We start from the raw sequence: 54,795 nt of genomic DNA, 5'->3' as shown, positions 1-54,795 counted from the left end.
ACTCGAATTTTGACCTAATATTCACTTCTAGTTATGTTTCTAAGCCACTTTTTGCTTTTGTAGAATGAGAAAACCCAAGGCCACTTTACAAATTCGTCCAGGCACATAAAAAAGTAAACCCATACAACAGGAAGCTTGAATACAAAAGCTGTAAGAATTCCGGCTGTAATTCCATAGCCCCACATATCGATTGTGTCGCAGATTAGACCGAATTTTGTGCATCCGCCTGCACGGAAAACACCGGCAATAAGCATTGTGTTAACAGCAGTTCCCATAACATAGTAGACATTTATAAAAAGCATCTGCTTTAAATAATGCATTGCCAAAGTTGAAAGTGAAGCGTATTTTAGAACAAACGGAATTGAAATGAATATCAAAAGCCCGCCAAACGCTCCTGCAATAACTGTAACTTTAAGAAATTCCTTTGCGCCTTTTTCAGCCTCGTCAATCTTATCTGCACCAATCAAGTTTCCTACAATAATGCCGCCCACCGCAGCAACAGCATAGCAGAACACAGTGGCAAAGTTGCGCACAACGCATACAATCGAATTCGCCGCCACAACATCAGAGCCAAGCCGCCCCATGATTGCAACGTAGGCAGAAAAAGCTGCGCCCCAGGAAACATCATTCAGCAAGGCAGGCAAAGACATCTTAAAAAAATCCTTGGCAAGAGAGCGGCTTTTTATAAACATATAGGAAAACTTAAGCTTTATGTCCTTGCTCCGGGCTGAAACAATAAAGCAGCCTGCAACACAAACAGATTGAGAAATGCAAGTAGCAAGAGCAACTCCGCGGATTCCCATTTTTTCAATTCCAAAAAACCCAAAGATAAAAACCGCGTTAAGAATGATGTTTAAGAAAAATCCCAGGCCGTTAAAAAACGTTGCCACCGAAACACGGTTTGCGCTTCTAAGCATAGAAAAGTAAGTATTTGAAACCGCCCACAAAAGATAAAACACCCAAATTATGCGAAGATATTCCGCGCCTTCTGCAATCAAAACAGGGTCAGCCGTATAAACGCGCATAAGTTTTTCCGGAAACAACGACGCGCCAATAGAAAAGGAAAGCGCAACAGCAAGCGAGCATTTAAGCGCAATTCCTTCAATTGCCTCAAGAGCCTTAAAATCTTTTTTACCAAAATACTGAGCCGCAAGAAGAATAGAGCCTGAGCTTATTCCAGAATAGAACATAAAGACAAGAGCCGAGTACTGAGTTGCAAGAGAGCCTGCCGCAATAGCGTCCTGACCTACACTGTTCAGCATTATAACATCTACAGAGCCCATCATGGCGGCGAATATATTTTGCAGAATAATAGGAAAAAGCATTTTTAATGAATCTTTGTAAAACTGTTTGTCCATAATTTTCTCCCAACATATTTATGTTAGAAAATATATATAACATTTGTTCTAGTATAATGCAACACAGAACAAACAAACTGAGCAACAAGTGCGCAAAATTTGATGGAAAAAGATTGCTAAACGTGTTTACTATGCAAACATCACAGTGCCAAGCACGACAATGATAGGTAAAAGATAGATAATGATAAAAAAAACCGGGCAAAAACCCGGCACTTATGGTAAAATTTTTAAATTAGTCTGCAAACAATGGAGTTGAAAGGTAGCGGTCTCCTGAATCTGGAAGAAGAGCCACAATAACTTTTCCTTTGTTTTCAGGACGCTGGGCAAGAATCTTTGCAGCCTTTAGAGCAGCTCCGCTTGAAATTCCAACAAGAATTCCTTCTGACCGCGCAAAAGCCTTTCCTTCAGCAAAAGCATCGTCATTTTCTATGGCAATAATTTCATCGTAAATCTTTGTGTCGAGCGTTTCTGGAACAAATCCTGCGCCGATTCCCTGAATTTTATGAGAGCCGGCAGTTCCTTTTGAAAGAACAGGGCTTGAAGCAGGTTCAACAGCAACAACTTTTACAGCCGGATTCTTCGACTTTAGGAACTCTCCTACGCCGGAAACAGTTCCGCCAGTGCCTACGCCAGCAACAAAAATGTCAACTTTTCCGTCTGTCTGGCTCCAGATTTCAGGGCCTGTAGTTTCGCGGTGAGCTTTAGGGTTAGCCGGATTTACAAACTGACCGAGAATAACAGAGCCGGGAATTGATTTTTGAAGTTCTTCTGCCTTTGCAATCGCGCCTTTCATTCCTTTTGCGCCTTCTGTAAGAACAAGCTCAGCTCCATAAGCCTTTAAAAGATTGCGGCGTTCAACGCTCATTGTCTCTGGCAAAGTCAAAATTGCTTTGTAACCTTTTGCAGCGGCAACAGCGGCAAGTCCGATTCCTGTGTTTCCAGAAGTAGGTTCAATTATAGAAGCTCCCGGCTTTAGAATGCCTTTTTTTTCGGCATCTTCAATCATTGCAAGCGCGATTCTGTCTTTTACGCTTCCGGCCGGATTCAGATATTCCAGTTTTGCAAGCAAGGTTGCGTTTTCAATGCCGCTAGCCTTTGAATAATTGTTGAGCTTTAGAATCGGTGTGTTTCCAATCAGTTCTACTACGCTTTCCTTAATGTCTGCCATATCCGGCCTCCTGCAAGTTTATATTCCTACTTAAAATATAGGTTTTATGCGGTTATACTAGCTTTTATTTCCTATCAAGTCAATAGGGTTTTGTGATTTATTATTATTTTTACATAATCTTATGTCATTCCTGTGCCCCGACACAGAAATCTGTTACACTGTCATTGCCGTACTTGATACGACAATCTCTAAAGAAGCCCCCCCACGATCAAGTCGGGGAATGACAGTAAATGGTGTCTTAACCAGACATACTTTGGAATTGTACTATCAAGTATACTCTTTTTGTACACAGAATATTCTGCTTTTGTACGCTCAGAATAATCTTTTTGTACGCAAAACATTTTATTTTTGTACGGCCAGGATTATCTTTTTCTACGCTCAGCATTTTACTTTTGTACGCAGAACATTTTGTTTTTGTACGGTCAACATAATCTTTTTGGACGCTAAGTATTTTGCTATTAGGCGATTAGGATAATATTTTTGTACGCAAAGATTAATAAAATCTGCTTATATTACCCAGTCGCTTACACTTTCAGGCTTTAGAAGATCGGAAATTTTTACGCTGTATAGATAGTTTGAAATTATAGTGTCCAGTTTTTCCCACATGGGGAGCGTCTTGCATTCAGCAGAGCGAGGACAGCTTTCAGCATTTTCTTCAAGGCAGGTAACAGGGGCTAAAGTTCCTTCTGTAAGCTTTAAGATCTCGCCAACGGAATATTCGTCAGCGTCTTTTGTGAGCCTGTAGCCGCCTTTTTTTCCGCGTAATCCTTCAACAAAGCCTGCCTTAACCAAAAGAGCCACAATGCTTTCAAGATATTTTAGCGACACATCCTGATTTTCAGCAATGATATTTAATGGAACAAACTCGCCTTTTCCGTGCGAACAAAGCTCTATTATAACACGAAGCGCATAACGCCCTCTTGTTGAAATCAGCATAAACCGTAACCTCTTTTTTATTTTCCTATCTTATCACAAGGATTATTAAGTTTCAATGTGATTTTTTGGAGGAAAGACAACCCTCTACTTAGAAAGTGAAGCGATTTTATCGCCGTTTTCTTTGCTCATAATTACTACAGTAGTAAGGTGATGATTAGTACACTAATAATGAGGCAATTACTGCACTAAATGGGTGTTTATTAATGTATTAATAAAGGAAGCGTTTAGCGCAGTATTTAAAGGGTAGTTTACGAGAAGCCACTATCAAAAGCTAAAAAAAAATGAAACTTAACGGTGCTCAATGTGTCTAACAAGGCATGGAAAATGGAATTAACACAGTCTCTGTATATGGAGATTCAATTTTAAAGGGCGCAGTTACAGGAACAGGAAGCGGACATCTTTTTGACATAACAAAGAATGACAGCCTTTCTCTTGCAGCCGCAAAATTAGGATTCAAACTGAACAACCAAAGCGTGTTCGGAAACATAATTACAAAAAGCTACAAGAGGTTTTTGCGTGATGTTGAGCGGAATGCGCTGGGCGACCTTGCAATAATAGAATCCGGCGGAAACGACTGCGATTATGACTGGGCGAAAGTATGCTCCGGGGAAAACACAAATCCGCGTGTAAGCATAGACGAATTTATAAGCACAATAGATACAATGGTAAACACTTGTCGCCAAAACGGAACAACTCCGCTTATTATGACAATGCCGCCTCTTGTTCCAGAGCGATGGCTTTTGCACATTTGCCGCGGATATGACGAGCAGAAAGTAAAAGCGTTTGTGAATTCAGACATTATGACGCTGTACCAAAACCAGGAAACATACAATGCGCATCTTGTAAAATACAGTTTTCAAAACAACGTTCAGCTTGTGGATATGAGGCTTGCATTTCTTGAGTCCAAAAAAGACAAAGAACTTATGTGCCAGGACGGAATCCACCCTAACGAAAAAGGATACAGGTTCATGGCGGAAATCTGGGAAAAAGAGCTTCCAAAAGTAAAAAACGAATTTCCAAAATAGAGCCCATCATCTGTCATTCCTATGCTACGACACGGGAATCCGCTTTTATTATTCAATAAATTAGCCCGACTGTCGAGTTTTGATAAGAACAGTAATTTAAGTTTTTTGTTAATTTAAGGTAATGACTATTCATTTTCTTGACTTTTTGAAACTGTTGCTTTATCATTTATAAAACTAAAAGGAGAAACAAAAGCTTCATTGCTATGTTTTTCTGAAAAACCTTGGAGGCTCTTATGTTTAAGGGTAAATTGGCTGCTGCAGTAGCTGTTGTATCATTGGCACTTTCTACAAGCGCTTTTGCAACAAAAGTTGGACCTGGTCTCGGTTGGATTCTTTTCGGACAACAGAGCGGACCTGCTTACGACTTGCTTGCTGCTGTAACAAACGGCACTCTCTGTTCAGGTCTTTTCGCTATCACATTCGGAACATCTGGATACGATGGCGGACTTATCGGAATGGAAGAGACAGACAAGTTCATCGCAGACAACATGGATGCACTTGCAACAGACATCGCTATGGGCGAAGGCGAGTATGTTGACACACTCTCTGCAATGCTCAACGTTTCTGACAGTGTAGCTTTCAAAGCTGCTCTTCAGGCAAACTTTGACAACATCTTCTCTTCTTCAGACGTATCTGCAGCTGAAGTAAGCGGAAAGATTTACTCACTCGTTGGCTAAGTTGGACATTTCGTCTAAAAGAACAGGGTACGGCCGCAAAGTCGTACCCTGTTTGTTTTTACTTGCAGCTTCATTTTTCCTGCCAGTATTTGCAGATGAAGACAGCCCCGCAAAAAATACTGCGGACGCTGTAGACTTTTCAGGAAAACTAGAAGCAATTTCAAAATTCTCATCAATAGAACCGGCTTCAGGCTACGAACAAAAAGCGCAGGACGCTGTAGACAAGGCATTTTACATGGAGCTTTACAATGCGCCATACTGGAAAACACTTTTGCATTACAAGCCTTCTCCATTCCACAAAAACAAAAGCCTTGTGGACGACCCGATGTTTTTTTTATCTAAAAAAGGTAAGACAAACCCAAAGGCAGAGCTTGAAGAAACAATAAAAGCTTTTTTTTCGCCTGCCCCGGGCAAAGACGAGCGGCACGCAATAGAGCGTTTTCCAGGCAGATTCAAATGGATTTGCAACGAGCTGAATCTTTCAAAAGAAGATTTTCCTTATGACGGGGATGCGTATTATCAGTCAATTGTAAAAAAAGTAAATCCCGGAGACGTTTTCCTTGTATTTCCGGCAGGCTTTCTTAAAAATCCGGCTTCAGTTTTTGGGCATACATTCTTGCTAATGGAATCAAAAGGATTGTCGCGTCTTCTTGCAAACTCAATAAATTACGGTGCTGTAAGCAACATAACAGGCGGAGTAATGTACGCAGTTCTTGGACTTGTTGGAGGATTCCGCGGATATTTTTCATTTGTTCCTTACTACGAAAAAATCAAGCAGTATGCCAACATGGATATGCGCGATATGTGGGAATACCGCCTGAATTTTTCAGAAGAAGAAAAAGACAGAATGCTGCGCCACATTTTTGACCTTTCAGGCATCTATTCAAGGTACTTCTTTATAAGCGAAAACTGCTCGTATAACTTGCTGTTTCTAGTTGAAGCCGCCAAGCCCGAAACAGACATAACTAATATTCTAAGCGGCGTTGTAGAGCCAATTGAAACTGTAAAAACCATCTACAAAATAGGACTTACTAACCAAGCGGAATACAGACCTTCTGTATACTCAAAGTTGGAATTTCAAAAGACACAACTTACACACAAGCAGAATAAATATGTAAAAGATGTTTGCCTTGGAAAAAAGACAACGCAGGATTTTCCATTCCGCGACTTGCCGAAGGAAAAACAGGCGGAAATTTGGGAGCAGGCGTCTGACTATCTTACTTCCCTCTTGAACAGCCAGAAAATTTCACCAGATGAATACAGACCGCGCTTTGTTTCAGTTCTTTCGGAGCGTAGAAAACTCGGTAAAATAGAAGAGAAAGCAAGTATAATAGAACCGCCTCACCCGGAAAAGGCGCACGGTTCCAAAAAGATTTCTATTCACGGCGGAAAAGACATAGAAGGCGCGTACACTGGCTTAGAATTCCGTCTTACAGCCCACGAGCAGCTTGAAAGCCCGGCAGGATACGCTTCAAACTCTGAACTTGTGTTCGGCGAAATTGACCTTAGAGTGCATCCACAGGAAACTGACTTTTACTTAAAAAAAGCCCTGTTTGCATCCATAATCTCGCTGCCGGTTTCTGACTTATATTTTTTCAACAGCGCAATGGACATTGTAGCAGGACTTGACTCAAACCCGAATGAAGACAAAGAAGAAGATCTTGCATTCAGACTGAAAGCGATGTTTGGAACAAGCATAAAGCCTGCATCTTGGATTCAGCCGTATTTTCTTGCAGGAGTTGATATTTATGCTTCTCCAAAGTACGAAAGAAAGCATTTCCGCACAGATCCGCTTATTGGCGCAGAGCTAGGTTTTATAACAACAGCAGGAATCTGGAAAAACAAGATTGCAGCAAGCGCGCTTCAGTCACCGTTCGACAAAGACCATTTAAGGATTCAGGCTAGCGTAAACGAAGGTTTTAACATTGCCCAGAATATTTCACTTAAAGGCGGCTACTCTTTCAATATGGACTGGGGCGAATGGTGGCATGAGTTTTCTGTTTCGTTCAATGCGTATTTTTAGAGATTGCAATATATGCATTTAGATTTTCGGGTCAAGCCCGAAAATGACAAAAAGGATACTTTTGGGACATTCCCGACATTTATTCCTCGTACTTTAAGATGTCTCCGGGCTGGCAATGGAGTATGCGGCACAAGGCTTCAAGTGTAGAAAAGCGTACTGCCGTTACTCTGTTGTTTTTTATCTTTGAAAGGTTTACGTTTGTTATTCCGACTTTTTCAGCTAAGTCATTCAATGAAATTTTCCGCTCAACCATTATGCGGTCAAGATGCAATACAATGTTTCCCATAATACTCCGCCCCTATATAAGCCCTTCGACTTCTTCTTCAAGTTTTATTCCGTAGGCAAAAATGCGCGAAAAGCAAATCATTGCAATTCCCATGGCGATTCCTACAATCTGAACGCTGGTCTCGCAAAAGTCTGAGCCAAGAGAAATGCGGGCAATAAGGCTCAAGACAAGTCCAGTCATAGGAATCATTATGCTAAAAATACCGATTTCCCGGACCATTCTGACAACATCTTTTTGAAACGGAGTTTTTCCCTTGCTGAACCAAGTGCGCCCTTCGCAAGTTTTGATTATAAGATAAATGTTTCTGAAAATCATTGCCATACAAAGCATTGTAAAGATTCCAGCGAACGTAAAAATTCTGACTGCGCCCAAAATAGGCTCTCCATTCGGAGCTTCAATCATAATCTGAAATCCGTTTGTGGCGATTGTGCCATTATCAATGTTGGCAAGAAGAAAAGATGCAAGAAGATGTGGACGTGCAAAAGAAAGAACTGCGGAAATGACCATGAGAGCGGAACACACAAAGAAAACAATTTCAAAGAACTTTGAAATTGTTTTTGCAAGCATATTAAAATTTTTACTGGACATAAAAAAGCTCCTATAGAATATATCCTACAGGAGCCTTAATAGTTTGTCAATAAATTTTTATCGTATTATAACAACAACAATATGTTTTACGATAACTTTTATTATACTTTGAAGCGGTCAATCTGATCTGCAATATTCGAAATAGAGCCTTTTACTTTTGAAGAAATCTCGCTCAAGGCTGCTCCAGTTTCGTTTATCTTCTTTGCGCCAATCGCCATTTCGTCCATGCTTTCTTTCATAACCATTGTGGCATCCTGAAGCCGTTTTACTTCCTCAAGGATTGCCTGGTTTCCGGCAGACATTTCAGAAGATGCGTTGCGTACTTCAGAAGAACTGTCGTTCATGGAATGAAGAGCTTCGTTTATCTGCTTAGAGCCTTCTGTCTGCTCTTCCATTGCCGATTTTATCTGAACAACAAGCTGGTCTGTGTCCTTGATTTTTTTGGAAACACTTTCAAATGCCGAGCTTGATTCTGCGGAAGAAGCAACAACTTCATCGATAGACTCGCGGATATTGTTAAGCTGGTCGCCGATTGTCTTTGACTGAGAAGTAGAAGTTTCAGAAAGCTTGCGGATTTCGTCTGCAACAACACTGAATCCTTTTCCGGCTTCACCTGCGTGGGCAGCTTCGATTGCGGCGTTCATGGCAAGAAGATTTGTCTGACTTGCAATTGAAGAAATCGCAGCGTTTGCCTCCTGAAGCATTGCGGACTGCTTTTCAATTTTTTCTATCTGCTCGTTTACAATCTGCTGCTTAGAGAAACCGTTCTGCGCGTCAGACTGAAGCTCGCTGAATGAAGAAGCCATTTTATCAACTGATTGATTTACAGAAGAAATATTTCCAATCATCTGCTCAACAGCGGCAGAAGCCTGGCTTACACCTGCTGTCTGGTTTTCAATCATTCTTTCAAGTGAAGAAATATTTGAAGCGATTTCGTTTACAGCGCCTGCGGTTTCTTCGACACTTGAGCTTTGGCTTACAATCTGATTTCTTACGCTGTCGATGTTTGCAAGAATCTGTGTGATTGCTCCAGCCGTGTTCTGCGTGCTTTCTTCAAGAACTTCTCCTGCGCTAGAAAGCTCATTTTTAGAAGTTTTTACATCAGAAATAATTTCCTGCAATTTGCCTACAAATTTATTGAATCCTTTTACAACAAAGCCGATTTCGTTGTTGGAATTTATTTCAATTCTTTGTGTAAGGTCAGCGTTGCCGGAAGCAATTTTTGTTATTGCCCCGTCAAGAGTATTCAAAGGCTTTATTGCACGGTACATAAGGAAGCCTGCTATGCTTACAAGAAGAATCGCGCTTATAAGAGAAAGCAAAGCCATCTTCCCCATCATTGAAGAAATTGTAGAATAAATTTCTTTCTGCTGAATCGAAACTGCCATTGACCATGAAGTGCCTCCTACCGGCGTGAAGCTGATAAATTCCAGCTCATCATAAATTCCTTTTAGCCAGGCGTGTCCTGTTTCGCGGCTGACCATTCGCTTGGCAAGTTCTCCCATATCCTCGTGCCCTTCCGAATAGCCTGTAAGGAAGTTGCGCTTGTTTATCCAGTCTCTGTTCGGGTGAGAAATGACAGTTCCGTCGTCGGCAAGAACAAACGCATATCCTGTGTTTCCAACTTTTATATTGCTGATGATTTCGCCTAAATTTTTTGACTGCATTACGCCCGAAATAAGACCGATATTCTTTCCGTTGCGTACAATCGCGCGTGTTACGTGAATTACAGACTGCCCAGTTGTTCTTGAAACCACTGGATCATCGATGAATTTTGTTTTTCCATCCTGCATTATCGCCTTAAAATACGGACGGTCGGAAATATCGATGCGTTTTCCAGTGTCTGTATAGGCAATTCCATCAGAACCTGCAAGCATTATGTAATCGAACTCTGATATGCGGTGATCTTCCTGAGAAACAAGCCATTGGCGCATTTGGTCAAAAGTTCCTTCTAGGGCCATATCCGAATTCACATAGAAATTCATAGCGTAGAAATAGGCGTCAATCTTTTCTGAAATTACCTGCGAATAAGCAGCTGCAACAACCCCATAGTCATTTGCCGAATCCTCAAGCTGAGACTTTTTTGTGATTTCTCCTGTTACAATAATCTGCAGGGCATTAAAACATACAATTGAAATGCCTACAAAAAGAACAAGCCGGAACACAAGGCTCTTGCGTTTTTCGGTATTTGACGAAGCATTTTCTCCCATAATAATAAAGTCCTCCTTAAAAATACAAACCACTAAAAACTTCAAGCTTTTAGTGGTTCTTAACAATACACTTGTTCTAAATTATATAACAAAATCTTCATCTGTCAACTTTTTTTACAAGTACCCCCCCCCGTCTAATAAAAAAAATTATTTTCCTAAATCAAGGATGCGGCGGTTCCAGTCTTTTGGAGGATCTTCTATTATGCTCCAGTCAAAGTCAAGAATTCCGTGCGGAGGAAAAAGCGGCTTAGGAGGCGGAGGATTTTTGGAAAGATTTTCAGCAAGAATTTCTTCAAGAGTTTTTCCAGTTTCAAGCGTTAAATAAGGCTCGCCGAATGCGCAGATTGTTGAAAAAACATTTTCGTTCGGAACTTGAATTCCATTTAAGTCATTTGAAGCATTTATCTTTAAGACTGAATTAAAAGTGCAATCAGCCGGAAAAGAAGAAATTTTTTTCACGCTGCGGATTTTTGTCCTGCGCCCTGTAACGCAAGTAAAAATTTGACCGGCAACAACAAGATGCTTTGGCACAGAATATTCAGTTCCTTCTTCAGAAAAAAGAGCCTGAGCTGAACTGTCGTATTCCATGTCGGTTTTCCAGTAGCGGATTTGGTAAACTGCTGAATCCGTGGCAAAATAAGACAAAAGTTCCTTGCTTGAAATAGGCGGACTTATTAAAATTCCAGAAGCGTTTCCAGAATCTTTCCAAAATCCAGAAAGTCCTGCTTCTCCGCTTTGCCTTACAACGAATTTTAGAAAAAGCTTGTCGCCAATTACAGCAACAGGAACATTGTAAATTTCTTTTCTATTCGGATATTTTATTTCAAGATTCCAGGCGCCGGACGTAATTCCGTTTGCATAAAGAAGCGAGCCGTCATCTTGCAAAACGCCCTTTCCGTCTGAACGCAAAAAAAGCTCGTCCACAAGCGGAACATATTTTATGCTGATTTCCTGCGCCGGATTTTTTGAAGTTGTGTTGTTTACATCGCGCGGATTTTTCTCTGAATAAATTCTACTTTCTGCCGCGCGGTCATCATACCAAGTGTAGAAAGTTCTAAGCACAGCTTGAGGAATCGCTCCGCCATCATCAGAAACATAGCCTGAATCAAAGACAAAATATCGGCTGGAATTTTTCCACACACCTTTTAAAAGCTGCGGAACTTCATTTTTTTCTTCCTGCGAAAAAACTTTGAGTGAGAAAAGTAAAAAAACAAATGTTAGGAATTTTCTTCTAAAGCCCATTTTTCCCCGATAACGTCTCTTATTGAGTATCGGAAAATCTGACGCTCATCAAAAGACTTTTGAATGAGAGAATCAATTTCCATGGAATCGTAAATTTTCTTTGCTTCTTCTATAGTTGCGCGCAAAACAGGATGCTTGGGGCTAAACAAAACACAGCAGTCTTCATACGGAAGAATTGAAGTTTCGTAAGTTCCAATGAAATTCGCCGTGTCCATAATTTCTTCTTTGTCCAAGCCAATCAGCGGACGGACTAAAGGCTTTTCTGCAAAGCTTTCTGTAACTGCAAGATTTTCAATTGTCTGGCTTGCAACCTGCCCCAAACTTTCGCCTGTAATTATGCAGTCGCAGTTAATCCGCTCGGCAAGCATATTGGCAGCTTTCATCATGCAAAGGCGGAGCATCAATGTTGAGTAGGCTTCCGGCGCTTTTTGTTTTATTTTCATCTGAACTTCAGTAAATGAAATCACATTAAGATGAGTGTCGTTTCCGTACTGCGCGATAATTTTTGCAAGGTCTTGAACTTTCTGCTGGGCTTCCTGCGAAGTATATGGATAAGAATGAAAATAAACGCATTCAACTTTCATTCCGCGGCGCATCATTCTGTAGCCCGCAACCGGACTGTCAATTCCGCCAGAAAGAAGCAAAAGACCTTTTCCGCTCACGCCGACAGGAAGACCGCGGCAAGTTTTTTTCTGGGCGCAGTAAACATAGCATTTTTCGCGCACTTCAATATTAATGGAAACATCCGGCTTGTGCACATCAACATCAAGTGTCCCATCGTCAAAAAGAACTCCGGCAACTTCTGTGGCAATCTCGTAGGAATTAAGCGGAAAATCTTTGTCTTCACGGCGCGCTTCAATTTTAAAAGTCTTTGCTCCGTTTGACTTTGCAACTTCTCCTTCTTTTCTAACGGCAGTTTTTATAGCTTCAAGATTTTTTTCAACAGCCTGAACTTTTGCCCAGCCGGTGATTCCAATCAAATGGTCAAGCGCGTATTCAACTGCGTCGCAAGAATTTTTTGTGCAGCAAACGTAAAGACGGCCCGAAAGAAGTTTTACTTTTGCCTCGACAGTTTCCAAAGCAAGCCGGATATTGCACAAAAGCTGCTTTTCAAACACACGGATATTTCCGCCTTTAAGTGTAAGCTCGCCAAGTTTTCCAAGATAGGTTTCTGTATAAAAATTTGTGTCGATTTCAGTTTTCATTTTTAGCCGTTAAAATCTTATTGTTACGCCAAAGTTAAAGAAAAGATTCAGTTTGTTTGTAAGCTGGTCAACCCAAGCACCTTTAAAGCTATCTACAATTGCAATTGCTTCAGCTGAGTCCAAATCATATTTTTCTCCGTCTTTGACTTTACGGAATCCAACAATTTCGCCAGTTCCGCCTCCGTTTCCGTCATCATCTTTTTCATAAACTGGAATTATATCTTCATTTCCGCCTGGAAACATCTGGTTTGCAACACCATAATTGTGAATGTATTCAAATGTGCATCCGGCATTCAGCGAAACGCGAGTCCCTTTTTTGGTAGGCTTAAAATCGTACTTTACATTCAATGAAGACTGGAGCGTAAACTGAACGTGCTTTTGGTTCAGCCAGTTCATGGAATCCCAAGCAGAAGAAACGTGGTTTCCGGAATTTGAATCGTTGGCGGCGAACATTGAATGAGTGTAAACAGAGCCGTCTGTGGAATAAACATCCTTGTCCGCTAAAAGATAAATCATGGCTTCTTCTGTGTCTAAAGTTTCGCAGACATTTCCGTGGCGAGAGTAAGTTGTTCCCATTGACAAAGTGAGTTGCTTAAAAGGCTTTAAGTCAACGGAAAATTTTACAGCGTCTGAGTTCGGTTCATACTGCGAGCCAATCAAAACACCAGCATTTGTGCAGTTCTGGTAGTTTATTGTCGAATCAGAAATTGAAGCCAAACTGTCGCTGTCGTACTGCCAGTGGCTGTAAGTGTATGGAAGTACAAAAGTGTAGTTAAAATCCAGCCGGTCAAGAAATGAATTTTCTGGAGTGTAGATAAGTCCAGTTTTTACAGCAAGTCTGTACTTTGAGTCGAAATTCAATTTAAAGAAATCTTCCGCCGGAAAGTCATCGCACATTATGTCTGTTTCCCACAAAACTCCTGGAGCAGGCTTTATGTCAATTAAAAGTCCCATCGCAAGATTGTCGCTAGCACCTCCAATTCCCTGGGCAACCATATAAGGAACTGGCAAAATATACGAGAGGTCAAGGCGTTTTCCGTAGACTGCGCTTTCATAAAATGAAACTTTCAAAAAATCAAAAGGCTCATAGCCCACCGCATGGAAAGCCATTACTTTATCTGGGGCTAAAGTTGAAAGATCACCGTCATAAGATGAAGTTGCGCCAATCATGGAAAGTTCCTGAACATAAGAAAGCTTGTCATGCAAATATGTTAGCGAAATGTTTCCAGAATGGTAGCTTGTGTCATTAAGAGAAAGCCCTTCATTTATAAACGCTGAATATCCGCTCCTGTAAATTCCACCCTGAACAAAAAGATTTTTATAGCCAAGCGCAACAATGCTGTTAACGTCAAGATACATTTCAATCGGACCGACTTCTGTAGCGTCAAAAATAGAATCGTGGAACGAATTTGAATACTGCGGCATAAAATCTGTGTCTGTCGCATTTGAAACCGCAAATCCCGCGCCATATCCAAGCGAAACAAAATCTTCTTTAAATCCCAAGTCGCCTTTTATTGCAGGATAAAGGGCAAGCATTTTTGAAGTGCTGTAAGACTGCTTTTCGTCCTTTTCTTCCATTTCGCGCTTAATGAAAAAATCAGTTTCAAAAGTTATGTGGTAAGGCTTGCCGACTACACGCTCATAAATTTCAGTTGCAATTTCCTTGTCTTTTTCGCAGCCATTTTCAATTACTTCCTGAAGAATCGACTTTACGTTTGCAAGCGGATAAGGACGGATTGGAGGCACATTTGAAACAAGCCCGCGGTTTTCCCAGATTAAAGCGTATTTATAAAATTCATCAGACGGGTCAACAGAAACTTGAGAAAAACAAAAAGCTCCAGCAAAAACAAAAACAGCGGCAACAAAAAGTTTTTTTAACTTCATTAATATTTCCTTCAATTGATTACAAAATTTTTATATTTGCAGCAAAAGCAACTTCAAATCCGTTTTCATTTCTGCCGCTTTCATTGCCATAATTTATAATAAACGTATATGACGGCTGAAGCACAAAAGTTATATTTTCCTTAGGGCTGAAAGTTCCGCGCAAAGAAACAACATTTACATATTCGTTAGTTCCAGACGGCGTAGAAGCTTTCTGGCGTTTTTTTGCCTCGTCGCTTCCTTGAGAATCTGAATCCGGAAAAATCCAGTTCTCGCGGTTTGCTTTACCTTCTTCGCTGTCATCGATTATGTATTCATTTCCTTCGTGCCAGTCAATATTCTTGAAAATTTTTGTGCCGGAATTTTTTCCGCAAGCCTTTAAAAGATAAGACGCTCCCAAAGACCATTTTGCAGGTTTTTCGTATTCAATGCTCAGTTTGCCGGAAATTGTGTCAGGACCAAATGGCGTTCCAAGCCATTCATAGAAAACATATTTTGTGTCGCCAAGATTTTCGCGGTAGTTGCGCACCATGCTCCAGTCCGGACTTTCCTTTATGTACATATATGCGTCTGTGTAAGTTCCTTCAAGCCAAAAGTGAAAGTATCCATCATTACAAGGAACAAAAGATTCGATTCCTCCCTGAAAAGCAAGCCCGTTCGGCGTTGTATCGTCTTTAAAGTTTGAAGTTTCGTATGCAGTCTGAAACTGTGTCATTGCAAATTCGCCGTACAACCTCAAAAATTTTACAGGCGTGTAGGCAAGTTTTAATGCAAAATAATCGCACGTGTTGCTTTCGTTGCTTCCGTAGTCGCGCCAAGCTGCAAATCCATGGAAAATTGTCCAAGGATTCAGATAGCGAAGTTCCATTGGCGCAAAAACAAGCAAAGATTCCCTTGCGGTAAACTGAAGTTTTTTAAAAAAGCGGAAATTGATTTCATGCGAATAAAGATATTTGTCCACATTGAACTGATTCACGTTCATGGAATATCTGAAATTCGGCGTGTAAAATCCAAGTTCCAAATAGCTGGAGCCAGTGAAATATCTGCTTTGCGCAATGCTTCCTGTCAATGAACGTGTAAAATCAGAAGCTCCTCTTCCAATCTGAAAAGTCAAAGCCGCGTTTTCTGTAAAATTATGGCTTGTGCTGAAATATCCTGTATCCGGGAAATTTATGTCGATTTCATCAGCCGCAAGTGGAACGCTCAAAAAATTGTCGTTGTCTTCTTTTGTATTTTTATTCAGCGCAAGTTTTCCTTCAAACATCATTGTAAAGTAATCCGCGCCTTCAATTTTTACAGGAACATAAAGAAAGTCGCCCTTATCGTAACGTCCGTAGTTCCATTCCAAATCATCATTCTGCTTGTAATAGCCTTCCGCATTGAGTTCAAGCTCAAAGCCAAGTTTTATTAAATCTGGCCCGAACTGAAAAGATTCCTGCAAGCAATAATTTTTTATTCTGTCATATTGAATTTTGCCGGCAGAACTCAAAGAGCTGTATTCGGCTTCATCAAGGAAAAAAAGAATTTCTCCAACACTCAAAGGCGAACGGTCGGTAAAATCAAGAGTGCCCTGCTCCATTGCAACAGCGGTAAGAGCGTCATAAATCCAATGCCCGCTTTTTACAAGTTCATTTTTTCCGCGCGCAAAAGAAAAAAACGGCACAGAAAGTAAAATAATCCAAAGAAATTTTTTAAATGAACTTAAAATTTTCATAGAAAACAATTTTACTTGATTCTTGCAGAAAGTACAAGTATAGAGTAAAATCGACAGAATATGAAAATCGCGATGTTTACAGACGCATATTTTCCGCGCATAAATGGAGTTACAGTTTCAGTTCATTCTTTTGCGGAAGGACTTTGCAAGCTTGGGCACGAAGTCTGTGTTGTCTGCCTTGAATATACAGAAGAACAGCAAAAAAGCTCTTTCTTTGACGAAAAATCAAATGACGAAAAATCTCCGTTTAAAATTTTAAGAATTCCGTCTGCCGCAATTGCATTTTCAAAAGAAGACAGAATGATGCGGCTGGACAAATGGCATCTAGTAAAAAAATCCATGGACGAATTTCAGCCGGACGTAATTCACATTAACTCAGAATGGACGGTCGGATATTTCGGTGCAATCTATTGCCGCCACCGCCACGTTCCTTTTGTGTTCACTTTCCACACGCTTTGGGAAGACTATCTTGCAAACTACGTAAGCTTTATGCCTGCGAGCGGACTAAAAAAAATCGGAATGGAAGTTGTGCGCTTCTACTTAAAACGAGCCGACGTGATTATAGCTCCTACAAAACGAATCGCTGAAGTCGTAGAAAGATACGGAATAAAACGCAAAGCAAATATTCTTCCAACAGGAATTCCCGACAGCAAGCTTGAATACAGCGAAAAAAAGTCAAAGGCAGTTTACGCAACGCTTTTTAAAAAGTTTCCGGAATTAAAAGGAAAAAAAATTCTGCTTTTTGTGGGACGCATTGTAAAGGAAAAAAATCTTCCGTTTCTTTTTGATGTCTTGGAAAAAGTGCAGAAATCTCAGCCAGACACAGCGCTTTTGTTTGTGGGTGGCGGACCTTACCTGAACGAGCTGAAAGAATCCGCAAAATCACGTGGGCTTGAAAAGTCAGTTTTCTTTACAGGATATATCGACGGAAACGACCTCATTTACTTTTACAAGCTGGCTTGCGTCTTTACATTTCCGAGCAAAACAGAAACGCAAGGGCTTGTTACAGTCGAAGCGATGCTTTCCGCGCTGCCAGTTGTCGCAATCGGTGAAATGGGAACTGTGGACGTAATGCAGGGAGACAACGGCGGCTTTATGGTAAAAGATGATGTGGAAGAATTTTCAAATAAGACGCTAAAGCTTTTGCAAAACGCTTCTCTTCACAAAGAAAAATCAGAGCAAGCCTTGAAATGGGGAAATAAATGGAAAATTTCTTCTCTTACACCAAAGCTCCTTGAATGCTACCAAAAAGCAATCGACATCTGCAAAAAAAGGGAAAGCAAGTGACGGCGGAAGAAAAAAGCAAAGTCTACAATTTTCTAAAAACAGCCTCTTCCTGGAGCTACGGCTACCCGTCGCCAACTTTTAAAGAAGAGCCAGCATTTGAAGACGACATAGAAATTACAGAAGAACATGAAGAAACAAAAGCGCAAGAGCAAGTTCAGACGCAAATTTCTCAAATTCCTGCAGAGCAAAACTCAGCTGAAAAAGTTCCATCTCAAGGCGCAACACTTGAATCAATCGCAGCAAAAATCGCTTTGTGCAAAAACTGCGTTCTGTGCAAGGCAAGGACAAACACAGTTCCGGGCGAAGGCGTTGAAAATCCTTATGTAATGGTAATAGGCGAAGGTCCGGGCGAAGACGAAGACAAAACAGGACGTCCGTTCGTTGGAAAAGCAGGACAACTTCTTGACAAAATGCTTGCGGCGATTTCACTGGGGCGCACAACAAACTGCTACATTGCAAACATCGTAAAATGCCGCCCGCCAATGAACAGAACGCCAATGCCAGATGAAGCCAATGCATGTTCAGGCTATCTTCAGGCGCAAATTCACATTTTAAAGCCAAAGTACATTCTTGCAATGGGACGCACGGCAGTTCAAAATCTTTTGGATACACAGCAAGGAATAAATTCGCTCCGCGGAAAGTGGCTTGAATACAGCCTAGGCGAAACAAAAATACCATTGCTTGCAACTTACCATCCAAGCGCACTTTTAAGAAACGAAAGCCTCAAGCGTCCTGCTTGGGAAGACTTAAAAATTTTCAAAGCCCGCATCTTAAAAGAAATTCCGAACTACGCAGAAAAATTCTATGCAGAATGATTCATCCGCCCCGAATTCAACATACATCGATGTAATCCTTAACGTTCCGCTGAACCAAACTTTTACCTACAGAATTCCAGAAGGCACACAAGACATTGGAAATCCGTTTGGACTGCGCGTGGAAGTGAAATTTGGAAACAGAAAAACTTCTGGCTTTGTTGCCGCCGTCCACAAAACTTTGCCACAAAACTGCGCCGTTCCAGAAGAAAAAATCCGCACGGCAATACGCTACATAGATCAGACTCCGCTTTTAACAAAAGAACTTTTGGAGCTTGCAGAATTTATGAGCGACTACTACATTGCTTCAATCGGGGAATGCGTGTTTGCAATGATTCCTTCAGGCAAGCGCGAAACTGAAATTCCAGGCCTTTCTTTTTCGGAAGACGAGTCTGGATTTGAAAGAAAAGAACTAAGCGAAGAGCAGAAAACAGCCGTAAACGGAATTCTTTCTTCAACTGAAAAATTCCACTATCTTTACGGAACAACAGGAAGCGGCAAAACAGAAGTCTTTTTAAGCGCGGCGGAAAAAATCATGGAATCAGGCAAAGGTGTAATTTATCTTGTGCCTGAAATCGGACTTACGCCGCAAGTTGTAAAAGCTGTACAAAAAAGATTCGGAAGCACAGTCGCAGTCCTTCATTCCGCGCTCACACCAAGCCAGCGTCTCGGAGAATGGAAGCGAATTTTAAGCAGGGAAGCACGGATTGTCGTAGGAGCAAGAAGCGCAGTTTTTGCTCCAGTTCCACAGCTGGGGCTTATAATAATTGACGAGGAGCACGACTCATCATACAAGTCAGGTTCATCCCCGCGATACCACGCAAGACAGATTGCAATGCTTAGATGCAGAAGAAATTCCATTCCGCTTGTAATGGGAAGCGCGACTCCTTCTGTTGAATCCTGGCACTCAATGCAAAACGGTTCAATCATCAGGCACACGCTCACAAAAAGACTTGCAGGAGGAGAAAAGCCCAAAATCAGCTGCGTAAACCTAAGCCTTGAAGCCGACAAGGAAAGCTGCATTTCAAAACCGCTTCAAAATGAAATTCAGTCAGCCCTTTCAGAAAAAAAACAGACAATTCTGTTCCTGAACCGCCGGGGATTCACGCATTTTTTTAGATGCTCAAGCTGCGGATATGAACTAAAGTGCAAAAACTGCTCGGTTTCAATGACATACCACAAAAGCGAAAACCGCCTAAGATGCCACTACTGCGGATATTCTCTTCCACCGCCACAACAATGCCCAAAATGCGGTTCGCTTGACATAGGATATTCAGGATTCGGAACTGAATACATCGAGGCAGAAGTAAAGGCAAAGTTTCCAAACGCAAAAGTAGTGCGCATAGACACAGACTCGCTTCACCACAAAGGGGAACTTCAGGAAAAACTTGATTCATTTAGAAAAGGTGAATATGACATTCTGCTTGGAACTCAAATGGTTGCAAAAGGCTTGAATTTCCCGAACTTAAAGCTTGCAGGAGTTGTCCTTGCAGACACAGCTCTACATTTGCCGGATTTTCGTGCGCAGGAAAAGACATTCGCTCTTATAACGCAGGTTGCAGGCAGAGCAGGAAGATTTTTCCCAGGCGGAAAAGTTATTGTGCAAAGCTACAGCCCTGACCGAGATGCAATAAACTATGCCGTAAAAGGACTTACAGAAGAATTCTATAAGAATGAGCTTGAAGCGCGCCAAATTCTAAACTTTCCGCCTTATTCACGACTTTTGCGCCTTGTGTTCCGTTCACAGAAACCAGACGCAGCCCAAAATGCAGCCCAAAGCGCGTATAACATCCTATACAAGTGCCGTCCGCAGGGAGTCGATATTCTTGGTCCTGCTGAATGTCCGCTTGAAATGGTAAACGGAAGCCATCGCCATCAAATTCTTCTGCGCTCAAAGCAAATCCGACCGCTTCAGGAAATGGCAAAAAAACTCGTGTGGGGATTTAAGCCTCCAAAGGATGTCTACATAGAAACAGACACCGATCCCGTAACTCTTCTCTAATAGCCTTAATTTCGAGTTTTATAATTTAATGTCATTATCGGGCTTGACCCTGCGATGTTTCTGAAAGAAATTCGGTTGATAATCTATTGAAAATTTCCAACAGATTCCTGATCGAGTTTACTGCGTAACCATCGCAGTGTCGTAGCACGGGAATGACACTTAAATTACTGTTCTTATCAAAACTCGACATTTGGACTAAGAAAACATTTTGCAGCCTGCCGAAGCCTCCCGGAACAAAAAAAAGCCGCCAGATTAGCATTTTACACTAAAATGACGGCAGTTTTATAAGCTTTGTCCGGCTTAGAATTCTTGCTTAACTTTGTCTACATCTACACCGGCATCCTTTTCACGGATTTCTACACGGCGGATTTTTCCACTGATTGTCTTTGGAAGCTCATGCACAAACTCAATTATTCTAGGACACTTGAAAAGCGCAGTCTCGTGCTTTACAAAGTCAAAAAGTTCATGCTCAAGTTCTTCGGAAGCCTCGTATCCCGGAGAAAGAACGATTGTAGCCTTTACAGCTTGTCCTCTTTTTTCATCAGGAACGCCTGTAACCGCGCATTCCATTACAGCCGGATGCTGCTGAAGAACAGACTCAACTTCAAACGGACTGATTCTGAATCCGGAAGACTTGATGATGTCGTCTTTTCTTCCAACGAACCAAACGTAGCCGTCTTCATCCATATAAACTGTGTCTCCAGTATGGTAAACGCCTCCGTCAAAAGCATTAGCTGTAAGAGCAACATCGCGGTAGTATCCAGAAAGAAGCCCGAACGGATGTCCTTTATCCAAGTGGATTACAAGTTCGCCGACTTCACCTGCAGGAACAGGTTTTCCGCTGGCATTTACAACAGAAACGTCATAAACAGGAGACGGACGGCCCATTGAGCCAGGACGAACAACAGCGTCAAGAAAGTTTCCGCAGATAATTGTGGATTCAGTCTGACCGTAGCCTTCGTAGATTTTCTTTCCTGTCTGCTCAATAAACTTGTTGTAAACTTCGCCGTTAAGAGCTTCTCCCGCAGTCGCAAAACGCACTACACTGCTGATGTCGTACTTTGAAAGGTCCTGCCTGATGAGGTAGCGGTAAACAGTTGGAGGCGCGCAGAAAGTTGTAATTCCGTACTTTGCGATTTTCTGAAGCATCTTGTCCGGCTTAAAGCTGTGCATATCGTAAACAAAAACCGCGCTTCCGCAAATCCACTGTCCGTAGAGTTTTCCCCAGACAGCTTTTCCCCAGCCAGTTTCAGAAACAGCAAGATGAAGTCCATTGTCCTGAACTCCATGCCAGTATTTTGCAGTTATAAGATGCCCAATCGGATAAAGGTAATTGTGCAGAACCATCTTTGGATAGCCTGAAGTTCCTGACGTAAAGTAAAGAAGCATAGGGTCTTCGCTGTGAACTGCGGCATCTCCTACCGGGCGCGGAAATTCTGGGACGCACTTGTCAACTTCAGCATGGAAGTCAATCCAGCCTTCACGTGAAGGTCCTACAGTAACAAGTTTTTTTACAGTCGGGGAATTTGGAAGAGCTTTTTCAATTTCAGACTGAACCGCCGGATTGTCATAAGAAATAATCATCTTGATTTCCGCAGCGTTTGTGCGGTACTCGATGTCTTTTTGAAGCAGCTGGTCTGTAGCCGGAACTGCGATTGCCCCGATTCTATGAAGCGCCATCATTACCCACCACCATTCGTAGCGGCGGCGCAAAATCATCATAACGGCATCGCCTTTTTTTATTCCTTGAGAAGCAAGAAAATATGCAGTCCGCTTTGAATCAGCTGAAATCTGCTCGAATGTCCAAGTATGCTCTTCGCCGTCATCATCGCACCACACAAGAGCTCTTTTTCCCGGCTCTGTAACAGTGTAGCGGTCTACAATGTCATAGGCAAAATTGAAATTTTCCGGAGCCTTCAAGCGGCAATGCGCCTTCAAGTCATCGTAGGAAGCAAACTCTCTGTCTTCAACTAAAAAATCATGATAAAGTGCCATATATTCCTCTTAAAAACAGTGTGGTAAAAAGTTTTTATGACATTTTAATACAAAATGTCATTCATTTCAAGCGAAATACTTCCGCAGAAAATGAACTTCAAATCACTATAGTCTTAGACAGCCAAAGTTTCAGAAAGTTGCAAATATATAGAAAATTTTATATATTTACTGCATTATGTTTGACAAATTATTAACACTTATTTTCGGTTCGGCAAATGACCGCGCTGTAAAAGCACTGAAGCCTGTTGTTGCACAGATTGAAGCTAGAGAAAGCTGGGCACAGGCATTTTCTGACGAGCAGTTTCCTGAACAGACAAAAATTCTAAAAGAGCGTCTTGCAAAGGGCGAGACTCTCGATGATATTCTTGTGGATGCATTTGCATTGGCAAGAGAAGCGGCAAAAAGGGTTCTTGGAGAGCGCGCATATCCATGCCAGCTCATGGGTTCCCTTGTCCTTCATTCCGGCAGAATAACAGAAATGAAGACCGGCGAAGGAAAAACACTTATGTGCGTTTGCGCCGCCTACCTTAATTCTCTTAGCGGAAAAGGCGTTCACATTGTTACTGTAAACGATTACCTTGCAGAGCGCGACAGCCAGTGGATGGGACGCATCTACAGATTCCTTGGTCAAACTGTAGGCTGCATCTTAAGCAACATGGACAACGACGCAAGAAAAGCCGCTTACAACTGCGACCTGACTTACGGAACAAACAACGAGTTCGGATTTGACTACTTGCGTGACAATATGCAGATTGACGCTTCCCGCAAAGTTCAGCGCGGATTCAACTTCTGCATTGTGGACGAAATCGACTCTATTCTTATCGATGAAGCAAGAACTCCGCTTATCATTTCAGGACAAGGCGAAGACGACACTTTCAAATTCCATGAAGTTGACAAATACATTGGAATGTTCACGGAAGTCAAAAAAGATCCAAAGACAAACGACTATCCAGACGAAGTTGAAATGACTCCCGAACAGCGCGCGGCTCTCGAAGGCGACTACAAGTTGGATGAAAAAAGCAAGCGCGTTTCATTTACAGACAAGGGAATGAACAAAATAAACGACATACTTCTTTCCCACAATCTTATTGAGCCGGGAACAACTGTTTTTGACGAGCAAAATTTTGAATTTGTGCATTATTTTACACAGGCGCTGAGGGCTCATACACTTTATCATCCTGATGTTGATTATGTTGTAAAAGACGGACAAGTTCAGATTGTTGACGAATTTACAGGACGCATTCTTGAAGGAAGAAGATACGGAGACGGACTTCATCAGGCAATAGAAGCAAAGGAGCATTTAAAGATTGCCCAGCGAAACAGAACGCTTGCGACAATCACATTCCAGAATTTCTTCAGAATGTATGACAAGCTTTCTGGAATGACAGGAACCGCTGCAACAGAGGCTGTAGAATTCGACAAAATTTACAATCTAGATGTTGTCGTAATTCCAACAAACAAGCCTGTTGCCCGCATTGATGAAGACGATGAAGTTTACCTGAACGAAAGCGACAAATGGATTGCGATTTCAAAAGAAGTTGAAGAAGCGCACAAAAAGGGCCAGCCAGTTTTAATCGGAACAGTTTCCGTAGAAAAATCAGAGCATCTTTCGGCAATTCTTACAAGAAAAGGAATTCGCCATGAAGTTCTTAACGCAAAAAACCATGCACGTGAAGCTTTGATTATTGCTGAAGCCGGAGCAAAAGGAGCCGTAACTGTCGCAACAAACATGGCAGGACGCGGTACAGACATCAAGCTCGGCGGAAGTCCTGAAACTAGAGCAAGAAAAAAAGTCGGAACAGAAGCATCTCAGGAGCAGTTTGATGAAGCTCTTAAAATTGAAAAGGAACAGTGGAAAAAAGACTACGAGGAAGTAAAAAACCTTGGCGGACTTTACGTAATCGGCTCTGAACGCCATGAAAGCCGCCGTATTGACAATCAGCTTCGCGGACGCTCTGGACGACAGGGAGACCCTGGAAGAAGCAAATTCTACATTTCAATGGACGACGATCTTATGAGGCTGTTTGGCGGCGAAAAGATGAAAGCCATTATGAGCAGAATCGGAATGCAGCCTGGAGAACCAATAAATCACCCTATGCTTAACCGCTCAATTGAAAAAGCCCAGAAAAAAGTAGAAGAAAGAAACTTTGAAATAAGAAAAAATCTTCTTGACTATGATGACGTTTTGAATCAGCAGAGAAAATTTATTTATGACCAGCGTGATGAAATTCTTGTAGACGAAGACTTGAGCGGCAGAGTTATGAACAATGCAAAAGAAACTGTCTCTGAAATTTTCGAAGAGTTCAAGCATGAAAGGAATCCATCACAAAGCGCGCTTGCAGACAAAATATACAACACATTCGGTCAGCAGCTTTCTTATGATCAGCTTACAGAGGAAGGAGTTGATGCGGCTCTTCAGAATGACTTGACACAAAAGGAAATGCTTGCCGGAAAACAAAGCCTGAATATGTTTATCCGCTACCAGTACATTCAGATGATTGATAAAAAATGGCTTGATCAACTTGAATTCCTTGACGGACTAAGAGAAGCCGTTCACTTGCGTTCTTACGGAAGCAAAAATCCGCTCACAGAATATAAAATTGACGGATTCAATCAATTTGACGAAATGCTTGACAACATAAGAGATTCTGTAACAAGCAGAGTATTCAAGGTAAAAGTTCAAGTCGGCTCTCAGCCTCCACGCCAGCAGCCTCGCCAGATGAATGCACAGCATCAGGAAGCGCAGTCAATGGCAAGAAGCGCGCAACAGGCCGCTCAGAATTCAGCAATGAAAAGCGGAAGGCAAGGTCAAAGCGTAACAGTAACTAGATCTGTTCCAAAAGTAGGCAGAAACGATCCATGCCCATGCGGAAGCGGAAAAAAATACAAAAACTGCTGCGGAAGAAATTCCTAAGCAATAAATTCCATCTAAAAAAAAATGAAGGACTTGGTTCTGAAAAACAGTTCCAAGTCCTTTTTTGTTTGCTTTAGAATATAAAAATGACTAGAGTATATAACGCTCCAAATTCTGATTTTGGATTACACCATTCAGTTTTTCATCAACATACTTGCTGTCAATTGTTATAGTTTCACCTGCATGGCGGTCAGCATCAAAGCTTAATTCCTCAAGAACAGTTTCCATTATAGTATGAAGTCTGCGCGCGCCTATATTTTCACTGTGAGAATTTACATCTTCCGCAATAAAACTCATGCGGTCAATAGCTTCGTCCGCAAACTTGAGTGTTACGCCTTCAGTGGCAAGAAGAGCTTCATACTGCTTCACAAGAGCGTTTTTTGGCTCGGTAAGTATGCGCTTGAAATCTTCTTTTTTGAGCGGCTCCAATTCCACGCGAAGAGGAAATCTACCTTGGAGTTCCGGGATAAGATCGCTAGGGGCAGATACACTGAAAGCTCCAGCTCCGATAAACAAAATATGAGTTGTATTTACCACGCCCCATTTTGTATTCACATCGCTTCCTTCAACAATAGGAAGAATGTCCCGCTGAACTCCTTCCCTACTGACTGCCTGACGGTCGCCTTCACCACCGTGAGTTGCAATCTTGTCAATTTCATCTATAAAAATAATTCCGCTTTGCTCTACTCTTTTTTTCGCCTCATCAGCAGCCTTGTCACTGTCTGTATTTCGCTCAAGAGTATCCGCCATAAGAATTTGGCGTGCTTCGCGAACAGTTACACTGCGTCTTTTTGATCTTCCGCCTGAAAGAAGCTCCTGAAGTCCGTTTATGCTTTCTTCAAGGTCTTCAGGATTGCTTGCTCCCATCATGTTCATGCTAAATGAAGGCTGACGGTGAACTGTTATTTCCACAATGCGGTCTTCGAGCTTACCCTCACGGAGCATTGTCCTGAATTTTTCACGTGTAGAAGCCATATCCTCGTGAGTTGAAGTATCTTCTTCAATTTCTTCTTGCAGCTCTTCTTGAACAGGATTTTCTTTTGGAATATCAACTTGAATCAAGCTTCCCTGAATCGGACTTGACTCACCAAATATATTTCCAAGCACATGGACATCTCTTTTTGGAGAGGAATCCTTGCGTTTTTTCTTGCCAGAACTTCCAGGCAAAAGCAAATCAAGCAGCTGGTCTTCCACCATAGGAATGCATTTTTCACGCAATTTCTCCTGCATTTCAGCCTTTACCATGTTATAGCCAACTGCCATAAGATCGCGGACCATACTTTCAACATCGCGGCCAACATAGCCAACTTCCGTATATTTTGTGGCTTCCACTTTCAAGAATGGCGCTCCGCAAAGTTTTGCAAGGCGGCGAGCAATTTCAGTTTTTCCAACTCCAGTTGGTCCCATCATCAAAATATTCTTTGGCGCAACTTCGTCCCGGATTTCTTCTGGAAGTTTTATTCTACGCTGGCGGTTTCGCAAAGCAACTGCAACAAAACGCTTTGCCTTTTGCTGGCCGATTATATAATTGTCAAGTTTTTCAACAATCTGCGCTGGAGTAAGTCCGTCTGGAATTCCTTTTGAATTCGACTGCGCCTTGATTTCTTCAGTCATATTAAAGCTCCTCAACTACTACGTTGCTGTTAGTATAAATGCAAATTTGTCCTGCTATTGCAAGCGATTTCTGGGCTATTTCTTTTGCTGAAAACTGGGAAGATTCCATATAAGCCATTGCCGCTGCGTATGCATAATTTCCTCCAGAACCAATCGCAAGAATATCGTTTTCAGGCTCAATGACGTCTCCGCTTCCTGAAATCAAAAGAATTTTATTTGAATCAGCTACAAGCAAAAGCGCCTCAAGCTTGCTCATTGAACGTTCTGTGCGCCACAACTTAGCAAGCTCAACAGCGGCACGAGTAAGGTCTCCGTTAAATGTCTTGAGTTTTTCTTCAAATTTATCAAAAAGAGTAAAGGCATCTGCGGTTGCTCCGGCAAATCCTGTAAGAACTTTGCCATCATAAATGCGGCGCACTTTTTTAGCATTGCCTTTCATCACTGTGTTTCCCATAGTAACCTGACCGTCTCCAGCCATAGCAACTTTTCCATTTCTCCTTACAGCAATTACAGTTGTGCTGCGGATTTTATTTTCATTTCCCATAATTTTTATTCTCCTATGCAGACAATTTCTATTTCAGTCTTTTTTTCCTGAATGCGGAAACGCCTGGCTGTATACTTTTTTTAAACGTTCCAAAGTTACATGAGTATAACGCTGAGTCGTGCTTATGCTGGAATGTCCAAGAAGTTCCTGAACAACTCTTATGTCCGCGCCAGAATTAAGCATTCCTGTAGCAAAAGTATGCCTAAAAGCATGAGGCGAAACATGGCTGCCGGTCCCTTCAATTCCTGTATAGCGGCTCACAATATACCAAATTCCATGGGCTGAAAGCGCAGTTCCTTTCTGGCTTAAAAAAATTCTGCTTACTTCACAAGCACAACCTTTTTCAGCCTGCGGAAATCTTGCCTTCCGTTCCTTCAAATAAAGCATAAGGGCGTTTCTTGCGTCCTGCTCAAAATAAATGCGGCGGTCTTTTTTTCCTTTTCCAGTAACAATCGCGCTTTTAAAATCACTTGTAAAATCCTGAAATTTCAAGGAAGCAAGCTCGCTCACACGGCATCCAGAAGAATACATCATTTCAAAAATCGCCTTGTCCCTTGATGCCCACAAAAGTTCTTTTTTTTCAGGCTGACGGCAAACATTGTCAATTTCAGTCTGAGACATAAAGCGCGGAAGTGTTTTAGGCTGGCGAAGACACTTTAGCTCATAAGAAACGTTTTTAGAAATATAACCAAATTTCTTTAAATATGCAAATAATCCTCTGACTGCGGAAATAACTCTATTTACAGAAGCCACTGAATATTTTTTACGGCTCAATTCTCCAACAAAAAGCCGCAAATCTTCCAGTGTAAGTTCTTCTGGCAATTTATCATTTCCAAAAAATTCGCAAAAATGAGCCAAATCCTGCCGGTAAGACAAAACTGTATTTTCAGACAGTCCGCGCACACTTCCAAGGTAAACCAAAAATTCTTCGGAACATTCAAAGAGAGTTTCAGGCATTTTGGGATTCTTTTGACTCTTTATCAGCCTTATTTGCCTTTGCAAATTCTCCTGCAGCTTCAGCAGCAACTGCTTCATCCGCTGAATGGAGATAGTCGCAGTCAGGATTTATACAGCTTTTATATGAGCCGTTTTTCTTGTCATATTTTTCAACAAGAAACCATCCGCACTTAGGGCAATAAACGTCAATCGGCTTAAAATGCGAAATAAATGTGCATTCTGGATAATTTGTGCATCCATAGAATTCTTTTCCGCGTCCTTTTGTTTTTCTTGCAACGATATGTCCATCGCAGCCTTTTCGCGGACATTTTGCAAGCGGAACACTTTTTGTATTGTGGCACTCAGGAAATCCAGAACAGGCAAGAAAATACCCGAAGCGGCCAAGTTTTTTCACCATTGGTTTTCCACACTTTTCACAGATTTCGTCAGTAGGCTCATCAAGTGTTCCTTTTAAACTTTCCTGATTTTCCATGACTTCTTCAACACGATTTTTAAACGGTCCAAAGAAATCCGCAATCATATTGTTCCAGACAAGCTCATTCTGCTCCACCTTGTCAAGATCATTTTCAACTTCCGAAGTAAACTGCTCATTTATAACATCGGGAAATGATTCCACAAGAATTTTACAGATAATTTTTCCGAGCATCGTAGGAACAAGCTGCTTATTATTCCGTGTAACATAATAGCGGTCAAGCAAAACTGAAATTATAGGCGCGTAAGTTGACGGGCGGCCAATTCCTTTTTCCTCCAAAGTTTTTACCATTGAAGCGTCGGTGTAACGGGCCGGGCCTTGAGTAAAATGCTGTTCAGGGTAAAATTTTCCGCTTGAAAGAATTTCGCCAATCTTGAGAGATGGAAGGCTTCCGGTTACATCTTCTTTAGAAGAAAGTGTCTTTATAACATTATAAAAGCCTTTGTGGCTTAGCTTGCTTGCACTCACACGGAACAAAGCGTCTCCAGCCTGAATATCAACGCTGGTTGTCTTTGACTTTGCATTGTTCATCTGGCTCGAAACAAAACGTTCCCAAATAATTGAATACAAGCGAAGTTCTTCACGAGTTAAATATTCCTTTACGCTGTCTGGAGTATACTTTACATAAGTCGGACGAATTGCTTCGTGGGCATCCTGCGCGCTTTTTCCAACCGCATACTCAATTTTTTCAGCAGGAAGATCCTCCGGAAAATTTTTTCCAATCCAGTCTCTTACATCATTTATAGCAGTCTGGCTTATGCGGACAGAATCGGTACGCATATAGGTAATAAGTCCAACGCGCGTGTTTCCAATCTGCACGCCTTCATAAAGACGCTGGGCAATCTGCATTGTTTTTCTTGAAGTAAAACTGAGCCTGTTTGCCGCTGCCTGCTGAAGTTTTGAAGTCGTAAAAGGCGGCTTTGGACGAACAGTTTTTTCAGTTTCCTTTATATCTAAAACTTTGCATTCGCTGTTTTGAATTTCTTTTATAATATCATTAACAGCATTTTCATTTTTCAGTTCAGGCTTTGTTCCTTTGTATTGGACAAGCTGAGCCGTAAATTTATTCTTTCCCTTTGCAAAATCCGCATCAAGAGACCAATATTCTTCAGGAATAAAATCTTCAACTTCCTTTTCACGCTCGCAAATAAGACGCAACGCAACAGACTGAACACGACCAGCGCTAAGTCCATTTTTTACTTTTTTCCAAAGAAGCGGACTCAAATTATAGCCAACAAGCCTGTCAAGAACACGGCGGGCTTTCTGCGCATTTACCTTTGCCTCGTCTATTTCACGTGGATTTTTTACAGATTCTTTTATTGCAACCGGAGTGATTTCATTAAAAACAATGCGATGTATAGGAGCTTCTGTTTTTTCCTTGAGCGCATTATTCAAATGCCAAGCAATTGCTTCACCTTCGCGGTCATTATCCGATGCAAGCAAAACGCCAGAAGAATTTTTTGCATCTTTTTGCAGTTCCTTTAAAAGCTTTGCACGCCCGCGGACAGTTATATATTCCGGCTGAAAATTATTATTTACATCGATTGCGATGCGGCTTTTGGGCAAATCAATAAGATGTCCCATAGAAGCCTTTACCGTGTAGCCAGTTCCAAGATAATGCTCAATTGTCTTTGCTTTCGCAGGAGACTCAACAATAATCAGAGTGTTCTTTTTAGTCTCTTTTTTCGATGTTTTTTTAGCAGTTTTTTCAGCCATAATCCACCTGTCAGCACGAATCAAAAAATTCAAGCTGTCCTTTATTTTTACAGACTTTAAATCCCGGAGCATTTTTTCTTACCGCGACAAAATCCGCATAGTTTTCTATAACCGGAGCTCCTTCCTCAATAAACTTTTCAGAAGCACGGACATTTTTCTTTCCGCCACGCCCATTTTTTTCAGCTTCACTGCAAAATCCAGCCGAATGAAAAACAACATCACGGTTGTAATCAAGGGCGAAATCAGCAGTAATAAGAGCACCGCTTCCAGCAGGAGCATGAACAACGACAGTGCATGAAGACAATGCCGCCACAAGCCTGTTCCGCTGAACAAATCTCCAAGGCTCAGCAGGAATGCCGGGAACATATTCACTTGCAATAAATCCACCGTCTTTTACAATCTGCTGGGCAAGACTTCTGTTTCCATACGGAACAACTGTATCTATTCCGCACGGAAGAATCGCCGCAGTTGACTGTAAAATTCCAGAGGCAAGAGCACCTTTATGAGCAAAACTGTCAATTCCATTCGCGAGTCCTGAAATGACAGTCAGAGCGGAAAAAGCAGCCTCCTTTGCAAAGCCAAAAGCCGCACGCGCAGTCTTTTCACAAACACGTCTTGTTCCCACAACAGAAACACAAGGCTTTTTCAAGGCTTCTAAAGTTCCACGGTAAAAAAATGCATAAGGAGGATCTGGAATAGTCCTAAGCATAGCAGGAAATTCCGCTTCATAATAAAAAACGGAATTTATCCCTTTTGATTCTGCAAGCCTAAAACTTTTTTCAGCGAAAGCCCTGCAAACATTTCCATTCCAAACCGCCCTTCCCAAACTTCTGCCTATAATAGTAGAAAGCTCTTCTATAGACAGTAACGCAAGATTATCCATGCTGTCAATATTTTTCTTTAAAAGAATTTTTTCTTTGGCAGAAAGGAATGTTATTGATGAAATTGCAATGTCTAAAATATCCACAAGAAAAAGATATAAAAAACTGTTATAAAATGCAAATTTTATTTATACTGAAGTTCAAGGCATTTCTTTTTGTTTTCCTGGGCAGCCTGAACTTTTTCAGCATTGGGCTTTAGCTCAATAATCTTGTCGTAAAGTTCAATTGCCTTGTCAAACTGATATGTTAAATAATACGCGCCTGCAAGAGCAAACATTGCATTTGTGTCTCTAGTTTGAACAGAAAGGAATTTTTCAAGATAAGGAACCGCCTTGTCGCCCTGACCGAATTCAAAAACATAAAGAATTCCAAGTCCGTACAAAACACGGTAATAATTAGGATCAATTTTTAATGCCTGAAGATACGAATTTTCCGCAAGCCGAAGATAATTCATTTTTTTTATCGCTTCATCTGAGGAAGTTCCTTTCGCATCAAAATCAAGGCTCGCATTAGCCATGTGTCCTGCGCAGCTTCCTACGTAATAATAAAGATTTGCGTTGTCCGGATAATAAGACAAAGCCTTTTGAAAACATTCCAAAGCTTTTCCGTACATTTGTTGGTCAATATAACGAGTTCCAAGAATTTTATACCAAATTCCAATCTGACCTTCTGTTAAAGCTAAATCCATTGCGCGGGCATCGTATTTTTTTATAGCTTCCTCAAGTTCTTCTTTTGTCGTAGGATTTGAAACACCTTCCTCAATTCGCTGCATTCGCTTTACAGAATTATAAGAAGGAGAACAAGAAATCGCCGCAAAAGCAATAAAAAGCGCAAACGAAATTTTAATAATTTTTTTCATAAAAATCCTCCGTTGTTTTATTCAGTTTTATGGCCTGGAAAAAAATCCCTGTGGCTTTCTTCAAGTCTTGAATCGTCTATGTGCGTATAAATTTGCGTCGTAGACAAATCAGAGTGTCCCAAAAGTTCCTGCACTGATCTTAAGTCCGCTCCGCCTGAAAGCAAATGAGTTGCAAAGGAATGGCGCAAAGTGTGGACTTTCGCTTCAATTCCAGTTTTTTTCCCCATTTTCTTGAAATTCTTCCAAATTCCTTTTCTTGAAATAGGATTCCCTTTAGAATTTACAAAAACTTCGGGAATAATTCTACTTCCCACGAATCCGGGACGAATTTCAAAAATCCATTTTTTAAGCCAAAACGCCGCATCCTCACCAAACGGAACAAGACGCTCTTTGCTGCCTTTTCCGCAGACAAGAATCAGTTTTTCATCAAAATGAACATTCGAAATTAAAAGTGAACAAGCCTCGCTAATCCGAAGTCCGCAGCTGTAAATCACTTCATACAACGCGCGGTCTCTTATTCCAAGCGGCTTTTTCACATCAATTGAAGATAAAAGACTGTCAACCTGTTTAACTTCCAAAACTTTTGGCAAGGCTCTCGAAACTTTCGGTTTTCCAATTTCATGCGCAAAATTTTCAATCCATATTTTTTTTCGGACTAAAAACGAACCAAAAATTCTAAGCGCAGACAAATCTTTTGCAAGCGTAATTTCTTTTCTTCCGGAAGTTTTTCTAAAAGCCGCATAATAAAGCAAAGTTTGAACTGTAACATTTTCTAGCGGCGTTTCGTTTTTTTCCAGATAGTCAAGAAATTCCTGAACGCAAATTAAATAAGTTTCCGCCGTCAGTTTTCCGTGATTTTCCACAAAAAGAAGCTCACTGTAAAATTCCTGAAGCAGAGATTTTTTTTCCATAAATTAAAGCTGCGTCAAATCTATGGAGCGCGAAAGTCCGTTCAGGCGTTTTCTATAAATTGCCGGCTGATTTATGTCGTTCGGATCAATTTTTATTCCCGCAGGAAGCTTGTGCCCTGAAAACGGCCTTTTTTCTTCTGTAGAATTTTTTTCTTCAGGCTGATTTTCTACAAGCGAAACAGTTTCCCGCTCACCAAGAGATTCCGCTGGAGCAAATGAAGTTTCATCATTTTCTTTTGAAACAGAATTTTCAACTGAAGAATTCTTAAAATCTATGGAACTAAAATGTTCTGAAGTTTTTGCAGGCTTTGATTCTGATTCAGTTTTTCCGCCCAAAGCACGGATAAATTCGCCATAGTCAGCAACAGAATCATCTTTTTCATCTTCTTCCAAAGGAACTGAAGTTGCAAAGTCATCATTGCCGCTAAAATCGGTTGCAATTACAGTAACGGAAACTTCGTCGTCTTCCATTGCAGAATTCTCTGAAAGCCCAAAGATTATTTCCGCCTCTTTGCTTGCTGAATGCTTGATTAAATTAACAATATCCTGGGTTTCTTCCAAATCCAAATTTCCATTGCTTGTTATATTAATGAGAATTTTTCTTGCGCCGTCAATCTGGCGGTTTTCAAGAAGCGGATTTGCAATTGCACCTTCAACAGCTTCGTTGACTCTATTTTCGCCTTTGCCTTTTCCAACGCCAAGAATCGAGTCGCCTGAACCGTACATTATTTTTCTTACATCAGCAAAATCAAGGTTTATATCGCCAGGCTGAGTGATAAGTTCTGTAATTCCCTTTACTCCAGCGCACAAAAGTCCGTCTGCAAATTTAAACTGCTCTCTAAAAGTCATGCGGTGGTCTACATTTTCAACAGCCTTAAAAATCAAATCATTAGGAAGAACAATCAAACTGTCTACATTCTGCCTGAGTTTTTCAAGTCCTTCCATAGCGTTATCCATGCGGACTTTTCCTTCAAATTCAAAAGGAGTTGTAACAACGGCAATCGTAAGAATTCCAGCGTTATGTGAAAGTTCTGCAACAACAGGCGCAGAACCAGTTCCAGTTCCTCCGCCCATTCCTGCAGTTATAATAACCATGTTTGCGCCTGAAATAATTCTTGAAATACGTTCGGCATCTTCTTTTGCGGCATTTTCGCCAACAGCAGGATTTCCGCCCGCGCCAAGTCCGCCTGTAATTTTCTGTCCGATTGGAACTCTTAGCTGCGCAGTTGATTTATGCAAAGCCTGTTTGTCTGTATTTAAAACAATAAACTGAACACCAGAAACTCCGTCTTCAATCATGCGCTGAACCGCACTGGAGCCACCACCGCCACAGCCAATAATTTTTATAACAGTGGGATTTATGTCACCAAGCTCATCATCAAAATTTAACGGCTCGTCATTTGCAACATTTGAAGGCGGCTGCAAAACTGAACCATTCAGCGGCACATTCATTTTTTGAGAAGACGTATCTTCAACATTTGTAAATTCCATATTTTCCTCCCGACCCGCGCATTCTGTTTCTTAATCCCCATTAAAAGCAGAGCGCATCCAAAAATATTTAGTTTATCAGTTTATCTTTTTTAGCAAGTTTTTAAACCAGCTAGGCTTGGAATCCTGCTTTTGTTTTTTTGAAACTTTATGGGAAACTGCCGCAGAAGAATCATCGTTTTTATTCGCAAGAACAAGTCCCACAGCAGTCGCAAAATCTGCGTTTCTATAAGAATCATCAGCACCGCCAAAATCCGCGCAGCAACCGATTCTAACAGCAGTTGTCTTCCAAACTTCCTGTGCAAGAGTCTCGATGCCAGGCATAAGAGCGCCGCCGCCAGTAAGAACAATCGTTCCCCTAAGCTCCGTAAGTCCAGAATGTCTGACAACTTCTTTTTTTGCAGAAACAAGTATTTCTTCAACCCGAGCCGTTATAATTTCACTTAAGGCAGCTTTATTCGTAAGTTCAGGAGGAAGTCCTCCAACCCCGGGAATTATAACTTCCTCATTTTCTTCGCCTTCATTAAGCCAGCAAGTGCCGTACTTTATTTTCAATTCTTCAGCTACAGAAAAAGGAACGCCCATTACTTCTGAAATATCGTTTGTAACACGGTTTCCGCCTGCAGGAATTGAAGTTGTAAAAACCGGAGCGTCTTTGTTAAGAACAATTACATCGGTAGAGCCGCCACCCAAATCAATTAAAATAGAGCCAAGATCGCGCTCGTCTTCCCTTAAAGTTGCATAGGCAGCCGCCAAAGTTTTAAGTGTAATTCTTCTAAGCTGATATTCAGCGCGCATTATGCATTCGTTTATATTTGCATAGGCCGAAGTTGAAACTTTTAAAAGCAAAGTTTTTACTTCAAGCCGCACGCCTTTTATTCCGATTGGATTCGCATATTCTCTTCCGTCAACAAGATATTCCTGCGGAAGAATGTGAAGAAGAATTTCATTCAGCGGAATTGAAACAGCCTGGGCGCAATCCAACGCACGTTTTTTTGCTTCCATCTTGATTTCAACTTCACGGTTTCCGCCTTTAGGATCTGCACCAACAACGCCAGTAGAAGGAAGACTTGTAACCTGTGAACCGCCAATTGAAGTATATACTTCAACAACTGTTGTTCCCGCACTGATTTCGGCAGCTTCAATTGTTTCTTTTATTACATTTTTTGTTGCATCAATATTGACGATTATTCCGTTTCTAACTCCCTGAGACGGCTTTTTTGAAATTCCTATTATTTCAATTTCGTCATTTGCATTTATTTCTGCAATAACTGTCCTGATCCAGCAAGTGCCAATATCAAGACCAACAATCGTCCGAGCCAAAATATTCCTCACTCAACGGCATCTGTATGAAAGCGAATCGTATCGCAAATCAACTTCCACAACATCCGGTTCTATAGAATTTACAACGTCAAGAACAACCATCATGTACTTCAGCGCATCTTCAGTCAAAGAGCGGTCGGTAAGAACTCTGACTTTTGCCTGCGTAGGATACAAAACAAGTTCGTAGTTTCCATACTCTTTAGGCACAACCTGAATTTCTGAAATCGCGGCAAAATATTTCTGAGGCAAATTTCTAATCGCTGAAATTTGCTCCATAAGCACACGGTACTTTGCCGGAAGCCTCATCCCTTCCTGAAGATTTTCAATAGGAAGTCCTGAAATAAGAGGAACAGAACTGTCCTGCAAAATGGAATCTGACTGTATGCTGAATAGTACACAATTTTCGTCGATTTGAACAGACTTTGACACGCCATTTACAGAAAGAATAGTTTTTGCAACAGGAACTCTTTCCTTCACAGAAATAAAAATTTTATCTGGAAAACGTTTGTCAACAGAAACTCTTTCAATATAAGAAACATTGCTCAAAATCGAAGCCGCGCGGTCTGTATCAAATCCTGTCCAAGATGAATTTGAAATAGGCGCAAGGCGTTCCGCAATGTCTTTCCGCGCAAAAGAATCCAAGCCTGAATAAATTATAGCTGGACGTCCAAAACACGGAAGCACAAGAGCGTAGATAATTCCTTCAACAAAAAGAAAAAATCCAAGCACAAAAACAACAATTTTGAGAACAATATATTTTTTTTCACTTGTCTTCTGGTCCGCCTTTTCAGAAGTTTTTACAGATTCAAAGGAACCAAAAAATTCATCAAAATCAGAAATCGCCGCGTCACTCATATTCAACTACAACTCCCCCAATTGTTTCAATATTATCAAATTTATTTTTCAAAGTTTGCCCTGATTCTTTATCGGCATCGCAGTGGGAAGCGTTTATAACAAATCCACACATGCAAAGTGTTATTATAAGAGACGAACCTCCCGAAGAAAAAAACGGCAAAGGAATTCCTGTTGTAGGTGAAGCTCCGCAGACAACAGCGCAGTTAAAAACCGACTGGCAAAAAATGCAAAGCGTGCATCCGAATGAGCCGTAAGCCGCAAACCGATCCGGACAGCTAAGAGCGATTTTAAATCCGCGGCAAGCAAAAACTATAAGCAAAATAAAATAAGACGTTACGCCAAAAAGTCCCATCATTGTAGCCCAGCCTGAAAAAATATAGTCAGTCTGAATTTCAGGAATTGCAGAAATTTTTTCAAGCCCGTCTCCAATTCCAGTTCCCCAAATTCCACCTGCGCCAATTGCTCTTTCAGATGCTGAAGTTTGGTAACCAGCTGTTAACCTGAATTTTTCAGGAAAAAGATACGCAAGAATTCTCATCAAGCGATATTCTTCCATGGAAATCAAAATAACAGCGGCAGGAATCGCAAGAATAGAAAACGGAACAAGCCATTTCAAAGATGCGCCGGACAAAATAAACATTGCCACACCAAGGGCAAAAACAAAAATTCCTGTGGACAAATTTCTCTGGCAAAAAATCACAATAACGAAAAGCAAAAGCGCCGCAACTGGATAAATAAATTCCTTGGAGCTTTCTTCATATTCAGAAGAATGCGCGTCAAACATGTGTGCCAAATACATTACAATTGCAAACTTCACAAGCTCCGACGGCTGAAAAGAAAATAAATGCGGAATCACAATCCATCTTGAAGCTCCTTTTCTTTCGCTTCCAATTCCAGGAAGAAACGCAAGAATGCAAAGAACAAAAGCAATCACGGCAAACATAAAAACAAATTTCCGAATTTTCTTTACTGGAACAACTGCAAAAAAAATCAGTCCGGCAAATCCGACTACAGAAGAAACAATTTGCCTGTTTAAAAAATAATTTTTATTTCCGAAGAACCGCTCTCCAACTCCAGGAGAACAAACATAAAGCGTAAAAATTCCAAGTCCCCACAAAAGCAAAGTGCAGACAATAAAAACTGAATCGCTTTTTCTATAGTTTGAAACAGGACGGTCAGGAAAAAATCTGTATTCTCCCATAATCACTCATCTCCGCCAAGCAAAATTTTTGAAATCCGCTCAAGCCCCATTCCTCTTGAACCTTTTATGAACACAATTGAATTTAAAATTCCGTGCAAAACTTTTTTTATTTCCAAAGCAGCCTTTTCCATTGAACCTTGAGAATTTCCTGCAATGAAAATAATATTTTTTTCAGAAGAATTTTTTGCCTTTTCAAAAGCGGATTTCATTTCTGTTCCAATAAAAATCACAAGGTCGGCGTCAGAGTTTGCAGCAAGAAGCCCAGTTTTTTCATGCGCAGATTTTGAATCAGAGCCAAGCTCAAGCATATCGCCAAGAACAAAAATTTTTTTTGCATCCGCATCTTTTTTTACAGAGCCGACAAATTCAATTGCTTTTTCCATTGAATCAGGATTCGCATTGTAGCAGTCCTGCATAATAAAAAAATTTTTTCCATCAAGAATTTCAGAGCGTCCAGACAACGGCTTTAAACTAGAAATTCCATCTGAAATTTGCCGGGAAGAAAGTCCAAGCACTTGCGCAAGAGCAATCGCGCCTAGCGCATTTTTATAGTTGTATTTTCCAGGAAGCGGCAAAACAGTTTCAATTCCGTCTATGCTGAATTTTGTTCCTTTCAATCCCAAGTCGCAAATATATTTTACAGAATCTGAATCTGTGTCATTTCCGTAGAATACAACTTTTCCATCAATTTCGTTTTTTAGGAAATCTGAAAAATCATCGTCAGATGGAATTACGCCAGTTCCAAATCCGCCAAAATAACTAAAAATTTTTGACTTCTCCTTTGCAATATTTTCACGGCTTCCAAGAATTCCAATATGCGCCGTACCAATATTTGTTACAATAGCAAAACGCGGCTTCAGCACGGAAGCAATTTCTCCGATTTCATTTTCGCGGTTCATTCCCATTTCAAAAACACCACACTCATGCTCAGCTCTTATATTGAACACAGAAAGCGGAAGTCCTGTCTCGCTGTTTAAATTTCCTTTATTGGAAACAACATTGTATTTTTGCGAAAGTATTGAAACTAGAATTTCTTTTGTTGTCGTTTTTCCGCTTGAACCTGTAACACCAATTTTTATAAGATGCGGAAATTTTTCCACGTAACGAGCAGCAGCTTTCTGCAAAGCTTCAAGAGTATTTTCTACAGCGATAAAAATTACAGAAGGATTTTTTTCATGAAGCTCAACAAAATAATTTCCGTTGTCTTCAAAATTTTTCATGCGGATAAAAACTGCGCTTGCACCTTTTTCAATTGCCTGAGGAATATAAGAATGTCCGTCCTGCTTTTCGCCAATAAGCGGAACAAAAAGAGTATTTTCTTCAACCAAACGGCTGTCTGTCTGAACGGATTTTATGCAAAGCGGAGCGTTTCCAAGAACATGCACGCCATTAACGGCTTCAAGTATTTCTTCCAGCGACAAAAGCGAATCATTTTCGTTCATTTTTTCTCATCTCCACACGCACAATTTCTTCGGTTTCAGCCTTTCTCATGCCCAAATCATTTTCGGCGATAGTTTCAATTCTATCTGAACTTGAAAGAACGCTTATATCCGTTATAAGTTTTTTATTTTCCTCTATGAGTTTTTCTTGTTTTTTTTCAAGCTCAGAAACTTCTTTTTTAAGCTCGCGGTATTTGCTTGACTGAATTCCATTTAAAATTAAAAGTCCAGGAATTCCCAAAGCGAATATAACAAGGCAAAAATTTTTCAGCAAACTTTTTATCTTCATTACAAAGCCTCCACTCCATAAAGCCGAAACTTGTCCGCATCCCGGAGTTTTCTAACAACACGAAGTTTTGCGCTTCTGGAAGGAGAATTTGTTTTGATTTCTTCTTCGGAAGGCTCGACTGGTTTTCTTGTCAAAATTTCCGCGCATGGAGTTCCGCCGCAAACGCATTCAGGAAATTCAGGAGGACAAACACATTGCTTTCCAAGATTGCGAAAATAATTTTTTACAATTCTGTCTTCAAGCGAATGAAATGTTATAACACCCATTTTTCCGCCCGGAACAAGAACATTAAACGCAGCATGGATTGCTTGCGGCAGCCTTTTAAGCTCGCTGTTAACAAGAATTCTCAAAGCCTGAAAAGTTCTTGTCGCAGGATGAATATTTCCGTATTTATATTTTGAAGGAACGGCATTGAAAATTATGTCCGCAAGAGCTTTTGTTGAAACAATCTTCTGAGATTTTCTTGCAGAAACAATCGCATTTGCAATTCGCCTTGAATATTTTTCATCTGAATAAAGATAAATCATATTCGCAAGCTCATCTTCCGGCATTTCGTTAACAATGTCGGCGGCGCTTTCTTTTGTATTCGGATTCAACCTCATGTCAAGCTTTTCATCATGGCGAAATGAGAATCCTCTGCCGCTTTTTTCATAATGAAAAACACTGATTCCCAAATCGAACAAAATCAAGTCTGGCTTTCTTTCTTCAGGGTAATTGCAGTAAAAATCGTTGAACCAGCCGTTATAAAACCTCATCCGCTCCCCGAATTCTGAAAGACGTTCTTTCGCCCTTGCCTGAATAACGCTGTCGGCATCAAGTCCAAGAATTTTTAAAGATGGAAAATTTTTTAGAAAATTAAACGAATGTCCGCCTTCCCCCAAAGTAGAATCAATCATAAAGGCGTCCTTTTCAAACGGTTCGCCTACCGGAGAAAGGAATTTGAGACATTCATTTAGCAATACAGGAGTATGAACAATTTCCACTTTTTTTCCAGCCTAATTTTTTGAGCGGCAAAACTCACATCAAAATATCACCCATAGTTTCCGCAGCTTCAAGGAAGGAATCTTCAGTTTTTTCAAGATAAGCCTTGTACTTTTCAGAATCCCAAAGCTCCATATACTTGTTGATTCCAAGAATTGTACATTCACCTTTTAGTTCCGCGTAATCTCTAAGCGTCTGGGGAATAGAAAGACGGCCGGATTTATCAAAATCCAATTTTTGTGCAGGCGCAATAAAACGTCGCATAACAAGGCGTTTCTGATCATTAAACAAAGACGCCGAGTCCACGATTTTTTTATTAAGAGAAGTCCATTCATCAATGGAGAAAATCATAAGACAGCGGTCGAGCCCCTGAGTTACAACAAGACTTTCCTGCTGCAAAACAGAACGCAACTTCGCCGGAAACTGAATTCTTCCTTTGTCATCCAGCGTGTTGTTGTACTCGCCAAAAAGCATTTCCATGCCACTATCCACCACTTTACCCCACTATTTCCCACTTATTAAACATTTTATCAGAAAAAAACGTAATGTCAATGCAAAAACTCTCCGATAGTCTGATTTTTACAGTTGAAAATTCAACTAAACTTTAAAACTGTATAGTTGAGAATCTTTTTCATATCTGATAAAAATCCGCAGACTGAAATAAAATGATAAACACACTGAACGAAACAAGCCTTCACAAGTCACTAAAAGCACTTTACAGAATTCAGTGCAACGGAAAATCAGAAGTAAAAATCGGCGCATATATTGCGGATATTCTTTGTCCTGACGGCGGAATCATAGAAATTCAGACCGGAACTCTTGGAAAACTGCTCAAAAAAACAGAATTCTTTTTATCCGAAAAACGAAAAATAAAAATTGTATATCCGCTTGCAACTGTAAAATATATAGAAACCAAAGACGCCTCAACAGGAAAAATTACAAGAAGAAAAAGCCCTTTAAAAAAAAACATATATTCAGTTTTTAAGGAAATAACATCTCTTGTTCCCGTTTTGCTAAAGAAAAATTTCACGCTGGAAATAATCGAAGCTGAAATAACAGAAGAGCGCGTAAAAACAGAAGAGCCGGTCCAGTCAAAAAACAAAAGGCGAAGATTCAAAAAAAACTGGCAAAAAATAGGAAAGCGCCTTGAGCAAACAGGAAAAATTTTTACACTTCACGGAAAATCTTCTTACAAAAAACTGATTCCAAAAAATCTTCCAGGCACATTTACTTCAAAAGATTTTTTTGAACATTTAAAGAAAAACACTCCTCTTATAAAAAGAAGCGATGCAAACCTTATGCTTTGGGTTCTTTCAAAGATAGAAATTATAAACATAGTTGAAAAAAAGGGAAACGCAAAAATTTATTCTATGCAGACAAAGTGCTGTGAAAATGCGTTATAGCTCCAGCAAGAGCGTCTGCTGCGTGGTCAGGCGAAGGCGGATTTTTTAAATTCAATAGAAGTTGAACATACCGAGCAACCGTATCTTTATCCGCACTTTTTGTTCCTGTTACCGCGCATTTTATCTGATTCGGCGCGTACATAAAAATTGGAATTGCCTGCTGAACAAGACACAAACTAACAACGCCTTTCGCCTCTGCCACTGCAAGCGCGCTAGTTGTATTGCGTGCAAAAAACAAAGTTTCCATTTCAGCTTCTGTAGGTCGAAATTCATTTAAAATCGCCAGAAGTTTATTGTAAATGTAAAGCAAGCGTACTTCATGCGAATCAGTACTTGAAGTTTCTATAACTCCATAACTCACAAGAGAAATTTTAGAATTTTCACAGTCAATTATTCCGAACCCAGTGTGAGCAAGCCCGGGATCTATGCCTATAATCCGGCGTTTTTTCATCTATTCTGAAAAAAAACAAGGCACTTGGACGAAACAAAAATTCCGCGCCAAATGCCTGCACAAAAACTAAAAAGTCAAAACTTAAGCTTCTGGATCGAAGTCTTCTGGATATTCAACAGTTGAATAAACATTCTGAACATCATCATTTTCTTCAAGTTTGTCCAAGAGCTTCTGAACTTTCTTTGCAGTTTCCGCATCAACCGCTGTATAGTTAAACGGAACCATAGAAACAGCAGCAGAAAGTGTTTCCCATTCTTTAGTCTGAAGAGCTTCAAGAACTGCGTCAAATGAAGCAGGATCTGTTGTTACTGTGATAACTCCATCTTCGTTTACAACATCTTCTGCGCCAGCTTCAACAGCAACGCTCATAACATCGTCTTCACTTACTTTTTCAGCATCATATTCGATAACGCCTTTGCGTTCAAACATACGGCTTGTAGAACCTGTTGTTCCAAGGTTTCCACCGTTTTTGTTGAAAATATTGCGAACATCAGCAGCAGCACGGTTCTTATTGTCTGTAAGAACATCTACAAGAACTGCAACTCCGCCTGGAGCATATCCTTCATAAACAAGTTCTTCATAAGAAACTGCGCCAAGTTCACCAGTTCCTTTCTTTATAGCGCGCTCAATATTGTCTTTTGGCATAGAAGCAGCTTTTGCCTTGAGCATGGCAGTTCTAAGGCGAGGGTTAGAATCAGGATCTCCTCCACCCATTTTTGCTGCGATAGAAATTTCCTTTATGAATTTTGTGAAAAGCGCTCCACGTTTTGCATCAGCAATACCCTTTGCGTGTTTAATGGTTGACCATTTACTGTGTCCTGACATACGGAACTCCTATAAATAATAACGAATAAGTATAATATACTACCATAAAACAAATAAATACGTCAATAACGAAACTTTTTACTGACTGCATAACGTATTTTTGATATGTTCTGGAAGCGGAATTTCAAAAGTCTGCACTTTACCATCAATAGGCAAAGAAAGTCTTACAGCCGCAAGATGAAGCTTTTTAATTCCGATTTTTCTTGCAAGCTTATTCTTTTTAAAATCTCCATGCTTATCATCGCCTGCAATTGGACAAAAAGCCTTCGCAAGTTGAATTCTTATCTGATGCATACGACCAGTTCCCAAAGTAAGCTTTAAAAAACTAAGCTCCATTTTTTCATCCGTCTCTGGAATTTTTACATCCCAAACTGATTCAACTTTAAAAAAAGTTTTTGCAGCCTGAGTTCTTCCATGCGCTTCAACAGTTCCTTCTAAAACACCAGAGTAACATTTTTTTCCATTAACAAAAGGAATTCCAAAGCAAACCGCAGTGTATTCTTTTTTTACTTTTCCGCCAGAAATCAAGTTCGTCCACTTTGCAGCAGCCAGCGCATTTTTTGCAACAACAAGAATGCCGGAAGTTTCTTTGTCCAAACGGTGAACAAGAAAAATTTTATATCCAAGCTGAAGAGAAAGCTCAGCATCAAGCGGATGAGCAATGCCAGCTCCTCCCTGAACCGAAACGCCAGCTTCCTTATTCACAAGAAGAATTTCTTCATTTTCAAAAATTATAGAAAAAGTTTTCATTTGCCGAAAATAAAAATACAAAGAGTTTCAAATATCAAGAACATTTGAAACAAACCCAACATTTAGAGTTCAATATTAATTGAGGTTTATAAAAATGACAAGCATTGCAAAAAAAACTTCCACTCTTGCATTTTTCTTTTTTATTTCAATAGAAATTTTTGCGCACAGAGTTTCATTTGAAGGATTTTCCAATTCAGTTTTTATCGATTTGCCGGAAGAATTTGTGCTCGTCCAATCTCAAGGAGAAGATTCATTTCTTCTGCAAAGTAAAATTGCTCCTGTAAATTCAATAGTTAAAATTTACAAGAAAGAAAAATTCACTTCCGCTAAAGAAGCATTGGAAAACACAACCCAAAAACTCAATCTTAAAACTTTTGAAACAAAAACTGCGCAATGGAGAAATAATGAAGCCTGCATTGCAGCATTCAAAGGAAAAATTTCTGGAGCAGAATCACAAGGGTACGCGGCCGCCTCTTCAATTCCAGAAAACAAAAGCATTGCAGTCATAATTTCCTGGTGTGGCGCAGAATATTTTAACAATGCAAGTTTTCTTATTGAAAGTTTTATTGATTCTCTTTGTGTTGATTCAGAAAGCTGTTTTTCACCGGGACTTTTCACATCTCTATATCATCCTGCTTCCGGCAAAGAGCAAATAATAAAACTTCTTATAGACAAAAAAGAAGTTTCCAGTCAAATTGATTCGCTTGACTGCAAAAATTCAGAATACCTTATTGAGCGCGAATACAAAGTGCTTCAAATGTACATAAACAGTCCGCTTTGGAAAGAAGCATGGCAACGCTACTACAGAATGATTTTCAAAGATTCATGCAAGCGGCTTCAAAAAGTTTCCTTTGACATTTACGGAACTCTTGCGCCAGAATGCAAGGACGAAACTGATTTTGCACAGAAACTTTTATCATGGACTCAAGGATTCAAATACGAAAGGGAAAAAACTGCAAGCGACTTTGCATCCCTTCCATCTATAATTTCCGGCGGCGGAAGCGACTGCGACTCAAGATCTATGTTAATTGCCGTAATTCTTCAAAGCATGAACATAGATTCAATAATTTTTGTAAGCAGCGAATTTCATCATGCGGTTGCAGGACTTGTTTCGCCCCACCCAGGATTTGGCTTTACAGTTGAAGGTAAAACTTATCTTACAGGAGAAACAACAGTTCCTGGGTTAACTTGGGGAATTATTGACAAGAACCAAAGCGATTTTTCGAAATGGATTCCCGTACTGCTTCCATGAACATTTAAGCGCAAGGAAGCAATGCGGTTTTATTTTATAAGAAGATTATAAGCATCCATAGGAGATTCTGAATTAAGAAGAGCTTCTCTTAAAGATGCATCTTTTAGTTTCGCGCTAAAAAATGAAAGTGTCTTTAAATAATAGCTGTGCTGATTATACGCCGCTGCAATCATAAAAAGAATTCTTACAGGAATCTCGTCAACAGGCTGAAAACCAATTATGTCGCATTTTGAAATTCCTACAGACATAACAAGGTCAGTAACACTTGAAAGCCGCACATGAGGAATTGCAAGTCCTCTGCCAATAGAAGTTGACATAAGTTCTTCGCGCTTTAAAATTTCAGCCTCAAGTTCCTTTGCATCCTTTACCTGAGGAGCTGTACCAAGATTCTGCGCAAGGCGGACAAGTGAATCATGCTTTGTCTGATGATTCATAAAAACAATCCGCTCTGGAGAAAGTATATTTTTCACCTGAACAATAATTTCAGAGTCATTTGATTTTCCACTAGAAGAAAGCCGTTCGTTTACCCATTTTTCAATTTCGGATTTTTTAAATCTCCATACAGTTCCAATTTTTCCGCTTGGAATTTCGCCTTTCTGAGCCCAGTCATATACAGTACGCTCGCTTACACGAAGATATTTTGCAACTTCTTCAATTGTAAGAATATCATCTTCCATAGATTATGGCCTCTTATTTTTATTAAATTTCAACAATTGTATACATTGCGTCATTTTGCAATCTTTACGCTTTTTTGTCAATATTCGCAAGAAACAAAACAACAATGTAAAAATTTAGGCTTTATTTTCTTTCCATGGAAAAAAGAAACCTTTTAATGTTCTTGGTCCCAAAAGTTTCTTATCTTTAGCAAGCAAATCGTTCCAAGGCACATTCTTGCGTTCCTTTGCAGAAAGTCCCGGATTCACTTCAATCCAGTCATATTTATAAAGAAGAAGCCTGAGCGCATTTGTATTGGTAATTACAATTCCAGTCATCCCCGGATAAAGTCCAAAAGTAAAAACCGTAAGCAAAAGATTCAGAAAGTTAACAAAAGAAAGTACAAACGTAAATCCAATATTGTCAAAGAAAATTATGTACGATTTTTTGAGGCATTTTTTAAAACCATTGTTCATAAGGCTTCTTACGGGCAAAAACCACTGGAGCGCAAAAAAAGTTGTAACTAAAAACCAAAATATCAAAACCATAAAAACAAACCAAACATAGCTTCCACTTGATTTCCACATTTTAAAATAAAACGGCAAGCTCACAGCCGCAATGCAAATTAATGCGCCGGAAAACAGTCCAAACAATGCGCCGCTTTTAAATGAAGCCAAAAACTCCTTGAAAAATTCACTGTATCGTGGAGCATCAAAATTTGCAATTTTCGCAGCATTTTTTCCGGCGGCAAATCCAACAGAACAAATTAAAATGCAGCCAATCATAACTGAAGCAAAAATCAAAGCCGCCCTAATTTCACCAGAAAAAGGCGAGCTATAGGCAAACATAAAAATCAGATAGGAAACAAAGAGCGCAACCAGTGAAAAAAAGTTGCAGACAACAACATAAAAAAGATTGTCCCAGACATCGCATAAATTTTTTTTAAAGAAAAATCCAAACATGAAAAAAATAGTAATATAATTGCTGACAATTTGCAACGCTGATGATAAAATTAAAAAAATATGGAATATAATGTCAATTCTGTAATTTCACTTATTTCAAGGATTCACACGCAGACCGCAGAATTTACAAACAAAATGCTTGCAAGCCATAATTTTGTATCTTCCCACGGATTTATACTTTTTCTTTTGTCTGAAAATTCAGAAATGTCCATGGGCGAAATTGCAAAAAAAATAAACAGAGACAAAAGCACCACAACATTTTTAATCAGAAAATTAATAGACGAAAAACTTGTAAAATCCATGCCGAGCAGCAAGGACAGCCGGAAAAAAATAATTTCACTAACCGCCGAAGGAAAAAAATACAACAATTTTACAAGCGAAATTTCAAACAAACTGCTTTCAATTTGCTATAAAAATTTCTCTATGGAAGAAAAAGAAACGCTTTTAAATCTTTTGGAAAAAATGAGCCTGAACCTAGAAGCAGAATAAGCTAAATCGTAACAAGAGCATTTTTTTATGAAAATATACAACACAAAAAAGGCCTCTTTAAAACTAAAGAAGCCTTTTTACTAAAAAATTTATAATTCTATTTTAAAGCCGCGCTTATGCGTTCCAAAACCTTTTTACGGTCCAAAGGTTTGACAATATAATTTTTTGCGCCGCTAAGAAGAGATTTTTTTACAAGCTCCTCTTTTCCAAGAGCACTGACCATTACGACCTTAGCATTTTTGTCAAAAGCAATAATTTGCTCAAGGGCTGTAATTCCGTCCATGCGAGGCATTGTTATGTCCATTGTCACCAAGTCAACATTAGGACAAAGCTCTTTATATTTGTCAACGCCTTCTTTTCCGTCCTGAGCTGTAGCAACAATTTCATAGCCATCACTAGAAAGAATCTGAGTGAGCTGTTTTGCAACAAACATAGAATCGTCTACAACCAGCACACGGTACTTTGTTCCGTCAAGTTTTTCACCTTCAGGCGGACGCTCATTAATAGATGGAAAATCCTGTTTTGTTTTCATTCTAAACTCCTTATATTATGTGCGCTCGCGAATTGCGACATTAACTTCAATTTTGCCATAGTCAGTAATAAGAGGAACAATAAGAGCTTCTACATTGTCTGTTGTTCCGCCCAATGCCGCTATTTCCATTTTTTCACCTGCAAACAAGGCTGGAGGTGTAAGGTCAAATTTAAAACCAAGGTCATGCAATTTTGTAACAGACTGAGCTGTAATCAAATTTGCAAGTTCGCTGATAGTAGCCTTTGCCAAATCATCAAAAGCCGGCAATTTTTCCTCATTCATCTTGGAAGCAATGTTCAATGCAGTTTCAAAAGTCATATCAAAAAGAACACGGCCTTCAACATCTCCTGCAAGACCAACAAGAGCCGCAACACCCATTACAGGCATAGCAGTTGACTTTAAATACAAGTCGCCTCTTTTTACTTCTGCCCCACCCAAAACTTCTTTTAACACACGGTAAGAAGTTTCAACAAATGGATTAATATACTCTACTCTCATTAATGACCCCCTGAAAAAAACATATTTTCTAATCTATTTTTTATATACTGAAATATTTTCTAGTGCATTTACCTTGCTCCAACCCGGAATCTGAATATTTTCATTATCTCCAACTATAATAACACCATTGCCTTTAGTTTTTTCACTGAATTCAGACAAAAGAGTATCTCGTGAAGCATCAGGCAAGAACGCAAGCAAATCCCTCGCAAACACAATATCTATAGGAGGAAGATTATTTGTATTCACGCAGTCATGGTATTCAAACATTATAGAATCTTTTATGTCTTTGTTAAACGCATACTCGCCGCTTACAGTACGAACAGTATAAGGCTGATACCAACTGTTGCTAGCCTCATCCGAAAGTGTCATAAGAGGAGCATTTGAAACACTAAGCAAATCAATATCATGGCCGTAAATTCTAATTTTTGCAGACGGATATTTTTTTCTTAATATGCACGCCAAAGAATAAGATTCATAGCCTTTTCCGCAACCCGGATTCCATACAACAATATTTTTTGCGCTGTTGTCAGGAAGCATCTTTTCAACTGCATCTGCATATTCTTCTGTCCACCAGTTTCCATTGCATTTTGAATAGAAAGGATTCAAGAACAAATCGGCATCGGTTTCATTTTGAAGCTGAGTTTTCCCTTCGCCGCGTTCCTTGCTCCATTCTGAATATCTTTTTTCAGTCCACTCTTTTGTAATTTCACTTACATAGAATTTCTTGAAATTTTTAAGTGAATCAGCTATGAAATTTAAATCCTGAACAGAATTCGTTTCTTTTTCAGTAGGCTTTTCAGCCTTAGGGGCAGATTTTTCAGGAGATGAAACAGATTCAGCAAGTTCAGCTTCATGCCTCAACATTGCCTGATTCTGGGCAGTTTCTGCAAGTTCTTTTTCTTCTTCAGGAGTTCTGTGGCCAAAAATTCTATCAATATCCAAAAGAACATAAAGATTGTTTTCGGACTCAACAACACCGTAAATATACTTTATGTTTATGTCGCCAAACAAAGGATGCGGCGGCTGAATTGAACTTTTCTGAATTCCAACAACCTTGTCAATTTCGTCAACAACAATTCCAAATGTCTGCTCGCCAACTGAAACAATCAGCAAATTCTCAAGGTAATCGTCATCATGTTCTTGAACTTCGCTGTTGAAGAAAAGGCGCAAATCAATAATAGGAATAATATCGCCGCGCAAATTGTAGACACCGCGGACAAAAGGAAGCGCATTCGGAACATAAGTAAAACGTCCGGCCTTTGCAATTTCCTTTACCTTCATAATGTCAATGGCATAATCTTTTCCAGACAAAGAAAAAGTAACCATTTTAAAATCTACAACAGTAATCTTGTTTTTTTCTTCTGCAAGCTGTTCCGAAGACAAGCCTTCAGCCCTGTCCATTGTATTTGCAAGCACACTAAGTCTTTCTTGAATTGTCGCCATACACTAACCTCTTGCCGCAGCTGATTTTATAGCTTCCGCTTCACGTACTTGCTGTGCATCAAGCTCCTGCTTTACACCAAGTTCAAGAAGCTGGTTCACATCAATAATAAGAGAAACTGAACCGTCTCCAAGAACTGTCGCGCCCGCAATTCCAGGAGAAGAAGTAAACTGATCCTGAAGAGGTTTTATTACAACATCTTCTTCACCAATAAGAGCGTCAACCATAACACCGATTTTCTTTTCCTGAGAACCAACAATTACAATAAAACAATATTCATCATTGTCTGTCTTGCGGATATTAAAGAGCCGTCCAAGCCGTAGAATCGAAATAACTTCATTGCGGACATTTAAAACTTCGTAGTTGTCAATCGTGTTTATTGTATCAAGTTTTACACGCTGGCTTTCAATAACATTTGCAACCGGAATAGAGTAAACTTCTTTTCCAACACGAACCAAAAGTCCCTGAATAATTGCAAGCGTAAGCGGAAGCCTTATAGAAAACTTAGAGCCTTTTCCTCTTTCACTTGTAACATTGATTGTTCCCTTTAGTTTTTCAACCATTGTCTTTACAACATCAAGACCTACGCCGCGCCCAGAAACACTGCTGATTTTTTCGCTTGTAGAAAATCCCGGAAGGAAGATAAGATTATAGGCATCTTGATTTGAAAGAATTTTATTAGGGCTTATAAGACCTTTTTTAATTGCCTTTTCCCTAACTTTATCAACTTCAATTCCAGTACCGTCATCAATTATATCAATGACAATCATGTTGCCTTCATTTGCAGCACGCAAAGTCAAAGTTCCAGTCTCGTCTTTTCCGCAGGCTTTTCTTTGTTCCGGCGGCTCAATTCCATGGTCAACAGAATTTCTTACACAGTGCATGATTGGATCTAGCAAATCATCAACAACAGTTTTATCAAGTTCTGTATCTTCGCCTTCGATAACAAGGTTGACTTTTCTACCCAAATCACGGCTCAAATCACGGACAACGCGCGGAAATCTATTGAAAATAGTTCCAATAGGAACCATTCGGATTTTCATAACGCCTTCCTGAAGCTCGCCTGTAATGCGTCCAAGATTCTGTGTCGTAGAACGGTATTTTGTAGAAGAAGACTTGAATTCAGTTTCAAAAGAGTCAAACCAAGAAGACATAGAACCAAATTCTTCTGTCATCTTCTGCATGATTTCTTTCATTTGCACGCCATTTTGAAGTTCTTCAATATACTTCGGCATACATTCCATAAGACGGCGATGCTTTTCCTTGAAAGAAAGATTTAAATTCTGAAGCTTTACCTGCAAATCCGCCATATGAAGCCCATTTTGGTTAAACGCGGCTTTTGTAATAACAGTTTCAGAAACAAGATTCATAAGATTGTCAACACGCTTTGAGTCAACTCTTAGAATTGAAGACTGGTTTACAGCATGACCGGCAGCAGGCTTTTTTACAGGCTGCGCAGTATTTTGAGCAGTTTCAGTTTTATTCTCTTCTGCCAAAGCAACAGGAGTTTCCGCAGGTTTAGGTTGTTCTTCAGCAGCAGGGGCAGCAACTTGAACTTTTTCCTGCGCAGGAGGTTGTTCTGCAATAGAAGCGTCAACAACAGAAGAAGCACCCGAAACTGGCTGGGCATCAACTGCAAGAGTTACATCATCCAAGAAAGCTGCATCTTCAAGTGCAGAACCTTCATTTGCAGAAGAAACATAGTAAACAACTTGCGGATGAAATTCATCCTCGTAAAGCTCTTCAAAATCAGGGACAGTCTTTAAAACAGTTCCGCAGTTTTTTAGAGCCGCAAAAACTTGAATTCCGCCAACACTGTTCATCGGGTTGGATTCATCAAAAGTAACATTTACAGACCAAAGTTTCTGGCCTTCTGGAACTGCATTTTTAAGTTCTGTATATTCATCATCGGACAACGGAGGAACAGGTGGCATTCCATTGGAAGACTGAACCGCTGGCTTTGGTTCACTAGCAGCCGGTTTTTCAGCAGGAGAAGCACCAAGCATTCCAGCCGGAAGTTTTACGTGTGCGCTCTTTTTTGGAGCTTTTGCCGGTATAAATGAATTGATTTTCTGGACAATAGGAGTTATATCTTCTTGATAAACAGAACCATTGCTTCTTGCATCAAGCATAGCTTTTATAGTATCTATAGAAGACAATAAAACATCTACAATAGGTTCAGAAACTGCAACAAGACCGCTTCTAAGCGCATCAAGCAAATCCTCTACGTCATGACAGAATGTTGCAAGCTCATTCATTTCCACAGTAGCCGAGCCGCCTTTCAATGTATGCGCCGCCCGGAAAATTTCATCTATGGCATCATGGTTTGAAGGATCATTCTCTATTACAAGAATGTTGCTTTCAAGAGTCTCTACCTGCTGTTCAGCCTCCGAAAAAAAATCTTTCAGAAGCTCTTCATTATTGGCATCAAGATAATCACTCATAGAATATATTTTAATCGAATATAATAAAAAATCAAGTAAAGTTTAATGTTTTTTATTGGAACATCTAAAAAAATCCAAATGTTAAGTTTTTTTTTATTCTTCCGAAAATCAAAGGACGGAAGATTTTTCTTTATTTTTTTGCACTGAATTTTTCCGCACGGAGGATTAATTGAAACGATTTCTTTGCGCAGCCGCCATTTCAATTTCAGCAGCTTTAAATTTATTTGCATTTGAAAGCCCGTATTTTAACGGATACACTGGATTTCTTGCCGGAATTCAAAACGAATACGACTGTGAAAAATTTGATCCGGCTTTTACCGGAGAAACTTTTTTTGCAGGTCAGATTGATTTTGGCGGAAAACTTTTCTTAAGAGGCGAATTCTACGCCAAGGCAAACGACATATTCAAATACGAGTCTTTGAATGGCGGCACTCCAAACTCGTATCTTAGAGTTGAAGAAGTTTCTGCAACATACACAGTCAATTCCGCGCACGCAGCTCATTATATAAGTCTTTACTACGGAAATTTTGAACCGATCGGCTCGGATTTGTTTCTTCAAAGACAGTTCGGAATAAAGCCAATCCGCTCTTCATTTACAGAAAGTTTCCGTGGACTTGCAGGAGCCAGCTACTACCCTCTTTACGCGCAGGGGCTCGGCTACACGTTTCATCCTGAAGGAAATTTTGCGGCGGCCATAAATCTTTACAAGAACAAGGCTGCAGAAGATGAAAATCAGGATGACGTTCTGAACCTTGACTTGCGGCTCGCTTCTCTTGTCGGAATTTCAACAATTGATTTTTCAGCGGGACTTGCGCTTCCTTCAGAAGTAAACAGCGAAGACAATGACGCGCTCGTGTACATAAAAGAGCTTCAGCTTCACGGCGGATTAAATTTCCTTATAGGAAACAGAAACACAACTTCTCTTTTGATTCAGGGCGGCGTAAATAAATATATATTGAGAAAAAGCGACAGCGATTCTGATTCAGACAAGCTAGAAATGAAAGATGTGTGGGCTTTTATTGAGCCAAGAGCGCAGGGCAAATACATTTCAATTGACACTTCCGGATTTGTTTTTCCAGCGGAAACAGCAGAAGACATGATTTTCCTTAGAAATATCATAAGAAGATACCCGGGAACAGAAAATGTTCTTGGAATGAATTTAAATATTCATTCCGACAAGGTTTACGCAGGAGCAACAAGACTTTCTGTTGGAGCACACACAACTTTTGCAGTTTCTCGGGTTGATCCAGACGGAGATGACGAAAAAGAAAAAAGCCTTTGCATTTCGCCTTATGCAGGAATAGAAATTCTTGGCGGAACATTGAACGCATCGGTTTCTGTAAATTTGCTTGATCTTAAAGACGATCCGGAAAAAAGCTATTCAGCAACAATCGGATTCAAAACAAAATTCTAAAAACTAAGCGATTTCTTCCAAGGAGTAGCCTATGCCGCGCGCAGTTCTTATCCGTGCGTTGACATTGAGCTGCTCCATTTTTTTTCTAATAAAAGAAATATAAACTTCAACATTGTTATATTCCGCGGCGCTGTTTCCGCCCCAAATCTTTTCTATAATAAGTTCTTTTTTTACAATCTGATGCGGAAAGTCAAACAAAAGCGTAAGAATCAAAAGTTCCTTTAAAGATATTTTCATAGATTCACCGCTGGAATTCTGAATTTCGCATGATTTTTTATCCAGAAAAAAATTTCCTATTGAAACTGTACTTGACCTAAATTCACCTTTTCGTCTTGTAAGAGCTTTTATTCTTGCAAGAAATTCTTCAAATGAAAAAGGACGCCTTATATAATCATCCGCGCCAGAATCAAGACCTTCTACAATTTCATCGATGGAAGGATTTTCAGACATAAGAAGAACTGGAACATAATTTTTTTTCTCGCGAAGAATTTTTACAGCCTCAAGTCCGCTCATTTTTGGAAGAGAAGCCTCAATAACAAGCGCATCATAAATTTCAGAAGAGGCATATTCAATAATTTCTGTTCCCGTATAAACTGTGTCAGTTCCAAAATGATTTTTTTGCAAGAACTCCGCCAAAGCCTGGGAATTTCTTACGTTGACATCAGCAAGTAAAATTCGCATGAGATTTATTATACGACAAATTTCCAGGAAACAAAAGGGCGAATATAGTCTGAATATCAAGTTTTGATAAAAACAGCCATTTTAGTGTCACTCCCATGCTACGACATGGGAATCTGTTGTAAAATTTTAACAGATTATCAACCGAG

General features: G+C 40.1%; 47 protein-coding genes. 11 read left to right on the top strand and 36 right to left on the bottom strand.

All coding sequences use genetic code 11. The features are described from left to right. Nucleotides 1-14: 14 nt before the first annotated feature. From B3209_RS04225 to B3209_RS04215, 3 genes are all read right to left on the bottom strand, one after another. The gene (locus B3209_RS04225; RefSeq protein ID WP_296662206.1) at nt 15-1,358 is read right to left on the bottom strand and encodes an MATE family efflux transporter; all 1,344 of its coding nucleotides are present in this window, start codon (nt 1,356-1,358) and stop codon (nt 15-17) included. Between the two features lie 232 nt (nt 1,359-1,590). Beyond that, entirely contained in the window at nt 1,591-2,526 is a 936-nt protein-coding gene (gene cysK, locus B3209_RS04220) for a cysteine synthase A (protein WP_296012252.1), read from the bottom strand. A 507-nt stretch (nt 2,527-3,033) separates the two neighbouring features. Further along, nucleotides 3,034-3,462 (bottom strand): RrF2 family transcriptional regulator, encoded by a 429-nt coding sequence (locus tag B3209_RS04215; RefSeq protein ID WP_296662217.1) that lies wholly within the window; start codon nt 3,460-3,462, stop codon nt 3,034-3,036. Between the two features lie 317 nt (nt 3,463-3,779). On the opposite strand from B3209_RS04215, the gene B3209_RS04210 reads away from it, so the two are divergent. The 3 genes from B3209_RS04210 (at nt 3,780) to B3209_RS04200 (ending at nt 7,187) form a co-directional block, all read left to right on the top strand. Continuing rightward, nucleotides 3,780-4,487: an SGNH/GDSL hydrolase family protein gene (locus B3209_RS04210; protein ID WP_296689914.1), complete on the top strand. Its 708-nt coding sequence runs from the start codon at nt 3,780-3,782 to the stop codon at nt 4,485-4,487. Between the two features lie 233 nt (nt 4,488-4,720). Then, nucleotides 4,721-5,164: a DUF3015 family protein gene (locus B3209_RS04205; protein WP_295800703.1), complete on the top strand. Its 444-nt coding sequence runs from the start codon at nt 4,721-4,723 to the stop codon at nt 5,162-5,164. A 52-nt stretch (nt 5,165-5,216) separates the two neighbouring features. Further along, nucleotides 5,217-7,187: a DUF4105 domain-containing protein gene (locus B3209_RS04200; protein WP_296662216.1), complete on the top strand. Its 1,971-nt coding sequence runs from the start codon at nt 5,217-5,219 to the stop codon at nt 7,185-7,187. Between the two features lie 79 nt (nt 7,188-7,266). On the opposite strand, the gene B3209_RS04195 is transcribed toward B3209_RS04200, so the two are convergent. The 7 genes from B3209_RS04195 to B3209_RS04165 all read right to left on the bottom strand — a co-directional run bounded on the left by B3209_RS04195 (nt 7,267) and on the right by B3209_RS04165 (nt 16,313). Beyond that, the gene (locus B3209_RS04195) at nt 7,267-7,473 is read right to left on the bottom strand and encodes a helix-turn-helix domain-containing protein (RefSeq protein ID WP_295800696.1); all 207 of its coding nucleotides are present in this window, start codon (nt 7,471-7,473) and stop codon (nt 7,267-7,269) included. A gap of 12 nt (nt 7,474-7,485) precedes the next feature. Next, a complete protein-coding gene (locus B3209_RS04190) occupies nt 7,486-8,061 on the bottom strand; it encodes a hypothetical protein (RefSeq protein WP_296689913.1) in 576 nt (191 codons plus the stop codon). A 101-nt stretch (nt 8,062-8,162) separates the two neighbouring features. Further along, a complete protein-coding gene (locus B3209_RS04185; RefSeq protein ID WP_296662214.1) occupies nt 8,163-10,271 on the bottom strand; it encodes a methyl-accepting chemotaxis protein in 2,109 nt (702 codons plus the stop codon). A 147-nt stretch (nt 10,272-10,418) separates the two neighbouring features. Next, nucleotides 10,419-11,513, bottom strand: a complete 1,095-nt coding sequence (locus B3209_RS04180; RefSeq protein WP_296662213.1) for a hypothetical protein — start codon at nt 11,511-11,513, stop codon at nt 10,419-10,421. Then, complete coding sequence (gene thiI / locus B3209_RS04175; protein WP_296662212.1) at nt 11,489-12,718, bottom strand: tRNA uracil 4-sulfurtransferase ThiI; 1,230 nt, start codon at nt 12,716-12,718, stop codon at nt 11,489-11,491. Before thiI ends, B3209_RS04180 begins: the two co-directional genes overlap by 25 nt. 9 nt (nt 12,719-12,727) lie before the next feature. Next, nucleotides 12,728-14,602: a hypothetical protein gene (locus tag B3209_RS04170; RefSeq protein ID WP_296662211.1), complete on the bottom strand. Its 1,875-nt coding sequence runs from the start codon at nt 14,600-14,602 to the stop codon at nt 12,728-12,730. A 19-nt stretch (nt 14,603-14,621) separates the two neighbouring features. Next, a complete protein-coding gene (locus B3209_RS04165; protein WP_296662210.1) occupies nt 14,622-16,313 on the bottom strand; it encodes a hypothetical protein in 1,692 nt (563 codons plus the stop codon). A gap of 60 nt (nt 16,314-16,373) precedes the next feature. On the opposite strand from B3209_RS04165, the gene B3209_RS04160 reads away from it, so the two are divergent. From B3209_RS04160 to priA, 3 genes are read left to right on the top strand one after another with little or no spacing between them, the layout of a single operon-like run. Beyond that, the gene (locus B3209_RS04160) at nt 16,374-17,600 is read left to right on the top strand and encodes a glycosyltransferase (RefSeq protein WP_296662209.1); all 1,227 of its coding nucleotides are present in this window, start codon (nt 16,374-16,376) and stop codon (nt 17,598-17,600) included. Further along, nucleotides 17,597-18,415 carry a uracil-DNA glycosylase gene (locus B3209_RS04155; protein ID WP_296662208.1) on the top strand — a complete coding sequence of 273 codons (819 nt, stop codon included), beginning with the start codon at nt 17,597-17,599 and terminating at the stop codon, nt 18,413-18,415. The genes B3209_RS04160 and B3209_RS04155 overlap by 4 nt, the downstream gene beginning before the upstream one ends. Further along, a complete protein-coding gene (gene priA / locus B3209_RS04150; protein ID WP_296662207.1) occupies nt 18,405-20,414 on the top strand; it encodes a replication restart helicase PriA in 2,010 nt (669 codons plus the stop codon). Before B3209_RS04155 ends, priA begins: the two co-directional genes overlap by 11 nt. Nucleotides 20,415-20,714: 300 nt before the next feature. Here the strand turns inward: priA and B3209_RS04145 are convergent, their stop codons facing one another. Then, the gene (locus B3209_RS04145) at nt 20,715-22,409 is read right to left on the bottom strand and encodes an AMP-binding protein (protein WP_296662154.1); all 1,695 of its coding nucleotides are present in this window, start codon (nt 22,407-22,409) and stop codon (nt 20,715-20,717) included. A gap of 175 nt (nt 22,410-22,584) precedes the next feature. On the opposite strand from B3209_RS04145, the gene secA reads away from it, so the two are divergent. Next, nucleotides 22,585-25,323, top strand: a complete 2,739-nt coding sequence (gene secA, locus B3209_RS04140; protein ID WP_296662153.1) for a preprotein translocase subunit SecA — start codon at nt 22,585-22,587, stop codon at nt 25,321-25,323. A 90-nt stretch (nt 25,324-25,413) separates the two neighbouring features. On the opposite strand, the gene hslU is transcribed toward secA, so the two are convergent. From hslU to mraZ, 15 genes are all read right to left on the bottom strand, one after another. Beyond that, nucleotides 25,414-26,937: an ATP-dependent protease ATPase subunit HslU gene (gene hslU / locus B3209_RS04135; protein WP_296662152.1), complete on the bottom strand. Its 1,524-nt coding sequence runs from the start codon at nt 26,935-26,937 to the stop codon at nt 25,414-25,416. A gap of 1 nt (nt 26,938) precedes the next feature. Next, nucleotides 26,939-27,481 (bottom strand): ATP-dependent protease subunit HslV, encoded by a 543-nt coding sequence (hslV, locus tag B3209_RS04130; RefSeq protein WP_295797227.1) that lies wholly within the window; start codon nt 27,479-27,481, stop codon nt 26,939-26,941. 33 nt (nt 27,482-27,514) lie between these two features. Further along, nucleotides 27,515-28,438 (bottom strand): tyrosine-type recombinase/integrase, encoded by a 924-nt coding sequence (locus B3209_RS04125; RefSeq protein WP_296662151.1) that lies wholly within the window; start codon nt 28,436-28,438, stop codon nt 27,515-27,517. After that, nucleotides 28,431-30,626 (bottom strand): type I DNA topoisomerase, encoded by a 2,196-nt coding sequence (topA, locus tag B3209_RS04120; RefSeq protein ID WP_296662155.1) that lies wholly within the window; start codon nt 30,624-30,626, stop codon nt 28,431-28,433. The genes B3209_RS04125 and topA overlap by 8 nt, the downstream gene beginning before the upstream one ends. Nucleotides 30,627-30,636: 10 nt before the next feature. Beyond that, nucleotides 30,637-31,593 carry a DNA-processing protein DprA gene (locus B3209_RS04115; protein ID WP_296689910.1) on the bottom strand — a complete coding sequence of 319 codons (957 nt, stop codon included), beginning with the start codon at nt 31,591-31,593 and terminating at the stop codon, nt 30,637-30,639. Nucleotides 31,594-31,631: 38 nt separating this feature from the next. Further along, entirely contained in the window at nt 31,632-32,366 is a 735-nt protein-coding gene (locus tag B3209_RS04110; RefSeq protein ID WP_296662149.1) for a tetratricopeptide repeat protein, read from the bottom strand. Nucleotides 32,367-32,383: 17 nt separating this feature from the next. Beyond that, nucleotides 32,384-33,277 (bottom strand): tyrosine recombinase, encoded by an 894-nt coding sequence (locus tag B3209_RS04105; protein ID WP_296662148.1) that lies wholly within the window; start codon nt 33,275-33,277, stop codon nt 32,384-32,386. Nucleotides 33,278-33,280: 3 nt separating this feature from the next. Further along, entirely contained in the window at nt 33,281-34,768 is a 1,488-nt protein-coding gene (ftsZ, locus tag B3209_RS04100) for a cell division protein FtsZ (RefSeq protein WP_296091649.1), read from the bottom strand. A gap of 75 nt (nt 34,769-34,843) precedes the next feature. After that, nucleotides 34,844-36,088: a cell division protein FtsA gene (ftsA, locus tag B3209_RS04095; protein WP_296662147.1), complete on the bottom strand. Its 1,245-nt coding sequence runs from the start codon at nt 36,086-36,088 to the stop codon at nt 34,844-34,846. A 12-nt stretch (nt 36,089-36,100) separates the two neighbouring features. Continuing rightward, complete coding sequence (locus B3209_RS04090; protein WP_296662146.1) at nt 36,101-36,943, bottom strand: cell division protein FtsQ/DivIB; 843 nt, start codon at nt 36,941-36,943, stop codon at nt 36,101-36,103. Continuing rightward, nucleotides 36,936-38,144 (bottom strand): FtsW/RodA/SpoVE family cell cycle protein, encoded by a 1,209-nt coding sequence (locus B3209_RS04085; protein ID WP_296091645.1) that lies wholly within the window; start codon nt 38,142-38,144, stop codon nt 36,936-36,938. Before B3209_RS04085 ends, B3209_RS04090 begins: the two co-directional genes overlap by 8 nt. 2 nt (nt 38,145-38,146) lie before the next feature. Next, nucleotides 38,147-39,586 (bottom strand): UDP-N-acetylmuramoyl-tripeptide--D-alanyl-D-alanine ligase, encoded by a 1,440-nt coding sequence (locus tag B3209_RS04080; protein ID WP_296662145.1) that lies wholly within the window; start codon nt 39,584-39,586, stop codon nt 38,147-38,149. Continuing rightward, the gene (gene ftsL / locus B3209_RS04075; protein WP_295797196.1) at nt 39,573-39,872 is read right to left on the bottom strand and encodes a cell division protein FtsL; all 300 of its coding nucleotides are present in this window, start codon (nt 39,870-39,872) and stop codon (nt 39,573-39,575) included. The genes B3209_RS04080 and ftsL overlap by 14 nt, the downstream gene beginning before the upstream one ends. Further along, nucleotides 39,872-40,855 (bottom strand): 16S rRNA (cytosine(1402)-N(4))-methyltransferase RsmH, encoded by a 984-nt coding sequence (gene rsmH, locus B3209_RS04070; protein ID WP_296662144.1) that lies wholly within the window; start codon nt 40,853-40,855, stop codon nt 39,872-39,874. The genes ftsL and rsmH overlap by 1 nt, the downstream gene beginning before the upstream one ends. A 34-nt stretch (nt 40,856-40,889) precedes the next feature. Further along, on the bottom strand, nt 40,890-41,333 hold the full coding sequence (mraZ, locus tag B3209_RS04065) for a division/cell wall cluster transcriptional repressor MraZ (protein ID WP_296662143.1): 444 nt from the start codon (nt 41,331-41,333) through the stop codon (nt 40,890-40,892). 185 nt (nt 41,334-41,518) lie between these two features. Between mraZ and B3209_RS04060 the strand changes: the two genes are divergently transcribed. Further along, entirely contained in the window at nt 41,519-42,256 is a 738-nt protein-coding gene (locus B3209_RS04060) for a hypothetical protein (protein WP_296662142.1), read from the top strand. On the opposite strand, the gene ruvC is transcribed toward B3209_RS04060, so the two are convergent. The 3 genes from ruvC to B3209_RS04045 form a co-directional block, all read right to left on the bottom strand. Further along, nucleotides 42,222-42,707, bottom strand: a complete 486-nt coding sequence (gene ruvC / locus B3209_RS04055) for a crossover junction endodeoxyribonuclease RuvC (protein WP_295798868.1) — start codon at nt 42,705-42,707, stop codon at nt 42,222-42,224. The two genes, B3209_RS04060 and ruvC, sit on opposite strands and share 35 nt — an antisense overlap. Nucleotides 42,708-42,788: 81 nt before the next feature. Beyond that, a complete protein-coding gene (locus B3209_RS04050; protein WP_296662141.1) occupies nt 42,789-43,532 on the bottom strand; it encodes a YebC/PmpR family DNA-binding transcriptional regulator in 744 nt (247 codons plus the stop codon). A gap of 78 nt (nt 43,533-43,610) precedes the next feature. Continuing rightward, nucleotides 43,611-44,282, bottom strand: a complete 672-nt coding sequence (locus B3209_RS04045; RefSeq protein WP_296662140.1) for an RluA family pseudouridine synthase — start codon at nt 44,280-44,282, stop codon at nt 43,611-43,613. A 94-nt stretch (nt 44,283-44,376) separates the two neighbouring features. Here B3209_RS04045 and B3209_RS04040 point away from each other — a divergent pair, with 94 nt between their 5' ends. After that, on the top strand, nt 44,377-45,534 hold the full coding sequence (locus B3209_RS04040; protein WP_296662139.1) for a hypothetical protein: 1,158 nt from the start codon (nt 44,377-44,379) through the stop codon (nt 45,532-45,534). Nucleotides 45,535-45,563: 29 nt separating this feature from the next. Here B3209_RS04040 and B3209_RS04035 read toward each other — a convergent pair whose 3' ends face one another. Together B3209_RS04035 and B3209_RS04030 are read right to left on the bottom strand one after the other, a co-directional pair. Beyond that, complete coding sequence (locus B3209_RS04035) at nt 45,564-46,211, bottom strand: PTS sugar transporter subunit IIA (RefSeq protein ID WP_296662138.1); 648 nt, start codon at nt 46,209-46,211, stop codon at nt 45,564-45,566. Nucleotides 46,212-46,325: 114 nt separating this feature from the next. Further along, a complete protein-coding gene (locus B3209_RS04030) occupies nt 46,326-47,150 on the bottom strand; it encodes a hypothetical protein (protein ID WP_296662137.1) in 825 nt (274 codons plus the stop codon). Nucleotides 47,151-47,210: 60 nt separating this feature from the next. Between B3209_RS04030 and B3209_RS04025 the strand changes: the two genes are divergently transcribed. Next, on the top strand, nt 47,211-47,639 hold the full coding sequence (locus tag B3209_RS04025; protein ID WP_296662136.1) for a MarR family winged helix-turn-helix transcriptional regulator: 429 nt from the start codon (nt 47,211-47,213) through the stop codon (nt 47,637-47,639). Between the two features lie 97 nt (nt 47,640-47,736). On the opposite strand, the gene B3209_RS04020 is transcribed toward B3209_RS04025, so the two are convergent. Genes B3209_RS04020 through B3209_RS04005 form a run of 4 tightly spaced genes read right to left on the bottom strand, consistent with a single transcriptional unit; the run spans nt 47,737 to nt 52,554 of the window. Continuing rightward, on the bottom strand, nt 47,737-48,171 hold the full coding sequence (locus tag B3209_RS04020; RefSeq protein WP_013701791.1) for a response regulator: 435 nt from the start codon (nt 48,169-48,171) through the stop codon (nt 47,737-47,739). A 15-nt stretch (nt 48,172-48,186) separates the two neighbouring features. Next, nucleotides 48,187-48,669: a chemotaxis protein CheX gene (locus B3209_RS04015; protein ID WP_013701792.1), complete on the bottom strand. Its 483-nt coding sequence runs from the start codon at nt 48,667-48,669 to the stop codon at nt 48,187-48,189. A 33-nt stretch (nt 48,670-48,702) separates the two neighbouring features. Beyond that, a complete protein-coding gene (locus B3209_RS04010) occupies nt 48,703-50,112 on the bottom strand; it encodes a CheR family methyltransferase (RefSeq protein ID WP_296662135.1) in 1,410 nt (469 codons plus the stop codon). 3 nt (nt 50,113-50,115) lie between these two features. Next, complete coding sequence (locus B3209_RS04005) at nt 50,116-52,554, bottom strand: chemotaxis protein CheA (RefSeq protein ID WP_296662134.1); 2,439 nt, start codon at nt 52,552-52,554, stop codon at nt 50,116-50,118. Nucleotides 52,555-52,723: 169 nt separating this feature from the next. Here B3209_RS04005 and B3209_RS04000 point away from each other — a divergent pair, with 169 nt between their 5' ends. After that, entirely contained in the window at nt 52,724-53,968 is a 1,245-nt protein-coding gene (locus B3209_RS04000; RefSeq protein WP_296662133.1) for a hypothetical protein, read from the top strand. A gap of 3 nt (nt 53,969-53,971) precedes the next feature. Here the strand turns inward: B3209_RS04000 and B3209_RS03995 are convergent, their stop codons facing one another. Continuing rightward, a complete protein-coding gene (locus tag B3209_RS03995) occupies nt 53,972-54,649 on the bottom strand; it encodes a response regulator transcription factor (protein WP_296662132.1) in 678 nt (225 codons plus the stop codon). Nucleotides 54,650-54,795: the final 146 nt, after the last annotated feature.

The organism is Treponema sp. UBA6852 (assembly GCA_002449305.1).
Taxonomy (GTDB): domain Bacteria; phylum Spirochaetota; class Spirochaetia; order Treponematales; family Treponemataceae; genus Treponema_D.
This window is presented reverse-complemented; position numbering and strand designations above follow the sequence as displayed.

Coding starts and splice junctions, on each gene's coding strand:
- B3209_RS04225 (WP_296662206.1), bottom strand. CDS start 1,358: ATGGACAAACAGTTTTACAAAGATTCATTAAAAATGCTTTTTCCTATT.
- cysK (WP_296012252.1), bottom strand. CDS start 2,526: ATGGCAGACATTAAGGAAAGCGTAGTAGAACTGATTGGAAACACACCG.
- B3209_RS04215 (WP_296662217.1), bottom strand. CDS start 3,462: ATGCTGATTTCAACAAGAGGGCGTTATGCGCTTCGTGTTATAATAGAG.
- B3209_RS04210 (WP_296689914.1), top strand. CDS start 3,780: ATGGAAAATGGAATTAACACAGTCTCTGTATATGGAGATTCAATTTTA.
- B3209_RS04205 (WP_295800703.1), top strand. CDS start 4,721: ATGTTTAAGGGTAAATTGGCTGCTGCAGTAGCTGTTGTATCATTGGCA.
- B3209_RS04195 (WP_295800696.1), bottom strand. CDS start 7,473: ATGGGAAACATTGTATTGCATCTTGACCGCATAATGGTTGAGCGGAAA.
- B3209_RS04190 (WP_296689913.1), bottom strand. CDS start 8,061: ATGTCCAGTAAAAATTTTAATATGCTTGCAAAAACAATTTCAAAGTTC.
- B3209_RS04185 (WP_296662214.1), bottom strand. CDS start 10,271: ATGGGAGAAAATGCTTCGTCAAATACCGAAAAACGCAAGAGCCTTGTG.
- B3209_RS04180 (WP_296662213.1), bottom strand. CDS start 11,513: ATGGGCTTTAGAAGAAAATTCCTAACATTTGTTTTTTTACTTTTCTCA.
- thiI (WP_296662212.1), bottom strand. CDS start 12,718: ATGAAAACTGAAATCGACACAAATTTTTATACAGAAACCTATCTTGGA.
- B3209_RS04170 (WP_296662211.1), bottom strand. CDS start 14,602: ATGAAGTTAAAAAAACTTTTTGTTGCCGCTGTTTTTGTTTTTGCTGGA.
- B3209_RS04165 (WP_296662210.1), bottom strand. CDS start 16,313: ATGAAAATTTTAAGTTCATTTAAAAAATTTCTTTGGATTATTTTACTT.
- B3209_RS04160 (WP_296662209.1), top strand. CDS start 16,374: ATGAAAATCGCGATGTTTACAGACGCATATTTTCCGCGCATAAATGGA.
- priA (WP_296662207.1), top strand. CDS start 18,405: ATGCAGAATGATTCATCCGCCCCGAATTCAACATACATCGATGTAATC.
- B3209_RS04145 (WP_296662154.1), bottom strand. CDS start 22,409: ATGGCACTTTATCATGATTTTTTAGTTGAAGACAGAGAGTTTGCTTCC.
- secA (WP_296662153.1), top strand. CDS start 22,585: ATGTTTGACAAATTATTAACACTTATTTTCGGTTCGGCAAATGACCGC.
- hslU (WP_296662152.1), bottom strand. CDS start 26,937: ATGACTGAAGAAATCAAGGCGCAGTCGAATTCAAAAGGAATTCCAGAC.
- hslV (WP_295797227.1), bottom strand. CDS start 27,481: ATGGGAAATGAAAATAAAATCCGCAGCACAACTGTAATTGCTGTAAGG.
- B3209_RS04125 (WP_296662151.1), bottom strand. CDS start 28,438: ATGCCTGAAACTCTCTTTGAATGTTCCGAAGAATTTTTGGTTTACCTT.
- topA (WP_296662155.1), bottom strand. CDS start 30,626: ATGGCTGAAAAAACTGCTAAAAAAACATCGAAAAAAGAGACTAAAAAG.
- B3209_RS04110 (WP_296662149.1), bottom strand. CDS start 32,366: ATGAAAAAAATTATTAAAATTTCGTTTGCGCTTTTTATTGCTTTTGCG.
- B3209_RS04105 (WP_296662148.1), bottom strand. CDS start 33,277: ATGGAAAAAAAATCTCTGCTTCAGGAATTTTACAGTGAGCTTCTTTTT.
- ftsZ (WP_296091649.1), bottom strand. CDS start 34,768: ATGGAATTTACAAATGTTGAAGATACGTCTTCTCAAAAAATGAATGTG.
- B3209_RS04090 (WP_296662146.1), bottom strand. CDS start 36,943: ATGAGTGACGCGGCGATTTCTGATTTTGATGAATTTTTTGGTTCCTTT.
- B3209_RS04085 (WP_296091645.1), bottom strand. CDS start 38,144: ATGGGAGAATACAGATTTTTTCCTGACCGTCCTGTTTCAAACTATAGA.
- B3209_RS04080 (WP_296662145.1), bottom strand. CDS start 39,586: ATGAACGAAAATGATTCGCTTTTGTCGCTGGAAGAAATACTTGAAGCC.
- ftsL (WP_295797196.1), bottom strand. CDS start 39,872: ATGAAGATAAAAAGTTTGCTGAAAAATTTTTGCCTTGTTATATTCGCT.
- mraZ (WP_296662143.1), bottom strand. CDS start 41,333: ATGGAAATGCTTTTTGGCGAGTACAACAACACGCTGGATGACAAAGGA.
- B3209_RS04060 (WP_296662142.1), top strand. CDS start 41,519: ATGATAAACACACTGAACGAAACAAGCCTTCACAAGTCACTAAAAGCA.
- ruvC (WP_295798868.1), bottom strand. CDS start 42,707: ATGAAAAAACGCCGGATTATAGGCATAGATCCCGGGCTTGCTCACACT.
- B3209_RS04050 (WP_296662141.1), bottom strand. CDS start 43,532: ATGTCAGGACACAGTAAATGGTCAACCATTAAACACGCAAAGGGTATT.
- B3209_RS04045 (WP_296662140.1), bottom strand. CDS start 44,282: ATGAAAACTTTTTCTATAATTTTTGAAAATGAAGAAATTCTTCTTGTG.
- B3209_RS04040 (WP_296662139.1), top strand. CDS start 44,377: ATGACAAGCATTGCAAAAAAAACTTCCACTCTTGCATTTTTCTTTTTT.
- B3209_RS04035 (WP_296662138.1), bottom strand. CDS start 46,211: ATGGAAGATGATATTCTTACAATTGAAGAAGTTGCAAAATATCTTCGT.
- B3209_RS04030 (WP_296662137.1), bottom strand. CDS start 47,150: ATGTTTGGATTTTTCTTTAAAAAAAATTTATGCGATGTCTGGGACAAT.
- B3209_RS04025 (WP_296662136.1), top strand. CDS start 47,211: ATGGAATATAATGTCAATTCTGTAATTTCACTTATTTCAAGGATTCAC.
- B3209_RS04020 (WP_013701791.1), bottom strand. CDS start 48,171: ATGAAAACAAAACAGGATTTTCCATCTATTAATGAGCGTCCGCCTGAA.
- B3209_RS04015 (WP_013701792.1), bottom strand. CDS start 48,669: ATGAGAGTAGAGTATATTAATCCATTTGTTGAAACTTCTTACCGTGTG.
- B3209_RS04010 (WP_296662135.1), bottom strand. CDS start 50,112: ATGGCGACAATTCAAGAAAGACTTAGTGTGCTTGCAAATACAATGGAC.
- B3209_RS04005 (WP_296662134.1), bottom strand. CDS start 52,554: ATGAGTGATTATCTTGATGCCAATAATGAAGAGCTTCTGAAAGATTTT.
- B3209_RS03995 (WP_296662132.1), bottom strand. CDS start 54,649: ATGCGAATTTTACTTGCTGATGTCAACGTAAGAAATTCCCAGGCTTTG.